Origin of the sequence: Desulfosporosinus shakirovi, assembly GCF_020595055.1 — a bacterium.
GTDB lineage: Bacteria > Bacillota > Desulfitobacteriia > Desulfitobacteriales > Desulfitobacteriaceae > Desulfosporosinus > Desulfosporosinus shakirovi.
The window spans coordinates 115,344-173,014 of the sequence record NZ_JAJDOO010000003.1; the positions used below are offsets into that span (position 1 = coordinate 115,344).

Below are 57,671 nucleotides of genomic sequence, written 5' to 3' on the forward strand. Positions count from 1 at the left end.
CTGTTCAAGAATATTAGCACTCCAAGGGGTATCTAAATGAACAACAACATCGGCCATCTGGAAGTTACGCCCTTCACCACCCAATTCGTCACAAATTAGCAGACGACAATCCGGGTTGCTTTGAAATGCTTTTGCACTTTCTTGAAGCTCATCAGGTGTCATACCCCGATAAAACGCAACACATGCTTCATTACTAAGTCTGTGGCGAGCAATACCTAAGAAAGCCTTTAGGGTTTCGACGTAACTGGTAAACACTAGTACCTTATATGGTTTCGAAGAATTGAGGCCTGTTTCTTGTTCCAAATAGTCCATACACTGAAGTAATCGACCTTTGATATCATCCGGGTTCTCGTCAAGCAATTCATCAGTGCGTTCTATTTCTCCATCCGCTGAACCTACCCACTGTTTAACTGCATCCATAACATCTATGGGAACTTTAATGCCTTGGCAAACTAGAGCGTCCAACTGTACATTCAACGACCACGGTGAGCTAAATGCCGCGGTCAATAAGGGACGAACAACCGTCTCTGCAAAATGGTCCGTATGGTCGTTAACGTCCTGAAGCCATTGTATGAGGTTATATATGGCATCAGCCTCACCATATAATTCGTTTAAGCCGACCATAGTATAGGGTCGCTCAATAAGTCTTCGCTGAGGCATTTGTTGTTGTAACAATGCCCGCCGATTTCGGATTATATGTCGCTCTAAACGATAATGTTCACTAATGTAGGCGGCTGCCTGATATACTTTTTCCTGACCTAGGTCCTCCGATTGTATGTCAATAGATTCTATCAATGCTTTTAGGCGGTTGTCTTGCAAGTTGCCAGCTAGTGATTTAAGCTGCTCAATAATGGACTCAGCGAAATCCGAGTAAGACTGCATATCACCTAATAGCATATATAATTCGCGTTGAATTTCCTGCTGTTTCTCAACAAGCTCATTAAAACGCTCAGTTGACATACCAATGTATTGTCCTGGGTCAAGTAAGCTTAAAAGACGTAAGTATTCTTCTTTTCTGTCTTGTATTGGTGTAGCGCTAAGTAGTAGAATATGCTCAATTTTTCTACTCAGCCGTAAGATATAATCATACGCAAGATCATCAGCCAGCATTTGATGTGTTTCATCTACAACCACTATATCAAAATCTAATCGGTCTATAGCTTGACCGTTTAGCTTTACCAGTTCCTGTATGGAAATGACGACGTGCTTTGATTCCACACTAGCCTCATTGAGAGTCAGAACGTCAATAGAAAATTTGCTCATTAATTCAAACTTCCATTGGTCAATCAGGGGCATGGGGAGAATGTATAAGACACGTAAGGCCTGATTGCGTTCCTGCATGATTTTTATTATTGAGCAAGCCTCAATCGTTTTACCCAGGCCAACTTCGTCAGCAAGCATATAGCGAACAGGATCTCTTTCCAGACAGCGAACTATTGTTACCACCTGGTGAGGCAAAAGAAATACACGGCAACCAGCCACCACTTTGAAGCCATATACGGCATTATTAAGAACATGCATAATACTACTTACGATGTTTCGACAAGCAAACCATGACGGGTTCTGAAATTCATAGCGCATCAGCATCTCAGCAGGGTCAACATCAATCGCTGTAAAATCAGCCCTAATATCTCTTTCCTCATACTCTTTTATACCATGATTGCCCATGCTGATATGGTAAGTTAAGTACGGACTATTTTCATTCGACGAAATAGACATTACCAGACCATTTCCAGCAGGTGTTCTAACAATGCTCCCCTTCGGAGCTTTGCACCTTATTAGTTCATTCAACGCAAACTCATAAGTCCTGAAGACATCCCCATAATACACCTTACAACCATGCAAATCATGGATTGCTACTTTTGCCGTTTCTGCCAGTTTATCAATCTCTGTTATTTGAGCCAAAGCAAAGGTACGTGGAAACTCAATATCTGATTTTTCGGTGTAAACTGGGATACGCACATACATTCCTTGCTGTATATCACTCACCTCCAATGATGGAGAAACTCAACTCAGCCTGATAGGGCTTGAGGCATAACTTCTGATGGGCGCATGAATTACACCAGTCCCCTATCACAGCGTTTTCATTAATTCCTATTTCCATATATTCTTGCATAGCGTGAAGTAATGTCTCTTCACCTCGAAAGTGAATTTTATGTAACGAATACTTTTTGTTGCCATTTTCAATTACTGTCTTTACATCAAATGCTGCAAACGGGTGTGGAATCAAATCTTCAGAATAGTAGCTGGCTTTCTGAAATAGAAATCTTATATTCATATGAGATTCATCGTATCGTTTCATCATGCGACCATCCCAAAGGTTGTGATTAATATAATTTTCTGCAACATGCATGAGATCGTGTAGATCATTCGCGTCACGATAAAACGGGAAGTATTGCCGGTATGCATCCTGAGTACTTTTAAGAATGCTGTGCATTGTAGACATAGAGTTGTTCATTTTCGGTTTTCCTTCCATCCGTTTCCAAACGGCCTGAACCAACATATTTGAATAATACCGTTTTAAGAGAAAGGCATTATCAATTACAATATCTCCTCGACATACCATGTCCAAGTAATATTTATATGGACACAAGAAAAAATCCATCATATCCAATCGGCTAGCAATAAAAGTTGAGTTTTTGTGGTCAACGCTGATTTTGGGTACTCGAAACCCAAGACTCTCAAGTTCTTCGTCAATCTTCGGCTTGATGCCTAGCATGCGGAGCGGAAAGTAGGGTTGTTCTTCATTGTCCTCTACATGAACAACATAACTAAGTCGCACGGGGCATTCATTGTAGCAAAGCCCGTAGAAGAATGCATAGCGAAGAAACTTAGCAGAATCTCCTAATGATGCATAGTAAACCTGAAAGATTAGCGCTATGGGCGAATATGCTTTGCGAATAAAGTAATCCGAAAGCGGCCATGGCAAAAGGTCGTCCATGGTCTGATTGAGCATTCGGTCTGACAAACAAGCAAAGTGATAAATAGGATCTTCTTTTCCTTCTCGAACTGCCAGCCTATGCTGGGCACGACTATGTAAAATATCGCCCTCAATCTGAACAAAATTGCGCACTATCCAGTCTGGAGATTCCAAATCCTTTTGCTTTAAATAGTAATAAAGTCCGCTCTTCAAATCTTCCATACTACCAGATAGAGTTGTGTTATTGTTGACCTGATCAAAACGCTCCAAAAGGCTCTCAACAAGTTTCTTTTCTTCCGCTTCAACTAGATTCAAAAGTTGATTACGAATGAATTCTTCAAGTCTTTGAAAATGCTGGAGAAAGGAAAGTGAACCATTCACATTATTAGCGAACAAATGAGAGGCAATATCATTAAGCTGATTTACTGCGCTTTCAAAGCTTTCTATATCTTCCAGACTGATCATGCTGGGTCGATAAAAAGCAATGCGGCGAAGCTGCTCCCCAATATCATTTTGTATAATCTGAATCGTCTTGTACTGTTTTTTGTATTCTGCTATACGAACTATAAACTGATCGTGCAGTTTTATATCCTCGAAATAGGCGCTGGTAATCTCCAATATTGAATTGAGCTTCTCTGATTGAGGAACTCTCAAGATTCCAGCTGTAAAGCACTCCTTTATAGAAGCCCAGTCAATTCTAAGCTGACCGATGAGCGGATCCCACATACGATATAATCCAAGAAAGAATTGTCCAATGGGATAGTTTAAAAAATGAAGGTCGCCAGATTGTTCTGGATAGTAGATGCGGAGTAAGTCATGTACTTCACGTCCAGCCGTATATACCTTTTCCATCATCGCAGGAATAGGCTTGGCTCGATTCTCCTTTAACGCCTTGTCAAAGTAACTAGAAACAAACCCTGCATATTCTGTAATATTTGCAAACGCCAACATTTCGACCTGTTGACCAGCCTGATACCACGTTAGCCTCTCATGTGCATTAGGCTGAGTGGTTTGGTCGACGAGTTTTCCAAATGCTTTTGCAAGGTTATGACTTCTTGAATTTGCGGTGCCGTTATAAACTCCAAGAAAAGTATCGCGTTCGATGGGTACACCAAATAACTGGTATAAATGTTCCCATGTAGCATATATATCTTTGTATTCTGGCTGATAATTGTAAATGAACACAACTTCAACCCCCAGCTTGTCTAGCTGCATAATAAAACGCAATTGCAATGGTGTAAACTGGTGAATGCCATGCACAACAACACGCTTTAGATTTAAGACATTAAAATCATCTAACATTGCAACAAGTTTCTTTATTCTTTGTATGCGCCTCTCATAGTGGCTGCCCAATCTGGCTGCCTCGTCTTCCTCACGTTTTATCTCAAGAGCTATTATTCCTTTGAAGAAGGTTACGAGTTCATCAATCGAATAATCATTTGTTAAGGCAAATGGTTCATGTAATGGGCTTAATGGATTGTTGATTTCATTCAGTAAGGCAATAAACACTTTTTGTTCAAGGTTAGCGTTGGAACGGTGAAGGCTGTTTACATCGATTCCCAATTCAACGAATAGCCGAAGTGCCTCTAGCAAAGAACCTCGGTTATGCTTCAGTGAAGCATACAACTCTTCACGCTTATTACTATCGCGCTTTTTCCAGGCTTCCAATTGGTTTGATATTGCGATGTATTGTGCAATCCGTCTTTCGATATTGTTATACCAGTCGCTATACGCCACTTTTAGGACATTATCAATAGGACAAAGTAACGAGCCAAAAGCAGTCTCAAACAAATCGCGGAATGCATTAACCATAACTTGTGAGCTACACAAATGCGGCGCATCTTTAATTTCACCCCAAAAGCTCGTTTGGTAAAGAAGATAAGGGTTGCCGTAGGTATATATCTTAAAACTCATTCTACCTAGTACCTCCCATTAAAAGTGCCTGCCATGATGTACTACGACTTGATTGCAACTCCATCCACGAAAACCCACGAATTGCCCTTGTCATAGCCACATAAAGAACACGAGTTTCTTCATTCATACGCTCCGCTGCTTCCTGAGCATAGTCATAAAAGTTATTACGCAGCACTTGGTTTTCAGCATACTTAAAGCTATAACCAATGTTTCCGTTTGTACTAACCATAATATCCATTCCAGTACGTTTGGGCTTATCTATGGCAAATGAAGCAAAAGGCAGAATTACATAGCCATACTCAAGTCCCTTAGATTTATGGACTGTGGTACAAAGTATACGAATTTCATTTCCGCCCTGTATGGGCCAACGACATTCTTCGGCACGTCCAGTAACGATATTCGTTTGTATAAAGGAGGTTAGACGATGGATAGTCAGATTGCCCAATCGGCAGCCTTGCAGGATTTTTTCAAATAACAAGTCCACATTCATTCTATAGTATGAACTCATATTGGGATATTGCTCTCCAAATCGAGCCCATGGACGGAGTTGATTATACAAGCCACGGAGTATCTGCAGAACAGGTGAAATCCTTAATTCGCGAAGGACATTTGACCAACTTTGGTACCCTCCATTGCTCACTGTCTGGCTTAACATAATATCTATCAAACTAATTAGATAGTTTACCTGACGATCACGCGATTTATCTTTACATGTAAGATCAGGCTTCAACTCATACATCGTATGTCTGTCGGGAATTATCCCAAAGAAGTTGGATTCAAGTAAATGACTTAATTGCTCCGGTTCGTTGTTCAGCAATGCTTGAAGCATGGCACACATCTCCAACGCCGGTACAGATTGATACAATTCCCCGCCGATGTTTGATTGAATGGTTGGGAAACCGTTATCTCGTCCATACTTCACAATTTCGTCAGCCTGCCAATTCTCGCGCACCAATATAGTAATCGTTCTTTCCTCATTTGAAAGATATTTATCATCGCAAAGTAACTTATTAATAACATTGGTGTAGCGTCGAATTTCATTGAATGTTTCCGGTAAACGACTGCTCTCCGAGGTTATAGAAATACTTCGATAATATGTTTCAGTAGATGAAGCATTGTCGTTTAAGGACAAGTCACTAATTAAAGCGTCTACTTGTGAGTCGTACGTTAATAAACCCCTTGCCGGGCTGCCCCAATAGGAAAATACATTCTGATATAGTTTGAGCAAATTTTTATCAGTTCTATAGTTTTTAGAAAGAGAAAACTGTTCCCAATGCTTCGGAGCTTCTTCAACCTTCAAATGGTTAAATGCTTTTTCTTCAGCTCCTCTGAAGCGGTAAATACACTGCTTAATGTCGCCTACGACGAACATCAAGTAGCCAACATGTTTACATATTTCTCTTAGAACAGCAATCTGTACATCATCAGTATCTTGAAACTCATCTATAAACATATAACGTGAGCCGAAAACCAATTCTTCTTGAAGCCTTTCAGGATACTCTGTAACCAGTCGTGATAAGACAGCCATCAGACGGCCAAGAAATACTCGGTTTTCTTCTATCAGCTGCCCATCGAATGATCTTTCCGTTTCCCCAAGAACAGCAACTAATAGACGATGCAACGGCTCATTTTCATTAGCGATTCCAAATTGTTCAGGCTTAACTTCGGATAGATCAATACTTTTGTTCTCCAGACGGCCAACAAAATCTAGTAACTTTTTACGGAGTTCATAAACCGGTAATCTAAGCTCATTAAGGTATTGCGGGTTAATAGCAGTTTGTTCCCGAACATACTTCTCAAGGGTTTCTTCTAGTAATAATCTACGCCCATAAAGACCTGAAGTAATCTGTAGCCCTTGCCCATAACCAGCAGCGGTTCCAAGCTTCTGGATAATGTGCCTAGCGAATGAGTGTATGGTATTGATCTGCATTCGATCAACTTGCGCCATCATTTCAAGATAATCTCCTATGCCAGTAAGCATATAATAGTTCTGGAAACAGCTTTTCAATCGACTTTTCATATTGTTTGCCGCATCATTGGTAAAGGTTATCATTAATATACGATCATCAAGATTGGCTGGTGAAATATCTTCAGCGTAACATAAAAAAGCAACGCGCAAAATCATGGCATAGGTTTTGCCTGTGCCAGCACCCGCGCGTACTAAAATATTCTTATCTGTCTTGGCATGTTCAACCTTAAATTGCGAAAAATTAAACGCTCCACAAGCGTCAAGTTTTGAGAGCCATGTCTGAGTGCTAGAAATGGTATCAATATCGCCATCAATAACCTTAAAACATGGAATATCAATCAAATCCAAAATATTGGCTTCATTAACCATTACCGTTTGCCAATTAAAAATGGATAGTCGCGAACCATCAATCGTTAATGCATTAGATAAAACGCCAATCTCTAGATCACCTTTATGGCTTACTTTCATTCCCTTAGCTCTTAAGACAATTGCGGCTTTTTCTGAGACGTACTCAAGCATTTCTTGAGTACCAACCACGGAGTATATTCGACACCCATTACTATAAGCATCGGCCAATTCATCAATAAGTGTTTTCCAGTTTTGTTCGGATGCAGGAATATAACTCACAATTGAATAATTGGGAATCAAGTGAATGTAATTTGCCTTGTCGATTGAAGGAGGATTAATTACCTCTTCTTCGAAATGGACACATGGCTCGAACAACGAACGGACTTGCTTCATAAGCAATGGAGTGAACGCGTGAGTACCCCAACTGCGAGAAAAGGCAATGGCCTTATCCAATTTTTCTAAGAAACTTTCCTTTGAATCCAAATCATCCTTAGTAAATGTAAGTTGAGATTCGCTTATTAAATCCATATGTTTGGATTTGAAGAAGTCATTAGATATGAAAGGATAGCAAACCATATGAAATACAAGGGGTTGCTTTCCCAGTTTATTCTTGATGTGATTAAATACAGCAAAACGATATCCTCGAGCTTGAGCACGCGGATTACTGCGTTCCTCTCCTTGTTCAGTGCGGATGGAAATATATTCACCCTGAGGAACACCGATAATTGTAGCTTCCTGCCAACCTTTTACTTCTACTACTGCAATTCCAACTCCCGGAATAAGAACACTGTAGTCAAACTCGCGACCATATACCTCACGATTCCAATAAACTACATGGGAATTATCTAAATAACTATTAAGGGCTTGATAAAAAGCTTCTTCGCCTCTGTTCTTAATCTGATCAATTGCGCAAATCATTCTAGCCATTATTATTTACCACCTAAAAGCAAAAATTCTAAGAAGGCTACAAACTTTTAGTGATTATAAGGTTGTTGCTTCCTCACATCCATAATTTTCTCGAATATATCATAAATTCTGCATTATTTTATTAAGTCCTGCTATTAAGTTTATATTATCCCATTAATTCCAAAGAATTTTATTATAGAAGAAGTTTATTTTAGAGCACAACTAGTTTTCTAAAACCTCTTTATACGGAATTACCTGAGATGAACCAGGGAGTTCCAGGCTGCCCTTCTGCTTGATCTTTTCTGTCAATTCCCTTCAACCCCTCAACTGTCGCTTACTTCTTTAAGCAGGAGCGTATCCCGGAAAGCGCCTCTCTCCTCGACCTTTTGCTTTCTGACATCCTCAAATTCCTGCCGAGAAACCTCTTTATACTCCAAGATGGCGTAGACCACTTCCACTAAATCCGCCAGTTCTTCAACCCTTTGGCTGTCCAGGTACTTCTGAAGCTCTTCCCCTAACTTGGCGTTTAATAAATCCAGGTACTCTGGGTCTGAAACCTTTTCAATAATAGCTTTCTTACCGCTGTCTTCGATGATCTGGGGTATCTTGTCGCGAATCAGTTTATTGTAGACTTTTACCTTCTCTGATTTGCCGTCACGGACTTCATTCTCGTCTATTACAGGAATGGTAATGAACCCATCCCGATCATCACCGAAAACCTTCCCTTTATAATTGGCCAGCCAGTAGGAGGCGTAAGCACATAAAAAAGCATCCAGCTTGTCCTCAAGGTTCTTAAACCCCTTCTTAGACATAGCTTGAATGCTCAATGAATGATTGAAGAAATCTTCTATATTATGGACGGGGAGATTGAAATCACTCAACCTCTTTAAAAGGTTAACCATCCGACCCATCTCCGTTTTAGTTGTTTCAAATTTGATCTTATGTTTGATTTTATATTTAATGGGAAAAGCATCGGGAAAAAGGCCTAAAGTTATTCCCGTGGGAAAGGTTTCGATAATCACGTGCTTTTTATTGGTTAAGTCACCTGTAAGAGCAAAAGCCGGCATCCGCTTTCGAATGGCTTTGACGACCTCTTCTCCTCGAACTACTCCGAAGTGGTTGAGCATGAAGCTTTTACTGCAGGTGAAAACGGACAGATTTTTACCATGAATTTTCTCTCTCATAATAGCTCCGTCACAGTATCTGGAACCTGTTTCGTTATTCACGATTAAGGGAGCATCAATCCCCACGATGGCTCCTTCCCGGGCATGTTCTGCAACGATGTCCGCAATCATTTCGTCGCTGAAAACCTGGGACTCACTATAGACGATTTCTCCATTGTCAGCGATCACACAAATTCCCGATTCATTGGCATAGGTCCATGCTAAGTCGATTCCGATATAACGCATTGTTTAACCCCCAAAGTCTTTGGCATTAAGTCAATTTTCAAGCGAACAGTCTTTTGGACAACATTTGACGCATACTTTTCTTTTTCGCCGAACTTCCTGCTTTTCCTTCCACCAATCACCAAATATTTTAAAAACAATAGCAAGGGGCGTGCATTTTCGAACAAGCATGACTACTCTCGATAGATTAAACTATAAAAGGGTACCCTATAGGTACCCTAAAAGCTAAAAAATCAATCTTTACTAAGCGATTCCAGTAACTTCTGGAGATAGTCGATTTGTTCTGGTGTTTTGCATGTTGAGGTCAATTTTGAAGACTTTCACCGGAATATGGGCTGCTTTAGCCCCACCACGACACTTGCAAGGGTTTTCTGTCCACTAATCGTTTATAAGTATACTTTGGAAAACCTACTAACAATCCACCGGTGACAACCATGTTTTCCGGCAGGTTCAAGATACTCAGCAAGGGCTGATAATTGGCAGAGGCGCACCCTTCAAAGAATCCCGCCCAACATGTTCCCAATTCAATAGCCGGGGCGTAGAGCTCAGCGTAGGCCAGGGAAAAATGGGTATTATCCCGTCCTCGGGGGTGGAAGTCCTTTGCAGTCATAGCCACAATCAGACAGGGAGCGTTTCGTAATATGACATCTTGACCGGTTTGGCGATAAGTGTCCACCACTCTGCTATAATACTGTGCCCATGCAGAACCCTTTTTTAATTGTTCTTCCATCCAATCAACTGTAGCAGCCGTTATTTTGCCTAGTATTTCAGGGTTATCAATGACAAGATAAGAAACACCCTGAGTGTTGCCTCCGCTTGGAGCCAAACGCGCCATGTCGAGGAGCTGCACTATTTTTTCCCGGGGTACGGGATTTTCTTTGTAGCGACGAATAGACCGTCGGGAGCGGAGAAAGCGGGCTGCAGTGTCAGCGTCAAGGACAGGTACATTTTCAAGAGGCAACTGTTTGGCCAGCGGTGCCTTCACGTTATCTATTGCCGCCACCGGACATACTGCTACGCAGTGTCCACAGGCAATACAATTCCGTTCTGTGGCCTGGGGGATTTGGTTTTCGGTAATGATACTTCCTGTGGGACAGATTTCTGCACAGATTCCACAGCGGATACATTTTTCCTGGCTAACTTGAATCAGATCCATACTCATACATTCATCACTCCTACTTCTCTCTTTTCCGGACTTATGCAAATTCTTCATATGCTTACCGATATATTGATGTGGAAGCTCTTGTCTCCCTTTCATCCTGAGTAATTTGGTGAGTCCCCCTGTGGTTAGATCTCAGTGGATGCCAGCCTGATTCCCATTTCCCAAGCCTTTTGACAGTCAAGGGGAAATTGTTCAGCTTTCTGTTTTGCCTTAGCCTCTTCAGAGAACATCCCTGATTCATAGTTTTCATAATCAGAAAATTGATAAGTATCATAGCTGTATAGAGTTGTAAGCGGATTTCCAATGGTTTTGGCAATCATCATTTCATGTAAATTTAAACTTTGCTTAAGCCCAAATTGCTCGATTTGTTTTTCTGATGCGTTCATTGTATAGATAAACCCAGCTGGGATTTTCCTGGGGTACACTGTTAGTATTTCCGGATTGTAGATGCTATGGGAAAACAAGAATCGCTCTAAAAGTGCCCTCATACTGGCTGTAATGCTCATATAGTAAATCGGTGAACCAAAAATGATCCCATCAACTGTTTCTAATTTTTTCAGTATCTCTGTTAAATCATCCTTCATGGCGCATTTTCCATGCTGCCCGTCTTTTCGTTTACACGCAAAGCAGCTGATGCACCCTTTGAAATTCAAATCATTGAGATGAATCAATTCAGTTTCAGCTCCTTGGGAAGCAGCCCCTTCAAGAGCTTTGTTCAGCAAGGTTGCTGTATTCCAGGTTTTTCGCGGGCTGCCGTTAAGAGCAATAATCTTCACTATAGTTCTCTCCCTCAATGATGTTGAATTTTTAAGTACTGCTTAACTTTTAGAAACACATTTTGCACAGCTATTTTCGTTACCTTAATTCAGCTATAATTATAGTACTTGGTCAAAACTATACAAGTACGCAAATTATTTTGACTAAGTATATTATTTTTTACTAAGTATATTTTATTTACTAAAGGGGTTGGATAGATGGGAAATAACCGAAGTGATAAGCCGTTAACTACCCCTGTTCAATATTTGTTGCAAGTACTCGGCAGCAAATGGAAATTGCCCATACTATGTACCTTAAGCAAAAAAGACGTCCTGCGTTTTAATGAGTTAAAAAGAGAATTAGCCGGAATTACAAATATGTCCCTAAGTAACTGCCTGCAGGAATTAGAGCATTACAAAATAATCAAGCGTGTTCAATACCTGGAAATGCCGCCTCGGGTGGAATATTCCTTAACGGACAACGGCAAAAGTTTGCTTCCTATTTTAAAGGATCTTGATGAGTGGGTAAACAAGCAGCTGGAAATTAATTGCGAAATAGCACAGGAAACCGAACCGGGGAACTCTTAAGCATTTAGACGCCTGCATAAGAGAAGCTATTCAGGTCATGTACGTGGACAGTTTAAAGCCCTTTGCGACAGACTGGTGGGGCAGGTCATGAAATTTGACTTTACAGAGGGTAAAGCCAATATCACCAGTGCCCTGACCAAGCAGTAAAAATTTAGTTTCCTAAGCAGCCGCAGGATGAGTGAAATTCTAAAAGATGCCGACGCTTGAAATCGTCGACATCTTTTTTCTTTGGAGGAACTCAAATTTACGAGTTTTACGCAATGGACGACCGTAAGCATGTTCCGCCGACTACTCTCGATAGATTAAACTATAAAAGGGTACCCTATAGGTACTCTAAAAGCCCAAAAATCAATCTTTACTAAGCGATTCCAGTAACTTCTGAAGATAGTCGATTTGTTCTGGCGTGCAAAATGCTTAAAATGATGAGGCCCTCCTGGTGCCGCATTTCAGCATCAGGAGAGCCAAATTTATTTATTTCAATACATTACTCATCGTTTTAAGTTCTTTATCTCTTCCTCGGATATTCCTACAATTTCAGAGATTACTTGAATATCCATTCCCCTATTTAACATTTTTTGGGCTACTTCAAGTTTATTTTCTTTTTTGCCTTCTTCTTTACCTTCCTTTATTGCTTCTCTCAGTCTCAGTTCTGCTTCTCTTATCGCTGCCTTCTCATCGAGGATTGCTTTTTGCCTTGACCAGTAAATTTCCCGGATTCTTGGATCATCACTGGATTTTTCCCATTCTTCGATGGCTTGATTCAAGACAGGATCTTTCATAGCGATCTCCTCCAAGATTTTATAGATTTCTTCATTCTCTGAACCTTCCAAAAGAAATAACCACCGCACTAAGGCATCTTCCCTAGGACTAACCAGTCCCTCTCTCCACTTGACCAGGAGCTTTGGAAGTTCCATGAAATGGATTTCCAGGGCCTCGGTTAGCTCAAAGCCCTCTTCAACTTCGAAAAGTCTAAAGACACTATGGTAGCTTCTCGTCTGATTAATATATCTGAAATCCAAGATATTGATGGTAATGGTCTTTGCCAGCTCTAGATAGGCCATTCCTTCCCGCATTTGACGAGTATACATTTTGGCCCAGTAGAAAAGAGTCCGTTTGTCCATATCATGCCGGTTGGCAAGTTGAATTTCAATATTAACTTGAATTCCTTCGTCAGTCACTGCTCTGATATCCAGTACAGACTTTTTATCGTCTTTATATTCTTTGTCCAGCTCCGTATTTAATAATAAAACTGACTTAATCTGATTGTCGTATGGAAGTTTAAGCGCAGCATTTAGGAAGGCCATAAGAATTGGCTCATTACCCGGTTTGCCAAAGATAAGCTTAAATGCATAATCGATCTTCAGGTCGATTAACTGTCTCATAAAACATTCTCCCCATACTTCCCTATACACTAATCATACCATAATATGGGGAATTCGCATATTATCTGTAACCTGGCACTTCTCACTAATTTATAGCGATTATAAAAGGCTAACAAGAGATAAATAAAGCTATCTCGCGTTACTTCACTTTCTATGCTCGGATAAAGATTATTAAAGATCAATCCTTACTCATAGACTCCAGCAACTTCTGAAGACGGTCGATTTGTTCCGGTGAAAGTTTTCTTGCTGTTTCTACCAGACGACGAAGTTCCGGTTCCAGCTCCGGGCGTTCTTCAGCGAAAAATTCTGTGAGGGTGACATTGAGAGCCGAACAGATCTTTTCAATAGTAACAGCGTTGGGTGATTTCTTTCCAGATTCTATATCGCTAATCGTAGTTTGACCAATTTCTGCAATACCGGCCAAATCTTTTTGACTTAATTTATTCTTCTTTCGTAATTCCAAAAATTTAGCGCCATAATCTATTCCCATTATTTCACTCCTATCGCTAAAGCAATTATAACAAATAAAAAAGCCTGCCAATAGCTCGCTTAAGCGGTTGTAAAGTATCGCAAAGGCAATTATAATTATTGTCAAAAGGATGTGCCTTTATGAAGAACCTTAACTTTTTACGAACAAAACTAAAATTGTCTCAGGCTGAGCTTTCCAGACGATCACAGGTTTCCCAAACCTATATTTCCGAGCTGGAAGCCAACAAGAAACAGCCCACCTACCCAATACTTAAGAAACTCGCTGCCGCCCTCGGTGTTAGTATTGCCGAACTGATCGGAGAACAATACCCTGAAAAGCCGGAGGAAAACGATGTCTAGACAAGACCTCAGTGATTTTGAGATTGGCTATGAATATGTCCGTAAGCGCTATTCGTTTTTAGCCGAACATAGCTCCCATGATTTATGGAAGCTGGGAGTCGCATATATGCAGGCAAGGGGGGCTAACGCAGAGCTTTCTCGAGGTATGGGCTTCTATTTCCTGGAGTTAGGTATTAAAATCCGTCTTGTTGAGATTACATCAGATCATTAGAAAATAAGCATGCCCCAGAAACGACAACGTTGTCATTCCGGACATGCTTTGCTTCGTCGATATTTACAATCTATGGATATACCTTTAAAGTAATTAGTCATTGGTACGTTGTCTCATCGCCGATCCGGGCAGTACTCAACTAACATCACTATACACGCAAGATATTCTCTAATCTTTTATTGATTAATCCAATATCAAAGTTTCTATACCATTGGCTCTGAGCCCACTTCTGCATCGTTTTATAGTCAGCATGGTTCGGATCTGCCATGCTTTTTAAAAATTCCATGAATCCCGGAATCCCCCCCACATCTTCCGGTGGTGCGCATATTTGCATTTTTTCCCTCCTAAGTCCAAGAACTTAATTCTATATCTAATTAGACGAGATTTTATGCCTTTTTAGACGTTCGCTTCGCTATGCTGCATGGGTTATAACCTCCTGCGTACAATTTACCAAGCCTCATTCCCACAAGAGCCGCGAGCTCCTTTATTGTGGTCACTCCTCTGGCAGATAAGGCTGATAATAGAACATTACCACAGGCAATGGCATCTTCTAAGGCGTTATGATGGGCAAAATCATGGTTTAGAAATCTGCAAACCGTATCAAGTTTATAGTTATCTAAGCCACTCCACGTCTTAAGTGCCGTTTTATAAGTACATAAATAGTCTATTTCAGGATATGGGATTTCATATAAGTCCAAAACATGACGCAACACCGACATATCAAAGGAAGCGTTGTGCGCAATAACATAGGCATTATCAAAGAGAGGGCTAATCTGCCCATAAATGAAATCGAATTCCGGAGCGTCCTTGACATCTTGCGCTTTAATTCCATGGATTGAGACATTCAAAGGGTCAAAGTAACTATACCGGGGATGTGGTTTTATCAGCCAATAATTAGTATCGACAATCTGTCCTTCTTCTAGAACTGCAATTCCAACCGAGCAGGCGCTGCCAATAAATCCGTTCGCAGTTTCAAAATCTATACACACGGCTCTCATTGAACGTTCCCCCCATTTCTCTGCATTCTTTGAGCAAGCCAATCAGAAAATTGTCTTTTGCACAGTTTCTAGCACTGTTTACTCATAGGTAATTTCTGCTTTTTTCTGCTAAACCCTGCTGCAGTTATTGCTATTCTTACAAAATGTATAATTAATGACTTGGAAATAACCTTAGAAAAGTTGGCAAAACAAAAGAACTGACGTGTTGTACGCACGTCAGCCCAGCAGATTGTCTAACCAAGCGGTTAGCCCGAATTATAAGTTATAAGAAATAACCGCAATCCTAGCCAGGGGCGGTTATTTCTGCCTAATGATCATAACAATGAGTGTCACTCATATGAAATATGTTCAGTTAATAATTTTGCCCTTGTGTTTAGCTAAATTTTCGCGCCATTCGCGTCGCTCCGTAGTTGTCAGTTTCGCCCACTCTGTTTCTTCACCAATAATTCTTAAAGGTTCTTGTGAGCGATAAGAACGTGTTAAGTTACCAGGAAATTTTTTGTCAGTAACATTTGGGTCGTTTTCAAATTCACCCGTTGGTTCTATTATATAAACGCGTTCTCTTCCATCTCCATTCGCTAATGCTGATGCCAGTCCTGCGCCATTGATATTAGCAGTGAAATAAATGTGATTCATTATAAGCCCAGGTTTGTAATTTGAATTTCCACCCGCTGTCAGCAAATCACCAACCTGCAAATCTGCCTTTGTCCCATGATAAAATGGTCCTTCATCAGAAGGTGCACCTTTATATGAATTGGACAATTCATAATTTCTTTTTGCATTATATGAATCACACAACTCCTCATAACATTTGGCAATGTATAAATATAAAGTTGAGTATGCACTCTTAACATTTTCATCATTGATATTTAGTGCACACTGTAAAGATGTTTCCATCCATTTCAATTTGTCTGTAATACTCTTTTGTTGACGAGCTAAATGATAAGCTGCTATAAATCTTTCATAGTCGTCTGTTGCTTCGTGCCATGCTTTATGAAACATCATGATTGCATCTTCAATGTTTCCACCATCTTCCAAACTCATCCCACTCATACAGAGTTTAATAACGACGTTATTTGGATCAAATTTTATATTCATCTAACCACCTCCAAATTAATTGATTGTTATTATGAGTATACCAGAAATTCAACTTCTCAAAATCTTCCCCATTGGCATGCCCTTTGCGCTCCGCCTTTTGGACGATTAGGGGGTAGACTTTTGGAAAAGTAGTCGTAAATATTCTCGGTTTCACAGCATTTTCTCTCCCTGCTCTTTTTGGCCATGTTCCTTCTCGATCAGCGTCAGTGCAACCTTCAGGGCGGCGATTCGTCGTTCAAGAAGAGTTTGCTGTGACTTGCCCAGTTTCGTTGCATCTATCTTCTCGCACTTGTGGAGCGTGGACAGCAAGGCGCGATGCGCTTCGCTCAACTCTTCGGATGTAAAGTCTGGCATATTCAACCCTCCGCTTGTTTTACCCTCCACCGCACGATGTCGGTGATGAGTTCATAATCTATCGGCTTACCAAGCGGAAACTGAATCGCTCCCTTGGAAGTCTTATAACCTGCGAGCCGCTCCGCGAACTCGGATGTGGCTTCGCCGCCGGGGTACAACCCGATGTGTTTTTTGAACGCAGCAAAGTGGATGAGGTTCTCACCCTGCCAGAACGTCGGCATCTGCCAAGAGATTTTCTCTGTGGCTTCCGGTGCGGCTGCGCGGATGGTTCCGCGGATACTTTGCATCAGAGATTGCACATCTTCCGGTTGTGCGGCGATATATTCGTCAATGCTGTTCGGTTTCACGCAAAAGTGATCTTGTTCCTTGTTTTTGAACTCACGGCCGCACTTAGGGCATTTCCACATTTCACCCACGCTCCTTGTTATTGTGTCACACAAAAAATGTATCAACCGGATAATATTGATCACAGTTTTTTCCGAATCAAATAAGCTTATTCAGCAAATTTTTTGTATAAAATATATCTCCTTATTTTATCTACCTTCACTTTTTCCTAATAGGCCTGTGTGCGCACTCTTTTTCCTCAATCCATTTATCTTGTTTCGATCAGTCAAATATCTGTTATATGGAGTGATTCTGTTTCTTGTAATTTCACCAATTATCTCACCCAGCTTTTGACACTACTTGGAATTCTGTTTCCTAATAGCATTCTTATTTTTTTCTACAATCTTTATAGTATTCCACTATGATAGGAGCAAAATATATAATGCCGGACTTATGAATTTCATAGATTCATTGGCATAGGTCCATTCATCCCTCAAGCGATTCTCATCGATGAGCTCTTGAATCTCAGACAATTAGACAAGTTGGCTGCCCCTACGAAAGCGGATGAACCTAAAGGGATAAACATATAACGCAAAGTAAAATTTTGAAAGTGGCTTAGAAGGGGTGATTTACCCCTTCTATTTGTCTATAATGGTTATGGGTGATTTTGATGAAATCTTTTTTTAGGACGATGGCTTTAGGTGCGATATTCATTTATTTGTATGTTTTTCTTGCTCAATACTTTACTTTACTAATGAATAAATACAATCCATACATAGTTATTATCCTTTTTATAGTTACTTTTGGAATAGCACTAAGAATTGTTATTATAATTATTAGGGCACTCGGAAGGTGATATGATTTGGACAAAGAGGATGAGAAGCCGTCAAACGAGGAGGACGAGAACATGAACGGTGCTGTAAAAGACCAGGAATATAGAAAAACGTCACTATCACCACAAAAACTAATGGAAATCTCTGTTTGCCCAGTAACAATTAAAGATGGAAAATTTCTGTTCGATAGAAAGAATGAAGACCACAGGTATATTGTAAACGAGGGAGAATAAGAGGTTGAGTAAAATCGAACATATTCACAGTAAGACCCCCTGCACTGGGGGTCTTTTCTTATTCCCTCCGTTCCCAATGACCCATTATTAAATTTTGAAACGTCCAACGACAAGCTTAAGATCACTCGAAAGATCATTCAATGCACTCATATTCGCACTTACCTCTTCGAAAGAAGCTGTCTGTTCTTGTACCGCAGCCGCAACGTTTTGGGTGTTGCTGGAGTTATTCGTCACAACTTCGGAAATCTTACTCGCCGAATTTGCAATTGTTCCGAATTGTTTTTTTACTGCCAAATTAATGGACTCAATTTCTTTGGCATCTGTATAAGTAGTTTCAGCTTTGCTAACTATTTCACTTAATTTACTCATCACAACATCCATGCTTTGAGACTGACTTTCAATACTCTCAGCCATTTGTGCCATGTTATCTCTTACCATGACTGTTTGTCCGGTGATATTGGTTATAATTTCGGATATTTGAACTGTAGCTTGACTTGTACCCTCTGCTAGTTTTCTTATTTCTCCTGCAACTACAGCGAATCCTCTTCCGGACTCACCAGCACGAGCCGCCTCTATTGCGGCATTCAACGCCAGTAAATTAGTTTGACTAGATATGTTATTGATTATCTCTAAAATACCTTTAATATCATTGGAATAGCCTTCAAGCCTTTTTACTGATGTATTTGCATCTGCTAAGCTCGAAACAACTTTCGTTAAGTCTCTTGATTGAAGCTCCAGAAGTTGATTTCCTTCTCCCGCAGAAGATTTAGAACTTGCCGATCCCTGCAGCAGTTTCTCAGCCTTATAAAGCACCTTTCCCACATCATCATTCATCTGTTCCACCAAAGCATTGAGACTGCCTATCATTTCAGTTTGCTCTACGCTGCCGTTAGAAACTTCCATTACGGCATTGGCAATCATTTCTGTGGACTTTGACAGTTCATAGCTAGTACCGGAAATACCCTGCATCGAGTTACTAAGCACATCGGAGGACTTTGATATCTTAATGACTATCTCCCTAATGCTAGCTAAGAAGTTGTTGAAATGCAGGATCAATTCACCAAGTTCATCCTGTCTTACAATTTTGATCATCGTCGTTAAATCACCGTCTCCGGAAGAAATACCTTTCATTTCCATGGATAGACGTTCAATTGGACGTATTACTTGTGCCCTAACCATAAGCACACCGAATATTCCGAAGAATACCGTGATTAAGAGCATAATATTGCTAAAAACTTTTGCATTGGTTACTTTACTCTGGGATAGGGTCGAATATGCACCAACAAGTTGGTCAACTTCAGCGACAAAGCTATCCACTGAATCCTCAATACTACTTAGTCCTTGTTTATTTCCATCCCTGGCTATCACTTCATAGGCTGTTTTGTATTGATTACTCCATTTGCCTTCAATGGCTTGCAATTTCTCCAGCATTTCTGGCTGGTCTAGTTTCTTTAGTCCAAGAGCTTCATCCCCATTGATCAATGACTTAATCAAGTTATCAAAGAACGCAACCCTTTCCAGTAACTCTTTACTCTCTGTTTGTTGATCAACCCCACCAATAATAATTCGTTCTGAAAGGAATGCCATTCTGTAGCTATTTGCTCTCAATTTTCCGGCGCTGTTTATAAAGACAGCATCACTGTCTAATGATTTGTAGGTGATTAAATTCAATCCAACGGTTGCAATTGATAGAAAAACCATAATAGAAAACACTAATAACAGTTTAGTCTTGAGTTTCAATTTTATCATCCCTTCACATCATCCTGCATTATCATCCATTGTTTTTTACGGCTAATGTAAAACCTCCAAACGACTCATAGTTAATCGAAGGAAAACGCGCCATTATGTACTACATTCAGAGCAGCCTTAACCACAATTGCCTCCAAATTCAACGGTATCTACTACTTTATCAGCAAGCTAAAACTTGATTTTATTGTAAACCAACATACTCATTTCTTGTTTTCCTTCCTATATAAAATTATTTCTCTGGTGATAAGTTAAGTTCTCAACTTTCGCAGAGCGAAAGTTGAGTAGAACCTTGGTATTAAAGGGAAAAGTTCTCCATCAATATGCTCATTGACAATAGAAAACACCTCATTTCTTTGGTATAGTGAATTTGTCCAGAACCCACTACCAAATAGAAAGAAAGGTGTCTTCTATATGATAATGATAGCTCAAAAGGAACAGAAAAATCAACTACCTAAAGAAATTCAACCCGCATTTAAAGAATTAAAAGTTCTACAACATCTAAGAAACGCTGGTTTTAAAAAACGATTTGGCTTCAGTTGTACCTACCTCTTTCAAATCATCTTCGTTTTGATTTTCCACCACAAAAACTGGTTTCGTCTTCTTGAAACTGAGCGAGGTGAGCTATTCCCTGGCAAGGATGCCGTTTATCGTTTTTTAAACCATCCAGGATACGCCTGGCGTCGTTTCCTAACTGCTTTAAGTGCGGAAACGGCTAAAAAAGTTTCTTCTTTAACCTCCAATCATCGCGTAACCGCTTTTATTGTGGATGATTCTATGTACGAGAGAAATCGGAGTAAAGCTGTCGAGCTTCTCGCTAGGTTTTGGGATCATGCGAAGCGTAGTCACTATCTAGGTTTTCGCATGCTTACGTTGGGGTGGTCTGATGGACATACGTTCCTTCCAGTGGATTTTTCCTTGCTTAGCTCGAATAAATCACAGATCAATGGGATTTCCGAGAAAATTGACAAACGTACGTCGGGTTATAAACGGCGTTCTGAAGCGTTAAGACATGCCCCTGAATTAATTCCGTTGATGATTGATCGTGCTTTAGCAGCTGGAATGACGGCTTCTTATGTTTTAATGGATAGCTGGTTTACCTATGCTCCCTTGATTGGCGCAATTACTCAGCGTGGCTTGGATGTCATCGGTATGGTTAAATCCACGAATCAGCGTTACTTAGTGAAGGGAAAGAAGCTATCTCTTAAAGAACTTTATAGTGCCGCAACGCCAGTTCATGGGAAAGCCAAAGGAATTCTCCGTTCTATCCGCACTCAGATGGTACCAGGGATACCTATGATTGTAGTATTTGTCCGTCATCGAACCAATAAGAATGAATGGTTAGCGATCCTATGTACCGATCTCACTTTAACGGAAGAGGAAATCATTCGGATTTACAGTATGAGATGGGATATAGAAACCTTTTTCAAATGCACAAAATCGTTACTTAAGCTACAAAAGGAATTTCAGGGTCGTTCCTATGACCTGTTAATTGGTCATACAACCATCGTTTATTCTCGATATATTCTTCTCGCTTGGCAGCATCGACAAAATACCGATGACCGGACGCTGGGAGGCCTATTTTCGCTACTATGTGATGAGGTTAGCGAACTGGATTGGGCGGTTGCACTTCAACAGTTATTGGATATTCTTAATGATGTTTCAGAGAAAGCTGGAAAGAAATTATCTAAGTTAATTAAAAGTCAACTCCAACAATGGATCATGGCTCTGCCCGCCTATATCAGGGTTTATCTTACTGATTGGAGCTGCGAAAGTTGAGTTAAGTTTAGATCAAAATTAAAAGATTTATCGTGATAGTTGTGATATTTTTACTGTGATATAAGTCACAATCATCTAATAACTCATGGATAAAAATTCGGATGATGCATATTTTATATAGAATGTTTTAATCTTAATAGTCCCAGATTGGTCTGGGATTTTACATTTTACATCGGTGATCTTAGCAAAGCAAAGTACTCCGGGCCTAGTCAAATAGCTCGGAGTACTTTGTTTTGCTCTCCAATATTCATTTGCACAAAAACTTTTCCGTTTAGACTATCCGCAATCCCGATTCCGATATAACAGTTGCTGGCATTCAGTATCGCGACTCAATCTTTTTAATCCGCCGATAAAGCCATTTCTCATACTTATTTAATTAAACTTAATATGCCGATAATAGAAACTCTTCTTAGCGGCCTCGTATTCCTCTGTATCGAAACTGCCCTTATCCAGTTCTATCCCCACAATATTCATAATCGTACCCCTAAGCATTTTGAGATCATTTGTGACAATATCAAATACCATAAAAGTATCAATATTAATATAGTCATGAACTACCCGATTCCTGAAGCTTTTTATCAACGGCCAATCTACATCCGAATATATCTTTTTAAGCTCTTTGCTGATTTTTCCAACATTCTCACCGATGTTCGTCAAAAGATTTAGAGTGGCGTTGAAATTCATCTGCTCGTTCTTTTCCAAGAAGTCTTCAGCATCGGCACAATCTGCGGAATACAGTATGATTTTCTCGATGCACTCAAGTATGTTTAGCAGATACATGAGGTCGTTCTTAATGCTCGGTAACATAGATAATCTCCTTTTTTGCTCTATTCAGCACTATGGGATTGGCATACTTTTCAATTACAATATCTATGCGCTTATTTGTAAGTTTTTGGAGCTCATCTCTAAAGACTGACAGTGATCGGTAATCAACATTGTCCTCAATGAGGATGTCTATGTCATTAGACATTTCTCCTCTTGCCGTAGAACCGAATACTCCCAATTTGCTCAATTTGAATTTCTTAAATAGATTATTTCGAAGCATAATACTTTCTAATTCAGATATCTGATGATTTTGCCCAGGCATTCAGATCACATCCTCATGTCATTATCTAAGACTTTTTGTTTAATATCTTTGGCTAATTAAAAACTTAACTATTAACTTGGCAATTTCCGTCTCCAATTATTGGTATTCTCAGCATAGCATGCTGAAATTGTCCCGTCAATGTGCTTTTCTTGGTTTTAATCATCACATCAATATACAGCCCCGGCGGTGAATTGGAGGGAGGCGGACTGTTTTGTTTTTCATTCCATTGCCTAACCAAGCGGTTAGCCCGAATTATTAGTTATAAGAACTAACCGCAATCTAGCCAGGGTCGGTATTTGTGCCTGATGATCAAAATCCTCTAATTCCCCTTAGTAGGCCGTGTTGTTCTGAAGGAATTCCCGCTTTGTTAAAGACCTGAATCATAAATTCAGCAACTAGCTTATATTTTGAGGAATACTTAAATGCTTCAACGGTTCTTCTTCATTTTTGTTCTTTTGCTGAATACTTTTCTATCGCTTCTTCAACATACTGATTCAATGATTTGCCCTCTATCAATGCCCTTTGTGCTGCTTGTTTATGAAGCTCAGGGGTTATTCTTACATTAAAGCTACCTTTATACATCTTTTCAGGTTCTTTACCGTTCAAATTGCACAGTTCAAGATAATCCTCAACCGCTTCTTCAAATGCTGACTTTAGTTCACTGACACTACTGCCTTCAGCAATCTGCCTATAAGTTTATCTCTTTTGCTCATCGTGCACGGTCAAAATATGCAACTAAATATTAGTTGCATATTTTGACCGTTGATAACTTAGCAAGCTGCACCTCCCGTTAGCATCGTGGATGAAGCATATTTTAATAGAATGATCAGTTAATAATCTCGGCAAGCAGGCTATGGGTACCGCCGCTTTCGTATCCTGCACCTTGAGACATGTTGAATATGACAGACAGTTGTCATATTTTCGAGATATAATAATCTAAGGTGATAAGCTGCAAATGACAGATTGTTAATAATCATAGTGAAAGGGATAATATATGGATTTCATACCGGCGAAGACAATTATATCAGGTTACAGTGGAGACAATAAATGGTTTGGAAACAACTATAATATGAACATTTATAAAGGGTGTAGTCATGGCTGTATCTATTGTGACAGCAGAAGTGAATGCTACCATGTCGAAAACTTTGATAAGGTTAGAGCTAAAGAAAATGCTCTGACCTTAATTCACCGTGATCTTAAGTCAAAACGTAAAACAGGAGTAATCGGTACAGGTGCCATGAGTGATCCATACAACCCTATAGAAAAGGAGTATAAACTTACCAGAGGTGCCTTAAAACTAATTAACTCCTTCGGTTTTGGAATTTCGATTGCTACAAAAAGTAATTTGGTTACTAGGGATATTGATATCTTAAATAAGATACGCCAGCATTCCCCAACTCTCATCAAGCTGACCATTACCACCTGTGATGACGTGCTTTGCAAAAAGATTGAGCCTAATGTGGCGGTTTCCTCGCAGCGTTTTTCTGCGCTTAAACAATTAGCTGAGAACAATATTTTTGCGGGGATACTGCTTATGCCTGTCTTGCCATTTATTGAGGATAACGCAGAGAACATTAGCGGTATTATTCGTCTCGCCTCTGAGAATGGCGCTAAATTCATCTACCCAGCTTTTGGTGTAACACTAAGACAAAATCAAAGAGATTGGTATTATCGAAAACTTGATGAACTTTTTCCGCATCTTAAAGAGAAATATGCTCGTCAATATGGTAATTCCTACGAGTGTCACTCCCCAAGCTCCAACGAGCTCTGGCAGTTGATGAAGAGTGAGTGTGAAAGGCTTGGCATTCTTTACAAAATGGACGACATTATTCGGGCATACAAAAAAGGCTATTGCATTGATCAGCTTAGGTTGTTTTAGCAATCGTAAAGATCCTCTAAGTAGTCGTTTTAGAACTCCCATGTAATTCTGCGCTAGGGATATGGATTGAGCCTCCTTTACGCTTCTTCTCCCTTTTCTCAAGTTCTGCCATTCACTCTAATTTGACACAAGAGAACCATCCCCATGTGCCAATTTGTGCCAATTCTAATAAGTTTGCGGGAACAGACCCGGTGAAAGCTTGCCTAACCCTTGAAATATCCAGGCATCTCCGGAATCTGCCCTTGAAAAGTAACCCTGGAGCTTTTCAGTTGATCCATCATTGAGCGTCACGATCATTTTCACTCTTGCTTCTTTGGCATCCGGGTTAACCGCCCTATGGGGTTCACTCATAGACCAGAGCTCTATTTCTCCAAGTTCAATTTTAATCGATTGAGTACCTATTTTATTCAGCAGTGCCGCTGTTCGGACAGCATAATCGTCCTGGATTCCTTTTTGTCTAAAGTGAGCCTCCGCTTGGCCGGTTTTGAGTTGAGTATCAATAAATTTTGTACATGACCTGTAGACATCCTTCCTCGTCTGACTATCCGGCCAAGTTGAAAGCCCGGTCACATACCACTTTCCATCAATTTCTACCAACTCATGAGGTCCTCTGAAATACTTACCGTCCAGGATAACCGCTGCCCTGTTGGGGGCTTTCATTTTAAGGCGATGATTATTCCAACTACACGGAAAACAGGTCTTTGAAAGAACTTCATAATTACCCTCCTCAGAATTCCGGCTTCACCTAACATCTGATAAAACCCGAAATTTGGCTCATCTATCTTTTTTCGCCAAGCTGCACTTATTTCCTCTCATTTGCCGCCCACAATAGTTGTTTCTTCACATTAAAATCTGATTGGCCCCCTGTTTACTCAAGCTATTTTTGTCACCTTCTAGCTGGATGAAAATGGGCATACTATATTGAACAACAGTTTGGAAGGTGATAAGATATGGACAAAGAAAACTCTGAACTCGGTAAGGAGGAGGAAGAAAACATGGCAATTTCAACTGCTAATAAATCACAAGTTAAACTTCCGCCTATGGATAGAATGAGACAAATGGCTCAAGAAGCTATGCAAAAAAAAGGACTTACTGAAAGAGATATTAGAAAACTGATAGGAATAAAGAGGTATTCATAATATTGAAATAGAAGGATTAAAAATTCTGTCTGATGATGATTTTGTATCTGTATATGAAGGATTAGTAAAATAATCAGGGTTTTGAAAGGAAAGACCTTTACCAAGGGGTCTTTCCTTTCAAATTTCTGCCCATAAATGAAATGAAGTTATAAGAAATAACCGCGATCCTGGGGAGGGGCGGTTATTTCTTTTTCATGATCATAACAACGAGTGTCGCAAATGCTTAATAGCGCATCCATTTCCACATCTCGGCTGCACTGGCTGATTTTCCATACATTAGCATCCCCACTCGAAATAATTTTGCGGCAGCTTTAATCACCAATAATGTGGTCACTAATAAGATGATTGCCGCAACAACAAGTTCCCAGGTAGGAACCTCCGCTAAACCAAGTCGCAGTATAGTAATGGTCGGACTGGTTAAAGGGAAAAATGTACCTATTTGAGCCGCTAGACCATTAGGGTTCGAAATCACCGGTCCAACAAATATAAATCCTAGCATGGGTAACATAAAGACCATGCCTTGGGTATTGCTGGCACTTTGCATATCCGTCATAGTTGAACCAATCCCCACAAAAAGCGCAGCAAATAGCAGATAACCCGTCAAGGCAAAGAATATCAAGATTGGTAATTGACCCAGAGAAATCATAGCCCAGACGGGTATATCCATAAAGTACCAAGCTGCCGGCAATCCAATAGAAAGCCAAAGCACCAGTTGGGAAATTCCCAAGAGAAAGTGACCGATAATCTTACCTTGCATTAAGTTATCCGAGCTTACCGAGGAAAGGATGATCTCTGCCATTCGATCTTGTTTTTCTTGTAAGGCACTTTGCAAAAGCATGGCACCTGAGGTGAAAATCAAAAACAGGACGATTCCTGCTAGGGCTATTGATACACCAATGCGGTTGGATTGATCTCCGTTGCTCTCACCACCAATTTGCACTGATGACAGAAGGGCCGGTGAGGTTAAGTAGGCGACCTGCTCTTGTTTTATTCCTATTTCTTGAACCCTTAGTCCTTGTAATAAATTACTTAATAAGCCTTGTAATTCCTTAAACACGACTTTTTTTTCAGCAGTGTGAACTTGGACTTGGCCTGTTTTTAGAAAGGCTTGGTTCAAGATAAAATATCCCGTGGCTTCTTCTTCCAGGACTAATTCTTCTAATTCTGCTTGCTCCCCCTGATACTGCACAAACTTAAGATTTGTATCCGTTGCAGCTTCCACTAATTGCCCGAACTCAGAGATTTCATCAATGACATAAAAGACTTCCTGTTGAGGTTTATCTAACTTAGAGATCAATTGGGGCACGCCGGCAAAGAGAAGCATAATGATAGGGGTCAGTAATAGGCCAATCAAGAATTGCTTGTTCGTAAAATTTCTTGTAAATTCCCATTTAGCGATTTTCCAAGTTAATTTCATCCGAGGACCCTCCTTTGGCAATTCTTACGAAGATATCATGTAAGGATATCCTAGCCACAGAGAGTTCATCGATGGGTGCTTCCGGTGGTATAGTGGCCAAAAATTGGGCCGGTGCAGTATTGTCCTTTAATACTAAGGACCACTTCTTTCCCAGCCTCTGAAAACTCTGAACCAGGGGGGATTGGGTTAATTCGGGAATCTCCTGTTCGGCAATTATGTTTACCTGATAACTGCCATACTGGGCCTTGATATCCTGAAGAGGGCCATATAATACCTTTTCCCCTTTGTTAATGATAAATATTCGATTACAGATTTCTTCGACTAAATTCATTTGATGACTAGATATCAAGATGGCCATGCCCTGATCCGCCAACTGACGAATTTCCTGTTTGAAAATATCCTGACTTACTGGATCTAAGCCAGAAAAGGGCTCATCTAAGACAACCAGAGCAGGTTGGTGCAGTACGGAGGCGATAAACTGAACCTTTTGAGCCATGCCCTTGGAAAGCTGTTGAACTTTAGAGTTTGCTTTGTCTGCCAATTGAAATTTTTCTAACCATTCCATGATTCTCTTTCTGGCTATGACTTTATCTAAACCTTTTAGTCCAGATAAAAACAGTAAAATCTCCATTACCTTGGCTTCTTTATAAAGACCCCTTTCCTCAGGTAGATATCCAACACTGGCTTGAGGAATTCGGTTTCTGCTCTCTCCATTTAAGAAGAAATGTAGTTCCCCTTGATCAGGAGCAGTAATGCCCATGATCATTCTAATGGTAGTCGTCTTGCCGGCCCCATTAGGACCCATAATACCCATGATTTCCCCCGCTTTAACTGCAAAGGAAATATCGTTGATCACTTTTACCCCATTATAGGTTTTGTTGATGTTTTTGACGTCTAAAGTGTTGTTCATTGATGCACTCCTAGCTTAGTTAGTTCTTGGGCACCTACGCGACTTACAAAGCGCTTAATCCTTTCCACTCCTATGGCAAATTCCATGAGGGCATGACGTTGTTTGCGTTTGACATTAAGAACTTTGTTTAGTTATACCCTATGAGTCATCATTCCATGACTTATCAGTGCTTGTCTAACTCCTAATTAGATATGAATTCATCCCTCAAGGGATTCTGGCCTCAGAGACAACATTTGTCATATATTTTCGTTTTCGCCGAACTTCACGCATTTCCTTCCACCAATCACCAAATATTTCAAAAGCTATGCAAAGGGCACCAATCAGTTTAAAACTCTGATTGGTGCCCTTTCAAGCTGTTTACTTTTTTACAAACATTTGTACAAAAACTTTTCCCTTTGGACTATCTGCAATTCCGATTCCGATATAGCTGTAGCTGGCATTAAGCATATTTTTCCGATGGCCTTCTGAAGCCATTAAGGCCGCATGGGCATTTTCAACGGAAGAGTTCAGGGCGATGTTTTCAGCAGCTCCGTGGAAGGTAACACCTAATTTACTCAACATATCGAAAGGAGATCCGTAGGTTGGAGATGTATGAGAAAAATAGTTATTTTTGACCATATCCTCAGACTTTATTTGAGCAATTTCCATCACCTTTATATCTGTGCTTAATGGTGCTGCTCCTATTTTAGATCGTTCAGCATTGATTAAATCTAACATTTTTTGCTTTTGAGCATTGATCTGGGGGGTTGGTTCAGGAGTCAGTACAGGGTTGGGTGCTGGAGCTGGAGTCGGAGTCGGTTTAGGGACAGGTTTAGGTGTTGGTGACTGAGGGGCTGGTGAAGCGACGGGCTGCTGTATCTTCTCCGGATTTGTTTGTTCTAAAGACTTTACATCCTTTTCCTCTTTAGTTTGTTGTTCATTTGCTTGAGTTGCTTCTGTCATTTGATTGGTACTGGGAGTCGTTTCCGTTTCATATGGCCAGCTATTGATACCGCCAAAATCATAGACATTGGTATAATTCATATTGGCGAGTGCCTGAGCGGCAATAGCGCTTCGATTTCCGCTTCGACAATAAACGAATATGGTTGCATCCTTGTCTTTAAGCTTTTCCGTTGCCTGTGTTTCGATAGTCTCAACGGGGATTAACAAACTTCCGGGGATATGCTTCTCTGCGTATTCGGCTTCAGACCTTACATCCAGCAGAATGATACCATTTTCATTGTCTAAACGTTTCTTGGCAGTTTCACTGGTAATAGTTTGATAGGCAGGATTCTTGTCAGATTCAGATTGTACTGGTGAACACCCTGCCAAGCTTAGGAAACTTACAAAAACTAAAACGGTGAATATCTGGATGATTTTTTTCAAGTTAGTTTTCTCCTCAATCTTTTTATAGTTGCCTTTTTTACTAGTTTAACTCACTTCGTTTAGTAAAGAAAATCTTCCTATTGTTTTAATACTTGATCAATGAGCGAATCCGGCACAATTACAGGTGGATGCTCTTCTCTACTTCTCCCCATCCCCGGCATATGGAACGATACTCTTCTTAACATTCCGAACTCCGCCCAGGGGATTTGTGACATCCCCCTGATAACGGGGAATAACATGAATATGCGCGTGAAAAGCGCTCTGTCCGGCAGCTGCTCCAACGTTAATCCCCACAACCACTCCCTTATTTTTTAACTCTTAAATCACATAGAAAGCGGCCTTTGTAAATGCTATTTTAGACCTCATTAACGAGAATCCTCATTAAAAACTTATGTCAAATTAATGTTTACAAGGGAGGGATTCTTAAAAAGAAATCCCTTCTTTCTTTTTGATGTGATATAATTCCAAATCATGTAGTACTACTTTCTATATTGGACGAATGGTAAAATAAGGAGGAACTACGATGAGAAATAGTAGAGGAATAAATTACATATGGACTACGGCCCAAAGTCGGTTTTCTCCAATAGCCCCTTGATTTCAAATGGGGCTTATGGGTTATCACAAGCACAACCTCTTTTATTTACCTCGCTTTAGATTCTTGTAAGCATCTTGGTATATGAGGTAACTTTTAAAATAATTGTATGAGATAGTATGGTTAATATGGTGAGCCGTATTATTTTGCCACTTCATTGTTGTTCTAAGAAAGAGGGGAACAAATGGTTATTGGAATTGTTGAGGACGACTTGTTTTTTCAAGAAGAGCTTGTTAGCTTTTTGCACACTCTTTCAGATATCGAAGATATTTCTGTATTTGCTAAGGGAGAGGATTTTTTAAACAGCGCTAATAACTTGAATCTGGATGTTCTTTTCCTCGATATTGGGTTGCCAGGTGCTTCAGGAGTTGAGGTAGCAAAATGCATCCGAAGGGATTCCCCACTTCTTGATATTGTTTTTATCACAGCTGATGATAGCTATATAAAGGATGCTTTTCAACTTTACGCCTCAGATTATATTGAAAAACCTTTGAATAGTGAGAGGCTGAAAACAACATTAGAACGCATTCGCAGCAGACTTGTTGGTTTTAACCAAAGAATTGAGTTAAAAACTGAGGAAGGCGTGATCTTTCTCAATCATAATGAAATCTATTGGGTGGAGGCGCTTGCGAAGAAATCGATGATTCACACGAAAAGCCATTCCTTTACTTGTCTTTACACCTTAAAGGAAATGGAAAAAAAACTTGATCAAAGAACGTTTTTTAGAGCAGGGCGCTCTGATCTTGTCAATCTCAGATTTGTTGAATCCATTCAACCCTCCTCACGAAATTTGTTTGAAATTATATTTAAGGGAAAGGACGAGCGGGCTTTCCTGCAAAAAGATAGGTATCAAGAATTTAGAAAGAGAATTAAATCGGTAGGATGAAGAGGTGAGTACAATTATTGAACTGCTAGTTTTCTCTGTACCTGAAGCTTTTGTGATTTTTATGCTGGCTTCCAGTATCAGCAGAAGAAAAATATTGCTTAGTCGTTCAATCATTATTAGTATTCTCTTTGGCCTTGTCACATTTTCAACCGGATTATTACTTGGAAACTACATCCTGAACATACTTTGCTCTTGTGTATTGATTGTTTTACTGCTTAAGTTCGGGGGATCTTATGAGCTATATGATGCTATCACTGCAGGTCTTATGGCTATTTCTATTTATCTTGCCATAGAATTCATAAATGTGAATTTTTTGCAGATGGTAACTGATATTGATCCCATAAACTTAGGGGATAATTTAAAGTTAAAACTGTTGTGGTTTATGCCTCAGCTTCTGTTTGCCAGAGGGCTCTCTTTCGTTATTCGATATTTCGCAAATTCCAAGTTCCAAGAACAAGCTAATGAATAGAGGCAGTGATCATGAAAACCAATATTTATAAAACAGCCACTACTTTTTTAATAGTTCAGTCAGTGCTTATGGTAATATTGCTGAATAATAATTATATGAAAGACTATGGCTATCTCCAGTCCATCTTGTCGGAATGGATTGAGCTGCTGTTAGGGTTAATCATCCTTTTATTGAACCTGGTTGCAGTGGTAATTGCTTGGAGGCTATACCGCAGTGGAATAGAGGCTGAGGAGTTAAAGACAAGGGCATTAAAATATAACCATATGCTTACACAGTATCAGATCTATCGAGAGCATCATCATGACTTAAAGAATCATCTAACCGTCGTACTTGGTCTTTTGACTCAAGAAAAATTTCCCGAATTAAGAGAGTATTTACAGGTCTACCTGAGCACTGTTAATGATGCTCTACTGAAAACCAACTCGGGTCTGGATGAGCTGGACATCTTGCTTTCCGCTAAGATACAGGCTGCCAAAAGGCAGAAAACAGAAGTGTTGCTGACGATCCTAGGCACGATCCTATGCAGAAGGAAGAATATATCAAATCTGGTAGCCGCTATCGGAAATTTGTTGGATAATGCCCTTGAGGCGGTAAAGGAGCTCGAACCTTCTCAGCGCAAAGTGACTTGGTCCATCCGCAAAGATCCTATAGATTATATATTTGAGTTTTCAAATCCCTTGCTTTTGTCAAAGCAAACAACTAAATGGGATTTCTTCGAGGAAGGCTTTAGCACAAAAGGCAGAGACAGGGGCCACGGACTCTCGATCACTAGGAGACTGATAAAAAAGATGGAAGGAACTATAACGGTAGATACCGCTAAGGGACAGTTCAAAGTGATCATTGAAATCCCTAGACATAAGTTGGAGGGGTGATTATTTGTTTGAGTTGGAACGTATTGCCCATGGGATGACCAACAATTTGTTAAAAGATTCACCTATGGATGCAGTTGAAAAGGCTAAGGTGGAATATGGGTTAGCTTTAGTGCTGGGACTGGGAATAGAATTCATCCTAACCGTTGGGGTTTCCTTCTTTTTAGAGACAGTGGTTTACACCATTATAATTATGTTATCCGCTCTGGCTTTAAGGATTTCTATGGGCGGAGCCCATTGTTCAAGCTTTTTACGATGTCAAGTATTTACTCTGGTGCTTTTTATAGGAACTTCTATTAGTGTTAAGAAAATGGTGTTGAGTTTAGAATTACGTGTTTTAATAATAGTTTCATTGATTCTAGGAATAATAGCGTTGATTCGAATTTGGAAGCTTAATTACTCCGGTCTGATAGTATGGATACTATTTGTGTTATTGCCCGTTATGGGGCTTTCAATTTTTAATAAGCCACATGGGCTTATGGTTCTGGCTTTGTCAAGTTCGTCAGGCATTTTTTTGCAGTCCTTTATGGCAAGCACAATAGGTAAAGTGATTGTAAAAAAAAGTGATCAAGCCATGCAGAGGTTAGGGATTTAAGCTTAACATGTAGTTTCGTTCCCTTAAATGACACTTTCGTTCCAATTTTGATAATTGGTGGGTTTTTTATGGTATAGTTTTTTGTAAGGGGATCCTCAGAGTAATTATATGGAAAGAGGTTGATGAACATAAAAGCTAGCAAGGGTTTGTTCATATCATTACTTTCATTTGTGGGGGCTTTCGCGCTTGTAGGTCCTACTTGCTTGGGATGGTTCTATGAACCGAAGAGATCTGAAGAATTACAAATATATAGAAATTTGTAAGGTAAATTAACAAGCTATACTAAGAAATACAAAGGGTAAATTGTTACGTAATTTGTTATATAAAAAATGAAAGGTGTGGTAATGGGAAATGAATAAAAAGAGTATTCTAAAATGGTTTACAATAGGCGTAATGGGGGTAGGAGTATTAACTTTAACTGTATTATTTGCGAATAGTAATAACGCTTATTCTGCAGCTAACCATTCAGAGAGGGAAATTACTCTTAAAGATTCAGCTATCAAGAACTTCAATATCGACACAACAAAAGTTAAACAACTTTATAGGAAGGATTTACATGGAAATAGTACTGCTGTGTCTCAAGAAATGAAAACTAAAGCACTGGTTGCTTTTTCAGAGCTAATTAAAAATGGGGATACCAAAATAGGTGATTATACCCCAATTTATTTCTTTGAAGGTAACAATGTTTCAATAGCAATTAAGCATGCTGATGGTTCTATGACACTAACAAAATTCGACATATCAGAAGATGGAATACCTATTAAAATTGATGCACAATCTAAGGAGGTAAAATAACTATGAAAGGTAATAAATTTATTTTAATTCCATTGACATTAATCCTAATATGTGTATTTGCAATTCCTGTGTACGCTTCTGTCACTGGTGTTGCAAAATTCACCAATACGGGTACATATATAGGTGGGTATTCGTATACAGAGACAACTTTTGTTGCCACTAAAATTACAGAAACTACTGCTCTCTACAAAGATGATGTGTTAGTAGATAGTGATGCTGATTCCGGTACTACTTATGCACAGGGAGATGTAGGTGTTAATAATCCATCAGGGATTCAAGATTGGTATATTGAGGGAATGGGTATCGTCTGGCAGGGGAATATATATAATGCCTACCCACATGAATCTTCTGTTGTATCGAAGTAGTCGAACTTTAGTAATTTGAAAATTAATATGCGGTGATACACATCTAGACAATTTGACGTCCTGCATAGGGGCGTCATTTTATCAGTGATGATCCGGGCGGAATCATAACCTTGGATCAACCGGTTCTGCTTCCAAAGCCAAGGTCGCTAACACACATTCATGAATCCGACTGATGGGCTCCTGACTTACAAAGCGCTTAACCCCTTCCACTCCTAAGGCAAATTCCATGAGGGCATGACGTTGTTTGCGTTTAACATTTCTTTGCTTTAAGCGCACCAGGTTCTCAGGCTGTAAGTAATCCATGCCATAGATAATATGAAGATACTTTCTCCCTCGAACTTTGATGGCCGGTTGCACTAACCAGCCTTTTTCATTTCTGGCGATAAACCTTTCCGGCTTTACGACAAAGCCTTCATGACCGTTTTCCGTCATTTCCTCCCACCAGAGAATTGCTTCTTCCTCAGTCCTCTCATTGGTCACGATTTTGAACTCAGTCTCAATCAATAGGTCAGACAGCTTAGCAAGCTCCCGGTTCTGTTCCATATGCCACAGATGGGATTGGTCAAAATAAGTTCTCCCCTGGTGAGCCAGGACATGAAAGGGAGCAATTTTGATCCCTTCAACCCCTTGGGTATCCCAGCAATACTTTTGGAACACCTCACGAAAGACTTGAGCATTCTCCAGCTTACCCTTGTATTCCTCGATCCAGGAGTCAACCTCCCAGCCATTCACTTTGGCCAACTCAAGTTTCTCTAAAAGCTTCCGGCGGTCCAAGAGTGATACTTCCGAAACATGAGCGTATTGAGAGCTAATGAGTTCTTTGGCCTTTAAATTCCAAGGCAAAATTTCCGCATCTAACAGCACGAAATCCGTGTTGTTTTTTGTGAAGTATTGTCCCTGATGTAAGTCCGCATTCAATTGCCTGATAAGCTTTTCGGATAATGTCTGATCAAAAAACCCTCGACCCGCCCTGGTATAAATGGTTCCCAACTTTGCTGAACCTACATATCCAACCGCAGTTTCCTCATCCTTAAACAGCAGCAGAATCCCCCTGCTGCCCATATGTTTCTTCTCCACAACCATGGTGGTGATCCCCTGATTTCGATAATACTTAAAAGCCTCTTGAGGATGTTCAAAATAATGATCCGAGGAGGAGGGCTCAGGTGCAGGACTCATGGTTGGAGGAATATAAAGCAATTCCTCAATCGGGACAGTATAGTGAGAAATAGCTTCAATCGCAGACTTTACATAGTCGGCATGAATTTTAATTTCCCCATAGTCTTCGGTCATTACAGAATAGCCCTTGAGAAAACTCTGGATATTAGGAGGATTGAAGCGTTCTTTTTTCCACTTCTGTAAGAAGCTCTCCGGATCTTCGGCATAGTCTTTCTGAGCCTCAACAGCCACAAACTGTTTTTCCGGATAACGATAGGCCGTTAATCTGCCACCGAAAACAACGCCTTGGTCAATATTGATCGTGTTATTGATGATCATTGGCTGGGGTCTGGGGTCATGCCCCCAAACAATTGTTTCTCCGGATTTATGATTGACAAACCAGTCTTTGCGTATCGGTTTCCCGCTCTCTTCGAAGCCCTCTGTATCACCATACCGACAAAAGTCACGGATGCCTTTGGATTCCTTGCCGATATAGTGGTCTCGTATTCCGGCATGGGTTGCCACAACCACCCCTACACCGTTACTCGTAAATACTAAGTTTGAAGGGGCACTTAGAAGCAGACTTCTAACCTTTCCTTTCAACTCTTCTGCAGCTTCTTGACCTTGTTCTCTTGCATAATCTGCAAACTCGGCTGGAATGAGTTCATCCCCATGGGCTAACTCAACCTTTCGACGGTCCAGCCAGCGAGCAATCTTCCAGCCGTGGTTACTATCGACCATATAAGCTAAGTCTTTTTCTACATGGTTAATAAAGAATTTCAGGCAGTCAATACTGTTGGGTCCTCTGGAGAGCACATCCCCTACCGAAACTAGTTTGCGACCGTTAGGATGAGTATATAATCCCTCTTCATCTGACTGATACCCCAGCTTATCAAGCAGGGCAAGAAATTCACTATAGCAGCCATGGATATCCCCAATAAAATCAAGACCGGTTCCAACCTCTTTGAGTAAGGGGTTGGTTGATCGCCCAAAAAGCGTATCTTCTATTTCCACTTCATTTAATATGTAGGAACCTGAAAAGCCTTCCGTCTTTAGGGAACGAAGATTACTCCTAAAGGCTCTGACCTGCTGTTTGATTCGACTGCGCCCTCTAGGCTGCTCCCGTTGTTCATCTCTCTCAAACAATAATTTTTCGTCCATATCTAAGGCCAGGGCCTGGATCGGAACGTGCTTACGATGGGCTAAATCAAGGTACTTCTTCCGATCGTCAGGCCATAGATGGGTGGCATCCACCACTGAAAGTTTCCCTAAACCACAACGAGTTTCTATAAGATCAGCCATCCCATCAAAGGCTTTTTGGGAAATCAATTGATACTCTGCTAAAAGCACGTCTTGCTCATCTTTAGGACGTTTATTAAGTTCTATAAATTCCGTATCCGCGACTAAGACCCTAAATTGATCCGAACTAACGATTTCTGACCGTAATAAGATACCCTGATCAATCAGCCGATTTAGCAGGGTGGTTTTGCCGCTGTTGGACGGCCCAACCAATAATACGATTCCGGCATGGGGAAATTGGATCTCTTTACTCATTCTCTATCCCACCTTGTCTTGTGAAGATAGCTATTTGAGAAGGGTGTCCATACCCTTCGACTCCTTCACCAATTCCGTCTAATTGAACCTCGTAGGAATAGTTCCTTGCCAAACTATGAGTCCACTGGGAAAATTGAGCCCGAGTCCACTCAAATCGATGGTCCTTATGACGAACCGCCTCATCCATTTGATAAACAGGGTTATATTCCACATTCGGAGTAGTAACAATTAAAACCTTGGGTTTGTAGCTGCCAAAGATCGTGTCCATGACTCTCGGTAATCGACCTTCATCAATATGCTCGATCACTTCACTTAGAATCATGACATCTTTATTACGCAGTTGCTCATCATAGTAATATAATGAACCCCAAATTGGGATCGGTGCTATAAAGTCATCCTCGTGACTCGCTTCGGAAAATCGTTTGAGGGCGCGAAGCTGCTCCTTCTCCGTGGGTTCCACTGCTAATATCTCTTTGACACCCGGTATAAACCCAAGTCGCACAGATAACTTACCTTCCCCTGCTCCGAAGTCAACAATACTTTCTTTGGAGGATACATTTTCCACGATCTTAACAACCCTTTGATAGCGGAGTTCATTCAATCTTACGACGGGCTGGGATTCTAGGGTAGGTTCTGGCGTCGTATCTAATTTCGTCAGATCTATGTTCGTCAAATTAACTTTCGTTATATCAGGTTGATGGAATTTTGCTCCCACCTGATCAATCAATTCCCTGAAACGCAAGGTTCGTTTAATAATGAGATCTTTAAGGGGATGATGGGATAGCCACCCTTCCCCATATCGTTCCAGTTTATCTATTTCTCGTTCATCAATGAAGTAATGCCGATAATTATCAAGCACCGGAATCAAGACAAAGAGATGTTGGAGAGCTTTTTGGACAGTGACGGTTCCTTTTAAATTTATAAAACGAGCTGAGCTTCTCTCCTTGAGCTGGAAGTTATAGGCTGCTTGTCCTCGTTCAATTTCTATTTGATAACCTAAGGTTTCAAAAAGTTCCTTAATGGCTGAATCGGGTAAATCGGTAGCCACCGGCCCAAAGCCTATGTTCAGCTGAATGGCATGCTTTGCCCAGTCCAGATATTCTTCTTTGGGTCGACCATTCAGAGCCGTTCCTAAGGCCGACCGGATATCCGAACAGAAAATACTGCTGACAACAAATTCCCTGTCGTTGATATATTGAGTAATTTGATAAGTATCCGGGCTATTCTTAACCAGTTCAACGGGGTCGGGCGTAACAAAGATTACCGCTTCAACTTCCCTATCACTAAAAACAGTATAGGTTAAGCGAACGCGGTGCCCCTTGTCCATTCGGTCATAGAGATTTCGAGGATTCTTTGACAAGAGAAAGGTCAGCATCTTAGCCCCTTCCCCCGTCGCTTTAATTGCTAGCTGCACAAGCATAAACTCCTGTCCTTAAGAACTTTGTTTAGTTATACCCTAGGAGTCATCATTCCATGACTTATAGTGCTTGATTTTACTTTCTGAGTCCGCAGGTACGCCTTTGTTTCTCACCGATCACCAAATATTTAAAAAAACTATACAAAGGGGCACCAGTCAGTCTTATAAACTGTTGGCTCCCTTTCAAGCTGTAATTTTTTTATGAACATCATTTAAAATGAAAGTTGCTCTTCCGTTATATAATCCTTAATTTCATCTTTTACCAGTTGAATATTCTTATGAGATAAATTCACAAATAGGTTTCTTGTATCTACCTCGCACTGACTTATGATACGTTCAAGATCTGCTAGATCTTGAACTGTAAAGAATTCGTTACTTGGGATGAAATAAATCAATGTCTTCTTATTCCTGTTAATAAGATTAATGACATTGTTTAGAGTGCCCTTACTTTTCCCATTCCATATCATAAAACCATAATCAGCTTCTTCAGCCATTCTTATATCTTTGGCAGCATAAAAGTCAAACCCCTTAACCTTTTTTTCGACTTCCACATTTACAACATTCCAACTTCCAATATTACATCTCGCTTTCCCTTGACTTGCGTACACAAATACATTCTGATATCCCATACGAGAGAAATATTCTTGTACCGCCTTATCAACACCGGTGGCATCACCAACAATAACGTTCATTTGCGTAGAATAAATATTATGAAGTCTTTCCTCAACACGCTTATTAAGCTTAGAAATTGCCCTAGGTCCGGCAATAAATACTTTCATTTTGGATCACCTCGTTTTTGTCATCGTGAGTATGTAGATTTTCTTCAAATTCTGATCCTGTCTCAGTATTCTCACACATTCTGTTATTGTCCCACCCGTACTAAATAAATCATCGATAAGTAATACTCTAAAGGGCCTCTTGGCTTTTTTTATAGCAATGATGGAGCCTGATAACTCTTTTTGATCTCTATCCATATTCTTGGCCTGATCATTTGACGTTTTTTGTAATACTTGATTTGTAAAACTAACCCCTAAATATGTCGCAATCGCTCTAGCTATTTCCACTGCAGGTTGAAATGGTCTCTGAATCGATGGTGGAGCAGGTATTATCAGAGGCCAGCAACTTGGATTTCTCTGTCCAACTATTGCTGATCTGTAATACAACCATGAGCCGGTGTGGGGAATTGGAAAAACCACAATGGTTACAACTATATTCTAACCCAAAAACATCTCCATAAATTCCAATTCCGCAATTTTATAGAGGTTCAATAATCCTGTAGCATTCTTCTACCAAATTAGATTCTTCATTTTAATGCTAATCCCTGCCAGTATCTCTTCACTTTTACAATATTCATAATCCTTACTAGTTACCTGGTGTACAGTAATAATCCTTGAAGACCACATCTCATAGCGAGGTGTGGTCTTCTTCTTTTACTGCCTAAATAGCCGCATGTCTTAATAATCTTCTCAGATGTTTCGATTCTATATTCCTGCCCTTAGAGTCTTTTGAATGGATTCCAGTAACTTCTGAAGATAGTCGACGATGTCCAGACAAGACCTCAGTGATTGAGATTGGCTATGAATATGTCCGAAAGCACTATTCGTTTTTAGCCGAACATTCTAAACAATTGAATTATCAGACTTTTATCCTACATATGTGTTAATATTATCTTGATTCCAATAAATTAAAAATTCGCCGAGGTGTCCCATGACTCAAAATAAATTTAATTTGGATTTCGAAAGCTTTCAGCTCTTGCTTCTAGAGATGGCCCAGCAGCGTTCGGTCGATGAATTGCTAAAATTGGTTACATCATCTCTGGCATCGACCTATAACGTGGCCCTGGCTAGGGTCTGGATGATCACCCCAGGGGATATTTGCAACACTTGTAATGAGTATGCAGCCTGCCGGGACAAAAGCCACTGCCTCCACCTGATGGCTAGCCACGGGCTCTCCTTAGACAACAAAACCACCTGGAACACAATCCAACATGGTGCCTTTCGACGCTTCCCCATGGGAGTACGCAAGGTAGGCCGGATTGCCTCATCAGGCCAGCCCGGCAACATCTCAGCCATAAGCGGCAACTCTGACTGGATTGCCGATAGAGCCTGGGTAAAAAAAGAGCATATCGCCAGCTTCGTCGGCCAGCCGTTGAACTACAAAGGTGAAGTCCTTGGTGTTCTGGCAATGTTTACGCGCATCGCTTTAGATCAGGGAGCTCTCGGGCTGATGCGTATGATCGCTGATCATTTAGCTTATGCCGTTTCCAATGCGCGAGCCTTTGAAGAGATCAAACGTCTCAAAAGGCAAATTGAGAATGAAAACGCTTACCTGCGCAAAGAAGTCAATATCGCCCAGTCCTTCAACGGTATCATCGGTAAAAGCAACGCCCTCCATGAAATTCTACAGCAGATCGTTCTTGTTGCGCCCATCGACACCAGTGTGCTTATAACCGGGGAATCGGGCACAGGCAAGGAGCTCATTGCCCGGGAGATCCACTCAAGAAGCAAACGGGCCGCGCATCCTATGATCAAAATAAATTGTGCCGCAATCCCCAAGAATCTTTTCGAGAGCGAATTCTTCGGGCATGCTCGGGGTGCTTTCACCGGAGCGCACAAGGATCGGGAGGGATTTTTTCAGATTGCCGACCGAGGAACGCTATTTCTGGACGAGGTCGGCGAGATCCCCCTCGAACTGCAGGGTAAACTTCTGCGCGTCCTGCAAGAAGGTGAATACCAGCGCGTAGGCGAGGAAAAAGTCCGAAAAGTAGATGTACGCATCATTTCTGCCACAAACCGTGATCTCGGGCGAGAGGTCTCAGCGGGACGCTTTCGTGAAGATCTTTACTACCGAGTTAATGTCTTCCCCTTTCTTCTGCCTCCCCTTCGTGACCGCAAGGAAGACATACCGCTTTTGGTCAACCACTTTTTGGCTCTTACCTCTCGAAGACTCAACCGCCCCAAGCCTTACCTAACCCAATCTGATATTGAGTCCTTGACAAAATACGACTGGCCCGGCAATATCCGTGAACTACAAAATGTCATTGAGCGGGCGGTCATTACTTCTCATTTGGGGAAGCTGGACTCCGGTATTTCCTCCATAGCTCACTTGGTGGTCAGTTCCACTGCCCCCGGCGTTTACCCCAAGGGGCATATCGACAAGCGCAGCATCCTAACTGACGCCGAACTACGTCAATTGGAGAGAGAAAATATGATCGAGGCACTTAGGGTCTGTAACGGTAAGATCTACGGACCGAGAAGTGCAAGTGAGAAACTTGGAATAAAGCCGACCACTCTGATTTCGCGCTTAAAAAAGATGGGGATCACTCTTGAGGATTGGAACGGTCGCAATTAGTCTCGCACACCCAGGCTAATCGGGCCTTGACATCCCCCGGCCACTCCTGCGCTTACAACCAAAACACAATGTTTATAACGAAATTTCGTTGATAACAACGGATTATCGTAATATACATTGTATTTTTTCGTTCAAGAAACTTCCAGTCCACCTCTCATTGTTTGATTATTCCCACAACAAATGACTCTGGCATAGCAATTGCAAAAGGTACTTGTTTAAGCACAAAGGAGGGATCAGGATGCCGTTGATAAAGGTACTGACTTAGCAATTCCGACAGATCACTTGTTTTATGCTACAACCTTTTATTTAGAGAGGAGTAATTATATGGAAGACAAGAAACATTCACAAACGCATGATGCCGACCACCACCATCATCATCACCACGGCAACGATTTCACCGATTACATGGCAGCAGTAACGGAATATCGAAAGTCCTTTGCCAGCAAAGCTGACGTTATGTCCCAGGCTCCTGATCCCGCAGTGAGGGAAATGGTGGCCTATATGGATAGTATGGGCCTGGAAAACTGTTTTGACCGTTTCGACAAACAAAAACCTCACTGCGCTTTTGGCTTAGCCGGTGTCTGTTGCAAAAACTGCTCCCTCGGTCCTTGCAAGATAACTGAGAAGTCTCCCCGGGGTACCTGCGGAGCGACTGCAGATCTCATCGTAGCGCGTAACCTGGCCCGCGCGGCAGCCGGAGGTGTAGCAGCCCATGGGGCGCGCGCCCGTGAAGTCATGCTAACCCTGAAAAAGGCTGCCTCTGGAGAGATCGATCTCCCCATTGTGGGCAAAAACAAGGTGCTTGGCGTAGCCAACATGTACAGGCTTGAGACCGAAGGCAAAACCGTCGAAGCTTTAGCCGGTGAAATTGCGGATATTTTGCTCGAAGATATGAGCCGTACGATTCCTGGCCAGCACCGAACCCTTACTGCAGTAGCCCCACCCGAACGACAAAAGGTCTGGAACGATCTCGGGATAACCCCGATCAGCTCCTATCACGAGGTTTTTGAAACCTTGCACGCCACCACAGTCGCAACCCAAGGGGACTGGCGTAAAGCCATGGATCAGTTCCTGCGCTTAGGCATCACCTTTTCCATGAACAGCGTGGTGGGCGGCTCCATTGCCAGCGACTGTCTCTTCGGCATTCCCACGCGCAGCACCATCAAGGCCAACGTGGGTGCGCTGAAAAAGGACTTTGTTAATATAGCCATTCACGGTCATGCTCCCATGCTGGCCACGGAAGTCATCAAAACAGCCCGTACCGCAGAATTCGTCACCATGGCCCAGGAGGCCGGAGCCCAGGGTATCCAGTTTTACGGAATCTGTTGTTCAGGCCTGTCAACCATGTACCGCCTTGGCGGAGTCATTCCCCTCTCCAACGCTAACGGCGCTGAGCTGGTAGTGGGCACAGGCGCGCTGGATCTTTGGCTGGCTGACATCCAAGAAGTTTTTCCGGGTATTATGGATGTCGCCAACTGCTTTAAAACCGTGGTTGTCACCACGAACGAATCCAACCGTCTGCCGGGGGCGGAACATATCGGTTACAAGCGAGATCTCTCCGACCTGAATCGACTTCCGGAATTAGCCGACAGAATTGTAACCCGGGCGATCGAAAGCTTCAAAAACCGCCTGGACGTGAAAAGGCATATCCCTCCCTACGAAGTGGAAGCGGAAGTGGGATTCGGTCTGGAGTACCTCAGCGAATACTATGGCGGAAGCGTCAAGCCCATCGCCGATGCTCTTAAGGATGGCAAAATTCTCGGCATCATCAACTTGGCAGGCTGCACAAATACCCGCATTGTGTTTGAAAAGGCCATTGTGGATGTTGCAGACATTTTGCTGAAGAATAACATTCTTATCTTTGCCAACGGTTGTGCCAGCTTTCCAATGTTAAAACTCGGTTACTGCTCGATCAAGGAACAGGATAAATGCGGAAATAGCTTGCAGGAATTTCTCGGTTCGAATCTGCCCCCGGTCTGGCATTTCGGCGAATGCATCGATAACGCCCATGCTGTCGGTACCTTCGCTGCCATTGCCGGTCTGCTCGGCCATCCGATCAAAGATTTGCCCTTTGCTGAAGTGACGCCCGAATGGTCCAATGAGAAAGGTGTAGGCGCAGCCCTTGCTTTCCGTATGCTGGGGTTTGATTCCTACCATTGTGTCCATGCTCCGGTGCAAGGTTCTAAAAAGGTGATGGATTTCCTTTACGGAGGCACAAGAGAATTGCTCGGTTCCTGCATGAACGTTGACCCGGACCCAGAAAAACTTGCTCAGATGATCATCTCAGATTTTAAGGCTGCAAGAAAGAAGCTTGCGTGGGACGTTTAGCCTCTCATTTCCAAGCCCAGGGAGGCCGTTACTCATGACATGTCGGTCAAAACACGCTAACTTGCCTCAGTACACGGCGGCAAGAGTCATCAACCAAGTTCTGGTGGGCACAGTGCTTTATCGTGCCCACCACGAACTTACAGTCGAGCAAAAACTTTGCCTGGAGGGGAGAGTGCAAAAGTGCCTAAAAAATTAAATTCGGTGCAGATAAGAGTTACGTCCATTTGCCGAAGAGAATTTGCGAGGGACGTTTACCGCCCGGGAGTCATTTCGTTGTCGCGCATCATCTGGGGCTCGCTGGGTGCCGGCATAGCGCTTGCCATCATCGGTATGCTGTCCAAAGTCACGGGGATAGGCGTGCTCTTTCCGCCTCTGGCAGCAACCTGCTTTATCAATTCCAGTTGCGTGTACTTGCGCGTGGCTCGGCCTAAACCGGTCATTGTCGGACATTTTGTCTCATCGATCGGCGGGCTGGCGGGAGTTTGGACAGGAGACTTGTTGGCAGGGGGAACCGACTTTGTTATTCCGCTCAAACTCAGTCTAGCGCTGCTTTACGCTGCAGTGCTGATGCAAGTTTTTGATGCCGATCATCCTCCGGCGGCAGCCACCGCTGTCATTCCGGCTATTTTACCCTTGCCCATGCCCCCACAGCTGTTTCCCGTATACATGGCTTGGGGAGCAACCATCGCCGTACTTTTCGCCCTCGTCTGGAACCGGGTTTGGTTCGAATTTCCGGCTAAAGAGGACGATCATTGCGTTAAATATGCCGGACTGTACATGGAAAAACCCCAGGTATGGGGTATGGCTTTATGCATGGTTAGCATGGTCCTGATGAGTTGCCAACAAGTCGCGCCGGTGTTTTATTCCATCGGGCTCTGGGGCATGATACTAGGCGTCTTGCTTCTGGGGATACACCATTTTGTGGTTGCCCCGGTAACTCCAAAGCCTGAAATCCACTAGGAAAATATGAGTTTAACCACACTGAACTGGGTATTTAATGGTATAATTCTTCTCCCATCCGGCTTTAATCAGTGAGATAGTTATTCTTTATAAAATCCAGAAATTCTTGCGCTGCGTGAGGAAGATACCGCCCCTTTTTCCACACTAAAGCCAGCTGCAAGCATAATTTCAAATCGGAAAACGGACGGGAAACAATGGTTTGCGGGTTAAGCTCTTTGCAAATCTTACTTGGCAATAAGGCTAAACCAAGATTAGCTTCAACCATTTGAGTCATCAACTCTCGTTGCGAGGTTTCGAAAGCAATCTCCGGATTAACTCCAGCTCTTTTACACCCATCTAGTATAATATCATGAAGTTTATAATCACTATTATATAAAACCAGCTGTTCTCCATCAAAATCTTCGTATCGAATACTGCTATAGTTAGCTAATCGATGCCCTGGGTGAATAATGACGCTGAGCGGATCTTCCTCAAACCAAATCCATTCAAAAAGAGAACTATCCTCAGGAGTGAAAATACCAATGTCCAGCAACCCTTCTTGAAGAGATGCTTCTATCTTTTTGGGACCAAACTCAAATAAGCGAATTTGAATTTTAGGATATTCGTTTTTAAAGGCCCTAAGCATATGAGAAAAAGTCGTAACAGCAGTTATTGGTGGCAAGCCGATATGTATTTTCCCGGTTTGAAGCTTAGTAAGCCCTTCTAATTTAGTATTGATATTTCTAAAAGAAGCTACTATTTGTTGAGCTTGCTCAAGGATTATTTCTCCGGCGTCGGTTAATTCTACATATTTAGTACTTCGATAAAATAGGGTTTTTCCCAATTCCGACTCTAAATCCTTAATTGCCTTACTAACAGAGGGTTGAGAGGTATGCGCAGCCTCAGCGGCTTTACTAAAACTTTTGTGGCGTGAAACTTCAATAAAATATTCCAAATGTCTTATTTCCACTTAGTTCGCCACCTTTCAATTCCAAGGACACTTTTAGAAATTATATCACATTAAGCTAGCCTAAGTTAGAAGCGCTATTCACCTGGATCTACAAACTGTCAGAGCTCTTCAAAGTATGATTAGTTTGGTAATAGAGATCTTCCAGTGAATAGTAAAATAGCGGTTTTAAATACGCTGTATTCACCTAAAGAATAAATCGAGACCAAATCCTCTTAAAATGGGATAGCACTACAACTTATAGCCTGATTGGCAATCAGTTATTTCGTGCCTAAATACACTGTATTCTTAACCGATATTTTACTATTCGACAAGAGCTATCTACAATGGAGTTGAAACAAGCGCTTGTGAAATTTGGTGAAATAAAGGGGAAATGAATATGACGATTATGAGATCAATGCTCTTTGTGCCAGGCCACGATAAGCAAGCTTTGGAGGAAGCTTTAACTTTCCAGGCTGATGTTGTGGTTTTGGATCTTGAAGATTTAGTTCCGCCTGCTGAAAAACAAAAAGCTCGGTTAATGGTACGTGAAAATATTAAGTTTTGCGGTTCAAAGGGTTCGGAGGCTTGGGTTCGGGTTAATAGCTGGGAAACGAATCTGACCAGTGCTGATTTGGAAGCGGTTGTTTGTGAAGGTCTTAAAGGGATTAACCTAACCAAAGTCGGGTGTGCTGCCGACGTGCACCGCCTTGACTGGAGATTAGAAGAATTAGAACGCCAGCGCGGCCTTGAAATAGGCAGCATTAAAATTTGCCTGCTGGTTGAAACTGCTCTGGGTATCGTTAACGCCTACGAATCTTGTGCTGCAAGCCCCCGGGTTGTAGCCGCTATTTTTGGTGCTGTGGATTACACTCGCGATATGGAGGTCAAGCTGACATCCGAGGCTGTTGAGCAACAGTTTGCCAGAGGATATCTAGCCGTAGCTGCCAAAGCTGCCCGCATACTGGCAATTGATGCCCCATTCCTTTCCTACCTGGATATTCCCGGATTCGAACGCAACGTGGCTGAAGGACGTCAAATGGGCTATAAAGGCCGCATGATTGTTCATCCTAATTTAGTCGAAGCCTCAAACCGTCTGTATTCTCCAGATCCGGCGGATGTAGCATGGGCTAAAGAGATCGTGAAAGTTTTCGAAGAAGAAGCTATTGCCAAGGGAAAAGCAGCGATTTCCTTTAATAATAAGATGGTTGATACTCCGGTGTATCTTAACGCAGTTGATATCCTCAAAGCACAAAGTGCCATCGACACAAAACTGTCTTCGCAGCTGTCAAGCTAACGGAACGAAGATATCTTTTCTTATTCGCAAACTGAAGGACGGTGCTGTTAATGTCGTTAAAAGATGATGCCCTAAAACTCCATGCCGATCATCGAGGAAAGATCGAGATCGCTGTCAAAGTCCCCTGCCGTGACCATCATGATTTAAGTCTCGCCTATTCTCCAGGTGTTGCTGAACCTTGTCTGGCTATTGCTAAAGAGCCTGAGTTAGTAAATCTCTACACTAACAGAGCTAACACTGTGGCAGTGATATCAAACGGAACGGCCGTCCTGGGACTTGGTGATATTGGACCACGGGCAGCGATGCCTGTCATGGAAGGCAAATCCCTCCTATTTAAACATTTTGCTGGGGTTGATGCCTTTCCAATCTGCGTGAATACCAAAGATATTGATAAAATTGTGGAATTAGCTAAATTACTGGAGCCAACTTTCGGCGGTATCAACCTGGAAGATATCAAAGCACCGGAGTGTTTTGATATTGAAGAAAAGCTAAAAAAGGTTTACGATGGGCCTGTCTTCCACGATGACCAACACGGCACGGCAATTGTGACCTTAGCCGGTATATTGAATGCTTTGAAAGTCGTTGACAAGGACTTGAAAGATGTCACTATCGTTACCAGTGGTGCGGGTGCTGCCGGCATGGCTATCGTCAAACTACTCATGGACTGCGGTCTTCAAAATGTGATAATGTGCGATACCAAAGGGACAATTTATGAGGGACGCTCCGAAGGTATGAATAAATACAAAGAAGAGATTGCCAGGAAAACCAATCGAGGGATGGTCATAGGTAGTCTAGCTGATGCCTTAAAAGGGGCGGACGTGTTTATCGGGATATCCGTAGGAAATACCGTCACTCCTGAGATGGTCCAATCTATGGCTGAAAAACCCATTATTTTTGCTCAAGCCAACCCTGTGCCGGAAATTTGGCCGGAAGATGCACTGCAAGCCGGAGCAGCTGTGGTGGGAACCGGTCGTTCCGACTTCCCCAATCAAATCAATAATATTCTTGCCTTCCCGGGTATTTTCAGAGGCACTTTTGACTGTCAGGCAACTGAAATCAACGGAGCAATGAAAATCGCCGCTGCTGAAGCCATTGCTTCCATAGTCAGTGCCTCAGAGCTCTGTGCAGACTATATAATTCCCAAAGCTTTTGATAGCCGAGTTGCTCCTGAGGTGGCAGCAGCTGTCGCCAAAGCAGCCCTGGACAGCGGAGTGGCCAAGAAGAAAGTAGATCCAGCGTGGGTGGCAGAAAATTTACGCAATTTGCTTTCATAACTAATTTGAAATCCCATTAAAAATAGGCCACGTTATGGATATAAGTTCCATAATGTGGCCTAACCTTATTGAAGGACCGTTCTTGCTCATCACGAGTATTGTCTTCCATTGCCAGTCGGTAATGCTCCGGAATCTGAACAATTGCCTTTGCTTTTGTTCTGAGCTCCCCATAGTCAAAAGGCATAATTCACCCGCCTCATTTTTCAATATAATCCCATTATACCTGATTGGCCAGAACCGCGATGAGTTCCTCCGGTACATGGAGTCGTCCGTGTTTCAGAGAAAACAGGGACTCCGTTGAAGCATCCCGCATACGCACGGCGTCTTCAAGTCTGCCGGCCAGATGCTTGAGCAATTGGTTAAAGCCTGTGTGCAGGCGTTCCTTGTCAAAGCGAAGTTCCGGGTCAAAGCCATATATTTGGAGAATTCTCTGGATTTCCTCTTCCTGCCCCTCGTAGTCTGCAATCTCTTTCTCCAGGGATCGGAGAACACTCTTTTCGTTAAGCTGTGCTTCCCGCTTAATTTGAAGCTCTTGGGCTGCCGCAAGTTGGCGTTGTTCAAGTCGGCCTTTTTCTTCCCTGAGTTTTTGCCCTTCCAGCTGGAGGTCATCCCCAGCCTTCTTAAACTTGGCTCTTGTTTGGGCGATGTCACTCTCCGCTAACTCTCCCAGCAGATTTCTGTTGAGATTAAGCTTGAGCTTAGCTCTGACTTCCCGTTCTTTTGCTTCAAATTGTGACCTTTGCTGCTTAGACGGCCTTTCTCTCCCTCATAATTCCGCAATTCCCGTTCCAGATTGCCCGAGTCTTGCTTAACCCGCTCCAAAGCCCTTTCCTGATCTGCCTTTGCCTGATTTAAGCGCAGCAAAGCTGACTCCAGGGTTTGGGAGAGTTCCTGAGTTAATTTCCGGAGAGTATACTCCAGATTTCGCATCCGCTCATCCGTATTATATTGGGATCTCGAAACATCGAGCTTCTCATTAAGCCCGGCAAGCTCCACCTGTTTGGCGCTTATTTCCTCCCTGATCCCTGCGGCCTGCATCACCTTGCGGTCGAATTTTAAGGCTTCCAGCTTTTCTTCGTTCTCCCTGCTCCGTTTTTCAGCCGCAGCAAGTCTTGTTTCTGCCAAGGCAAGCTCATCGTTTCTCTGCCAATAGGTGTTGGAGCGTTCCTCCAGGTTAATCTGCTGCTGTTCCAGTTTCATGGTTTCTAAAGTCTGCTTATTTTCTTCCTGAGTTTCTTTGAGCCGGATGGTTTCCGAGTCCAAATGATGGTGTAAAGCGACGAGTTTTCCGGCCAGGCGTTTTTGCTCTTCCAAACCGTTCAGCAGGTCCACTAAAGTGTCCAGCTGCTCACCATAACCCCCCAGAAATTCATCAAGAACAGCCTTTTCTAAAATAAAGCGTTCATTCTCAATGACCTCCCGCACTAAACCTTCCAGCATTTCCTCCAGGCGGTGTGCTTCGGAACGGTCTTTATAGATGACTTTCTCGATGGTTTTGATAATCCATTCGTTTAAGAGCTGGCTGGAGTTTTTATACTTTTGGAAGATTTCATCGAGACCGCCTTCGTGGTCATTAATTTTGGCAATAATATTGCGCCATTCATCCTGAGCAATCCCAAATTCAGCCAGGCGCTTCCGGTAACGTTCCCCGTCGTCATCGTAAAAACAGCCCCCATGATAAGGATCTTTCCGCTCTCTCTCGCTTAGCATTTCCCGGGCTTCTTTAAAAGGCTTGATCTCCAGGATATTGCCTTTTTGGCTAATTAACTCCATATTGGTCAGGTCAAAGGGGTTCGACCCGGTATAGTTTGAGGTAAAGGTAAAATACTTGACTCGGTTTTTCTCGTCTTCCACTCCGGAAACTTCTGCCGAGACCATCCCGATACCTGTCAGCAAATAGCCGGCGGCTCCGTCCAGCTTCCACTCGATCAAGACATAGGCAGGCAAACGCTTTTTCCCCCGCCATTGGCCAAACTGAGCAGGGCATTTTCTCCGCCGTGAAAGTTAAAGGTCTCGTCCTGAATATGCCTGGATCATTGTTGTAAGAAAAGTTAATAATTCGTAGGCGGTTGATTCTAGGCATCCTGTACAACTCCTTCGAAGAACTCTTTGATCTCAGCTACCCGGCTATCGTCCAGGTAATAATTCAGCATTAAGTCATCCAGCTTTTTGGTGGGACGAAGTTCACGATCCTCATCCACCAGTCTCAGGAGATTTTCCCGCTCGAAAAGCCGGCAGGTGTTTAAAATCGTGCCGGTTTTTGTTTTGCGGCCTCTTTCCTCGAAATCCTGTTTGCTGTCCCAGAGCTCGGCGATTCTGGTAAAATTCAGGGCATACTTTTCCTCAAGAACTTTAGTCTCTTCCCGGTCTGCTAAGGCCAGGGCGAATCGTCTGTCCAGCTCTTCAATTAACTTACTGATTCTCAAAAATTCCCGCTGCTTGGGATTGCGATTCCGTCCTCCGTAGAACAAGTACAAAATGAACATGGAGATATAACCAAGCAGGTAGGCATCAACCAGTCGGGCATCTGTCGCTACCCCTTCCCTCAAGTCCTTCGTAGTGAAGCCCAGGACTCCGTTCCCGCTGTTGGGCAGAAGATAGATGCTTCTTCCCCCTACTTCAATGGCCTTAAAATCCAGTTCCTCCTCAAATTCCGCCAGGATGGCCCTAACTTCAACGTTGCGAAACTCCAGGAAGAGGTCTGCCTCGCTTTCCCGATCCAACTGACCCTTTTCCAGGAGTCTGCGATAGATCTTCAGTGCCGTTTTTATATCCCTCACTCAAAGCTCACCTCAATCCTAAAATCGCTGATGGCCATCCGCCTGCTGAACATTCCTTCTTTTGCATTCTTCGGATTGCCCACAAGCTTTCGCATTGCTCATCACTGTCAGCCAACTGATTGCTACCGATGATTAGTTTTTCTCGGTACACTTCATAAATATAAGAAGCGAGTCCCTCAATCGGGCTCGCTTCGTTTCCCTCTCGCTCACTTAATTCCCGAGTGAATAAAGCTATTCAAAAACTGTCTTTGAAATAAGAGAAAGGCCAGCAGTAAGGGCAAGATAACCATGACAGTAGCCGCACTAACCTCAGCCCACTGCGCCCCGGTTTCGAAGGACGTGGCAAAAATAGCCAAACCGACGGTCAAAGGTCTATTCTCCACTGAGTTGGTAACAATCAGCGGCCACATGAAATTGTTCCAGTGATAACTGACGGAAACAAGACCAAAGGCTATATAGGTTGGACGGGCCAGGGGAACATAAATTTTCCACAACATTTGCCACCATGAGCATCCTTCCATGCGAGCCGCTTCTTCTAATTCAGAGGGAAAGGTCTTAAAGGTCTGCCGCAGCAGAAAGATACCGAGTGCCGAAGCAAAATAAGGCATCATGATGCCAAGTTTGGTATCTAACAGGGAAAGATCTCCCAGTACATTATAATTGGGAAATAACAAGACATCAGCCGGGACAATTATTTGAACCAGAAAAAGGATAAATAAGATATCTCTTCCCCAAAACCTGACCTTGGCAAAAACATAAGCGGCCAGAGTTGCTGTGACAAGTTGTACAGCGAGAATCCCCGTGACGATGATCAAGGTATTTAGATAATATTGGGCAAATGGTGCACCGTTCCAAACATGCACAAAATTGTTGAGGGTAAAATCCGGGGTTAATTCCCATGACGTAGCCATTTCCCGCGGCCTGAAGGCAGTCCAGAAAGCCCAGATTAAAGGGAACGTCCAAAGGCAGGCCAACCCGAACATTGCTATATTTTCCACGCGACGCTGCACTAGCTTCAACTCCCTTAATTATAATGAATTTTCTTGTCCAGGAATAGGAATTGGAAAGCAGCAATGACCACTAAAATCAGTACCATAACCACAGTCAGCGCCGAAGCCATGCCTTGATCCCAAAAAGAGAAGGCCGTTTGATAAATGTAATAAAGCAGAAGATTACTGGCATTATCCGGTCCGCCTTGGGTCATGATCACTAAATGATCCACCAGCTTAAAGGAGTTCGTCACTGCAATAACCATAACAAACAGGGTTGTCGGCATGAGCAGCGGAAAGGTAATCCGGCTAAAAACAGTCCAGGATTTCGCTCCATCCAGAGAAGCTGATTCATAAAGCTCCTGGGAGATGTTCTGCAGTCCGGCCAGATAAAAGATCATAAAGTAGCCGGCTTCCTTCCATATAATCATGATGATCATGGCCCAGGTCACCAGTTCCTGATTCCCTAACCAGTTAAGGTGTTCCAGTCCAAACCAGTGTAAAAAATGGCTTAAGGCCCCGTATTCAGGAGTGTAGATAAAAAGCCAGATGTTGGCGATGGCAATCATGGGTATGACGGTTGGATAGAAAAAAGCGGTCCTGATCAAGCTCTTTACTCTTAATAGTTTGTTGGCATACAGAGCCATCATTAAGGCCAGGGCCATACTGGTCGGAACAGTTCCTAAAGTAATCCACAAATTATTTTTTAACACCTTCCAAAAAACTTCATCTCCCAGCATCCGTCTGTAATTATCTATCCCATTAAAAAGCGGCTCCGGTGTACTCAAATCCGCTTGATAGAAACTAAATATCAAGGTTTTTATCACGGGATAGAAGGTAAACAGAATGAGGAAGATGAGGGAGGGAAGGAGCAGCAGCCAGGCATAAGCATTGATTTTAAATTTTGCTGCCCATTGTCCCTTCTCCATCTTCAAGGCCTCCGTTCTTGGTTCTTTACTGTACGATTACTTATTGAAGGTGGCTAAGGCTTTTTCTGCTTCCTGCTGAGCCTTCTTCAAAGCCTCAGCAGGTGCAGTCTGACCGGTGATGGCTGCCTGAAGAGCATCGCTTAAGGCTTTGGTTACACGACCATTGTTATGTGTAGAAAGTTCAGCTTTGGCAAATTCCAGTTGATCCCGGGCCACTGCCGCAGCCGGGAATTCGCTGATATAGTTTTTCATCTTCTCTGTTTCATAGGCCGATTTCCGCGCAGCCACATAACCGGTGTCAATACTCCATTGAGCTGTACGTTCCGGCTCTGTCATGAATTTAATGAACTTCCAAGCTGCTTTTTGTTTCTTTTCATCGATCCCTTTAAAGAGATAGAAGTTGCCGCCGCCGGTAGGGCTGCCAAAATTTTTCTTAGCCGGCAGGTAGGCAACGCCAAAATCAAACTTGGCATTGGTCTTGACATTAGTCAAGTTCCCGGTTGTATGATACATCATGGCTGTTTTCCCTGCTATGAAATTGGAAGGTACTGTCGCCCAATCAATGACTCCTTCAGGCATTACTTTATCTCTCTTTGCCAAGTCAATCCATAGTTGGAGGGCCTCGACATTTTCCGGTGTGTCAAAATATACTTCTTTTCCGTCAGCAGACATGAGATTTTTGCCGTTTTCCAGGGCGAAGGCTTGAAACAGCCAATAAGCGAAACCAGTCGTCGGGATTTCAACCCCTGTGCGTCCGTCTTTGTTTAGTTTCTTGGCATAATCCACTAATTCATCCCAATTCTTAGGCGGTTTTGCCGGGTCTAAACCAACTTCTTTAAAGGCATCCTTATTGTAGTAAAGAACTATGGTACTTCTTTGGAAAGGAATACTGTAGGTTTTTCCGTCAACCTGTGAATTCTCCAAGAAACCGGGATAGAAGTCCTTGATAAATTCGTCGCCGCCGTCTTGCGCAATCAAATCATCCAAGGGAAGAATGGCATCCATATCCAGCAGTGAGTAAAGCTCTGTGGATTGAACTATCGCTATATCCGGAGGATTCTTTCCTTGAACTCCCGCTTGCACCTTGGTGGTTGTATCAGCATAGCTGCCGGTATAAACCGGCTTGACTGCTATGTTGGGATTCTCCTTCATAAATTCCGCAGCCATTCCATCGATGGTTTTCGTTAAAGGTCCTCCCACAGCCACCGGATAATAAAAGGTTAACTCAACTTTCTCCTCCGCTTTCCCTTCATTGTTTTGGACATTGGCAGCAGGCTTCGCTGCAGAACAGCCGGCAAGCAGGACCATGGACAAAATGATCACCAACACACTTTTTAAGAAACGCATAATTCCTTATCTCCTTTTATTTCAATTATTCGTTTAACAGATAACCGTTTCCCGGACTCTTGGTTAAACATGAAGATATGCTCCCTTTGGAAACTGACGAAAATTTCGCTCCCTTGATTCAAGTTCAATTGTCCATTCCATTTCGCTTTCCAACTCTGTTGCATAAAGGAAAACTCAATAATCGTTTCAGAGCCCAGCAATTCGGCATTTTTAATGGTGACCGGCACTGCAATAACATCTGATAAATCCTGTTTATCCTGCAGGGGAAGTATGTTTTCCGGACGAACACCCAGCACAATGGGAGTTCCATCTTTTAACGGTTCAGCCATCTCCAGGGCCAGCCGGCAGCCTTTGTTGTCCGGTTTTAGATTGATGCCTTGATTTTCCCAGGTAAGGGGAAGGGTGTTCATTGGCGGAGCGCCCAGGAATTCTGCAACAAATAGATTTTCCGGCGAATTATAAACCTCCAGCGGTTTTCCGACCTGTTGAATGACCCCTTCATTTAAGACCATCATCCGGTCTCCCATGGTCATTGCTTCTATCTGGTCATGGGTAACATAAATCATAGTGATCCCCAGCTCTTTCTGAAGCTGACGAATCTCTGTACGCATTTGGCTCCTCAATTTGGCATCTAAATTGGAAAGGGGCTCATCCATTAAACAGAGGGAGTGTTGACTGACAATTGCCCGCCCCAATGCCACTCGCTGCCGCTGACCACCGGATAACTCCCTTGGTTTTCGTTCCAGTAAATGGTAAATTCCCAGTATTTCCACTGCCTGATCCAGACGGGTTTTTTGCTCTTGTTTTTCTACTTTGCGGACCTTCAGTCCGAATAAAATATTTTCTTTGACGTTAAGGTGCGGATATAAGGCATAATTTTGAAAGACCATAGAAATGTTTCGTTGACTTGGCGGAATATGATTAACCTTCTTCCCATCGATCAGCAGTTCGCCCGAACTTATTTCTTCCAGTCCGGCAATCATTCTTAAGGTCGTTGACTTTCCACAACCCGACGGACCAACCAAAACAAAGAATTCTCCCTGTTCAATTGTGACATTCAGGTGTTGAACTACCTGCTCCCGGCCAAATGTTTTACTTAGGTCACGCAATTCCACTTCAGCCACGATTTTGCCCCCTAACAACCTTGCTTATCTAAGCCTAAGATTTTTTTTGATCATTTCTTTACTGCTTTGCAAATCCGCCAAAGCTGTCCCCTGCCTGTATTCCAGGACTAACTTAAAATCAAGAGCAGTATTCCTCAATGATTCATAGATGGGATTCCAATCAATTAGACCTTGTCCCACCACCAGGTGATCATCACTTGTCCCTCCATTATCATGTAAATGGATGGCCAGCAAGCGAGTCTGTGTTTGCCGGATAAGCTCAGGGATATCCCAATGATTTAAAAAAGCATGCCCTGTATCGATAAGATACCCGATAGTGTCATCAAAGCCGGTCACAAATTCCACAAATTCCTCACAGGTAAAGATAGAGGTCCCATGATATCCTACATTTTCCACGGCAAGTTTGACGCCCAAAGGTCTGGCCACTTCATTCAACCTAGAGAGTGCCTCTCTCGCCCTTTTCTTAGCTTCTGATTTACTGAAAACGGGAGAATAGGTAAACCCCGGATGAATAGCCACATATTTGGCCTTAAGCAAAGGAGCAAATTGGATCGCTTTTTTATGTTCAGAGAAAGAAGCCTCCCGAATCCCTTTGTTCTCACTGGTTAAGTTAATATCCCAGACAGGTGGGTGCAGGGAATAATCAACCTTGTATTTCGTTAGTATTTCAACCAGTTTGACGATCTGAGGATCTGGGTCCTCCCAGAAGCAGCCATCCATTAACAATTCAATAGCACCGGCTCCATGCTCGATTAACTGCTCTACATTTTCCACAGGGTCAGAGTTTAATAAATTCGAGTCTGAATAGGCAATTAATTTTTCCATCATAATAAACCCCTTCATCCTAATAAGACACTTCTTTACCTGTATTTATTAATGACTTCAAGGACACCCCTGTCGAATTCACCTGCAGTTATATAATCTGCCATTGTTTTCAGCTCAGCTTCTGCATTGGCTACAGCTACGCCGATGTGGGCTTCCTCCAAGAGTTCCAGATCATTCATCTGATTGCCAATACATACTACCTCGTCATCCCGGATTCCCAGATGTTTCTTTAAGAGTTTAAGGGCAGCCCCTTTGGAAATCTCCGAGCCAATGACTTCCATATAATTATGCTCGGAGATGACATATCTGCAGAAGTTCTTTATAGAGGGATTGAGATTCTCCCATTCAATTTTGAGGGCAGACACATTTCCGATTAACAAGACCTTGCTGACAGGGTTATCCCCTTGTATTAGCCAATCACCGGCAGGATGGCATTGAATGCCTTCCTTATTCTCATAGCGGCGGACTGCCTCAGTCATTTGTAAATAATAGACTTTATCGAGATGGGTAATCAGTACAGCAGCACCCAGTTCCCGGACCTTCTCCAGAAAAGGCAGCCAATTATCCAGGCTAAAAGAATGGGAATAATACCTTTTCCCTGTCCGGTCCGTAATTAAGGCACCGTTACAGGCGATATAGGGTACATCCAGGTCTAACTGGTTAACGACGGAAGTGCATGATGACTGGGGTCTGCCGGTAGCGATGGTGAAAATTCTGCCACTTTCCCTGAAAAGCCGGATACTTTTTATTAACTCCCGGGAAACTTCATATCCCGGCTGGTCACTGTTGAAAAGTGTACCGTCCAAATCGGAAACGATCATTTTAATGCTCAGTTTCTATACCTCCCTAACAGATACTCTTAATAATCTAAAGAATCGCAATTAAAAAACCACAGATCACCTCCTTTGTAAGTCTTTAGAAGATGATTATGGTTTTCACAATTCTCTACCAAATCATTTGGGATATTCATTTGTCCAGTGAGACTTTTAGCAATCAAGATTCCAAAGCTTGGCCGCGCTTAAGGATACTCCATCAGCACCAGCTTTTAGGGCATTATGTATTTGTTCAGCCTCGGAAATGAGACCCCCTATGATAATGGGTTGGGAGATCCTTTCTTTAAAGGCCGGAATAATTGCCGGGGCAATCCCCGGCATAATTTCTATAGCATCGGGATTACAATCCTTTATACTGTCTATGGCATTATCAAAGGACTTGGTATCAATAAGAAAAATCCTTTGGATGGTTATTAAGCCTGTTTTTTTCGCCGATCGAATCACGGAACTTTTTGTGCTGA

Annotated in this window: 56 protein-coding genes and 1 pseudogene (2 of these 57 cut by a window edge); 20 read left to right on the forward strand and 37 right to left on the reverse strand. The window is 42.1% G+C overall.

Annotated features, from left to right (window positions below):
• The 6 genes from LJE72_RS04060 to LJE72_RS04085 form a co-directional block, all read right to left on the reverse strand.
• Nucleotides 1–1,962, reverse strand: partial view of an SNF2-related protein gene (locus LJE72_RS04060; RefSeq protein ID WP_229246348.1) — the 5' portion only. 1,296 nt of this gene lie to the left of the window's left edge; 1,962 of the gene's 3,258 nt are visible here — the first part of the coding sequence; it begins with the start codon at nt 1,960–1,962; its stop codon lies beyond the left edge, outside the window.
• Between the two features lie 19 nt (nt 1,963–1,981).
• Nucleotides 1,982–4,834, reverse strand: a complete 2,853-nt coding sequence (locus LJE72_RS04065; protein WP_229246349.1) for a hypothetical protein — start codon at nt 4,832–4,834, stop codon at nt 1,982–1,984.
• Between the two features lies 1 nt (nt 4,835).
• Nucleotides 4,836–8,078, reverse strand: coding sequence for a UvrD-helicase domain-containing protein (locus LJE72_RS04070; protein ID WP_229246350.1), 3,243 nt, complete (start codon nt 8,076–8,078; stop codon nt 4,836–4,838).
• 302 nt (nt 8,079–8,380) lie between these two features.
• Nucleotides 8,381–9,466 carry a DUF429 domain-containing protein gene (locus LJE72_RS04075; protein ID WP_229246351.1) on the reverse strand — a complete coding sequence of 362 codons (1,086 nt, stop codon included), beginning with the start codon at nt 9,464–9,466 and terminating at the stop codon, nt 8,381–8,383.
• A 337-nt stretch (nt 9,467–9,803) separates the two neighbouring features.
• Entirely contained in the window at nt 9,804–10,619 is an 816-nt protein-coding gene (locus LJE72_RS04080; RefSeq protein WP_229246495.1) for a nitroreductase family protein, read from the reverse strand.
• A gap of 131 nt (nt 10,620–10,750) precedes the next feature.
• Entirely contained in the window at nt 10,751–11,401 is a 651-nt protein-coding gene (locus tag LJE72_RS04085; RefSeq protein ID WP_229246352.1) for a flavodoxin family protein, read from the reverse strand.
• 198 nt (nt 11,402–11,599) lie between these two features.
• On the opposite strand from LJE72_RS04085, the gene LJE72_RS04090 reads away from it, so the two are divergent.
• The gene (locus LJE72_RS04090) at nt 11,600–11,968 is read left to right on the forward strand and encodes a winged helix-turn-helix transcriptional regulator (protein ID WP_229246353.1); all 369 of its coding nucleotides are present in this window, start codon (nt 11,600–11,602) and stop codon (nt 11,966–11,968) included.
• A 488-nt stretch (nt 11,969–12,456) separates the two neighbouring features.
• On the opposite strand, the gene LJE72_RS04095 is transcribed toward LJE72_RS04090, so the two are convergent.
• Nucleotides 12,457–13,350 carry an Rpn family recombination-promoting nuclease/putative transposase gene (locus LJE72_RS04095; RefSeq protein WP_229246354.1) on the reverse strand — a complete coding sequence of 298 codons (894 nt, stop codon included), beginning with the start codon at nt 13,348–13,350 and terminating at the stop codon, nt 12,457–12,459.
• A gap of 178 nt (nt 13,351–13,528) precedes the next feature.
• Complete coding sequence (locus LJE72_RS04100) at nt 13,529–13,840, reverse strand: helix-turn-helix domain-containing protein (RefSeq protein WP_229246355.1); 312 nt, start codon at nt 13,838–13,840, stop codon at nt 13,529–13,531.
• A gap of 119 nt (nt 13,841–13,959) precedes the next feature.
• On the opposite strand from LJE72_RS04100, the gene LJE72_RS04105 reads away from it, so the two are divergent.
• Nucleotides 13,960–14,178 carry a helix-turn-helix domain-containing protein gene (locus LJE72_RS04105; protein ID WP_229246356.1) on the forward strand — a complete coding sequence of 73 codons (219 nt, stop codon included), beginning with the start codon at nt 13,960–13,962 and terminating at the stop codon, nt 14,176–14,178.
• Entirely contained in the window at nt 14,171–14,389 is a 219-nt protein-coding gene (locus LJE72_RS04110) for a hypothetical protein (RefSeq protein ID WP_229246357.1), read from the forward strand. Before LJE72_RS04105 ends, LJE72_RS04110 begins: the two co-directional genes overlap by 8 nt.
• A 148-nt stretch (nt 14,390–14,537) precedes the next feature.
• Here the strand turns inward: LJE72_RS04110 and LJE72_RS04115 are convergent, their stop codons facing one another.
• From LJE72_RS04115 to LJE72_RS04140, 6 genes are all read right to left on the reverse strand, one after another.
• The gene (locus LJE72_RS04115) at nt 14,538–14,723 is read right to left on the reverse strand and encodes a plasmid pRiA4b ORF-3 family protein (RefSeq protein WP_229246358.1); all 186 of its coding nucleotides are present in this window, start codon (nt 14,721–14,723) and stop codon (nt 14,538–14,540) included.
• A 52-nt stretch (nt 14,724–14,775) separates the two neighbouring features.
• Nucleotides 14,776–15,387 (reverse strand): 3'-5' exonuclease, encoded by a 612-nt coding sequence (locus LJE72_RS04120; RefSeq protein ID WP_229246359.1) that lies wholly within the window; start codon nt 15,385–15,387, stop codon nt 14,776–14,778.
• Between the two features lie 348 nt (nt 15,388–15,735).
• Entirely contained in the window at nt 15,736–16,149 is a 414-nt protein-coding gene (arr, locus tag LJE72_RS26685; protein ID WP_396390395.1) for an NAD(+)--rifampin ADP-ribosyltransferase, read from the reverse strand.
• Between the two features lie 319 nt (nt 16,150–16,468).
• Entirely contained in the window at nt 16,469–16,639 is a 171-nt protein-coding gene (locus LJE72_RS26005; protein ID WP_229246361.1) for a DUF2200 family protein, read from the reverse strand.
• On the reverse strand, nt 16,636–16,839 hold the full coding sequence (locus tag LJE72_RS04135; protein WP_229246362.1) for a hypothetical protein: 204 nt from the start codon (nt 16,837–16,839) through the stop codon (nt 16,636–16,638). Before LJE72_RS04135 ends, LJE72_RS26005 begins: the two co-directional genes overlap by 4 nt.
• Before the next feature lie 2 nt (nt 16,840–16,841).
• Nucleotides 16,842–17,246 (reverse strand): iron chaperone, encoded by a 405-nt coding sequence (locus LJE72_RS04140; RefSeq protein ID WP_014904195.1) that lies wholly within the window; start codon nt 17,244–17,246, stop codon nt 16,842–16,844.
• A gap of 779 nt (nt 17,247–18,025) precedes the next feature.
• Here LJE72_RS04140 and LJE72_RS04145 point away from each other — a divergent pair.
• Nucleotides 18,026–18,229, forward strand: a complete 204-nt coding sequence (locus LJE72_RS04145) for a hypothetical protein (RefSeq protein ID WP_229246363.1) — start codon at nt 18,026–18,028, stop codon at nt 18,227–18,229.
• Between the two features lie 87 nt (nt 18,230–18,316).
• Here the strand turns inward: LJE72_RS04145 and LJE72_RS04150 are convergent, their stop codons facing one another.
• The gene (locus tag LJE72_RS04150) at nt 18,317–19,978 is read right to left on the reverse strand and encodes a methyl-accepting chemotaxis protein (RefSeq protein ID WP_229246364.1); all 1,662 of its coding nucleotides are present in this window, start codon (nt 19,976–19,978) and stop codon (nt 18,317–18,319) included.
• A 417-nt stretch (nt 19,979–20,395) separates the two neighbouring features.
• On the opposite strand from LJE72_RS04150, the gene LJE72_RS04155 reads away from it, so the two are divergent.
• Nucleotides 20,396–21,754, forward strand: a complete 1,359-nt coding sequence (locus tag LJE72_RS04155) for an IS4 family transposase (RefSeq protein ID WP_396390397.1) — start codon at nt 20,396–20,398, stop codon at nt 21,752–21,754.
• Nucleotides 21,755–22,126: 372 nt separating this feature from the next.
• On the opposite strand, the gene LJE72_RS04160 is transcribed toward LJE72_RS04155, so the two are convergent.
• The 3 genes from LJE72_RS04160 to LJE72_RS04170 form a co-directional block, all read right to left on the reverse strand.
• Entirely contained in the window at nt 22,127–22,561 is a 435-nt protein-coding gene (locus tag LJE72_RS04160) for a HepT-like ribonuclease domain-containing protein (protein ID WP_229246366.1), read from the reverse strand.
• Nucleotides 22,545–22,841, reverse strand: coding sequence for a nucleotidyltransferase family protein (locus tag LJE72_RS04165; RefSeq protein WP_229246367.1), 297 nt, complete (start codon nt 22,839–22,841; stop codon nt 22,545–22,547). Before LJE72_RS04165 ends, LJE72_RS04160 begins: the two co-directional genes overlap by 17 nt.
• Before the next feature lie 441 nt (nt 22,842–23,282).
• The gene (locus LJE72_RS04170; protein ID WP_312038892.1) at nt 23,283–23,525 is read right to left on the reverse strand and encodes a type II toxin-antitoxin system HicB family antitoxin; all 243 of its coding nucleotides are present in this window, start codon (nt 23,523–23,525) and stop codon (nt 23,283–23,285) included.
• A gap of 310 nt (nt 23,526–23,835) precedes the next feature.
• On the opposite strand from LJE72_RS04170, the gene LJE72_RS04175 reads away from it, so the two are divergent.
• Nucleotides 23,836–24,720 (forward strand): SPL family radical SAM protein, encoded by an 885-nt coding sequence (locus tag LJE72_RS04175; RefSeq protein WP_229246369.1) that lies wholly within the window; start codon nt 23,836–23,838, stop codon nt 24,718–24,720.
• A gap of 165 nt (nt 24,721–24,885) precedes the next feature.
• Here the strand turns inward: LJE72_RS04175 and LJE72_RS04180 are convergent, their stop codons facing one another.
• A complete protein-coding gene (locus tag LJE72_RS04180) occupies nt 24,886–25,380 on the reverse strand; it encodes a hypothetical protein (protein WP_229246370.1) in 495 nt (164 codons plus the stop codon).
• A gap of 290 nt (nt 25,381–25,670) precedes the next feature.
• Here LJE72_RS04180 and LJE72_RS04185 point away from each other — a divergent pair, with 290 nt between their 5' ends.
• Nucleotides 25,671–25,859 (forward strand): hypothetical protein, encoded by a 189-nt coding sequence (locus LJE72_RS04185; protein ID WP_229246371.1) that lies wholly within the window; start codon nt 25,671–25,673, stop codon nt 25,857–25,859.
• Nucleotides 25,860–26,082: 223 nt separating this feature from the next.
• On the opposite strand, the gene LJE72_RS04190 is transcribed toward LJE72_RS04185, so the two are convergent.
• The 4 genes and pseudogenes from LJE72_RS04190 to LJE72_RS04210 form a co-directional block, all read right to left on the reverse strand.
• Entirely contained in the window at nt 26,083–27,276 is a 1,194-nt protein-coding gene (locus tag LJE72_RS04190; protein ID WP_229246372.1) for an ABC transporter permease, read from the reverse strand.
• A complete protein-coding gene (locus LJE72_RS04195; RefSeq protein WP_229246373.1) occupies nt 27,251–28,186 on the reverse strand; it encodes an ABC transporter ATP-binding protein in 936 nt (311 codons plus the stop codon). The genes LJE72_RS04190 and LJE72_RS04195 overlap by 26 nt, the downstream gene beginning before the upstream one ends.
• Nucleotides 28,187–28,543: 357 nt before the next feature.
• Nucleotides 28,544–29,551, reverse strand: a complete 1,008-nt coding sequence (locus LJE72_RS26150; protein ID WP_282437827.1) for a rhodanese-like domain-containing protein — start codon at nt 29,549–29,551, stop codon at nt 28,544–28,546.
• 138 nt (nt 29,552–29,689) lie between these two features.
• Nucleotides 29,690–29,854: pseudogene (locus LJE72_RS04210) on the reverse strand (HIT family protein); the annotation flags it as partial.
• 473 nt (nt 29,855–30,327) lie between these two features.
• Here LJE72_RS04210 and LJE72_RS04215 point away from each other — a divergent pair.
• From LJE72_RS04215 to LJE72_RS04245, 7 genes are all read left to right on the forward strand, one after another.
• On the forward strand, nt 30,328–31,029 hold the full coding sequence (locus LJE72_RS04215; RefSeq protein ID WP_229246374.1) for a LytR/AlgR family response regulator transcription factor: 702 nt from the start codon (nt 30,328–30,330) through the stop codon (nt 31,027–31,029).
• A 4-nt stretch (nt 31,030–31,033) separates the two neighbouring features.
• On the forward strand, nt 31,034–31,498 hold the full coding sequence (locus tag LJE72_RS04220) for a hypothetical protein (RefSeq protein ID WP_229246375.1): 465 nt from the start codon (nt 31,034–31,036) through the stop codon (nt 31,496–31,498).
• Between the two features lie 11 nt (nt 31,499–31,509).
• Nucleotides 31,510–32,370 (forward strand): sensor histidine kinase, encoded by an 861-nt coding sequence (locus LJE72_RS04225; RefSeq protein WP_229246376.1) that lies wholly within the window; start codon nt 31,510–31,512, stop codon nt 32,368–32,370.
• Nucleotides 32,371–32,374: 4 nt separating this feature from the next.
• Nucleotides 32,375–32,962: an accessory gene regulator B family protein gene (locus tag LJE72_RS04230; RefSeq protein ID WP_229246377.1), complete on the forward strand. Its 588-nt coding sequence runs from the start codon at nt 32,375–32,377 to the stop codon at nt 32,960–32,962.
• Nucleotides 32,963–33,084: 122 nt separating this feature from the next.
• Nucleotides 33,085–33,225 (forward strand): cyclic lactone autoinducer peptide, encoded by a 141-nt coding sequence (locus tag LJE72_RS04235; protein WP_229246378.1) that lies wholly within the window; start codon nt 33,085–33,087, stop codon nt 33,223–33,225.
• 88 nt (nt 33,226–33,313) lie between these two features.
• Nucleotides 33,314–33,757 carry a hypothetical protein gene (locus LJE72_RS04240; protein WP_229246379.1) on the forward strand — a complete coding sequence of 148 codons (444 nt, stop codon included), beginning with the start codon at nt 33,314–33,316 and terminating at the stop codon, nt 33,755–33,757.
• 2 nt (nt 33,758–33,759) lie between these two features.
• Nucleotides 33,760–34,122 (forward strand): hypothetical protein, encoded by a 363-nt coding sequence (locus tag LJE72_RS04245; RefSeq protein WP_229246380.1) that lies wholly within the window; start codon nt 33,760–33,762, stop codon nt 34,120–34,122.
• A gap of 102 nt (nt 34,123–34,224) precedes the next feature.
• On the opposite strand, the gene LJE72_RS04250 is transcribed toward LJE72_RS04245, so the two are convergent.
• The 3 genes from LJE72_RS04250 to LJE72_RS04260 form a co-directional block, all read right to left on the reverse strand.
• On the reverse strand, nt 34,225–36,831 hold the full coding sequence (locus LJE72_RS04250; protein WP_229246381.1) for a polynucleotide kinase-phosphatase: 2,607 nt from the start codon (nt 36,829–36,831) through the stop codon (nt 34,225–34,227).
• On the reverse strand, nt 36,824–38,245 hold the full coding sequence (locus LJE72_RS04255) for a 3' terminal RNA ribose 2'-O-methyltransferase Hen1 (RefSeq protein ID WP_229246382.1): 1,422 nt from the start codon (nt 38,243–38,245) through the stop codon (nt 36,824–36,826). The genes LJE72_RS04250 and LJE72_RS04255 overlap by 8 nt, the downstream gene beginning before the upstream one ends.
• 215 nt (nt 38,246–38,460) lie before the next feature.
• Nucleotides 38,461–39,027, reverse strand: a complete 567-nt coding sequence (locus LJE72_RS04260; protein ID WP_229246383.1) for a hypothetical protein — start codon at nt 39,025–39,027, stop codon at nt 38,461–38,463.
• A 928-nt stretch (nt 39,028–39,955) separates the two neighbouring features.
• Between LJE72_RS04260 and LJE72_RS04265 the strand changes: the two genes are divergently transcribed.
• The 4 genes from LJE72_RS04265 to LJE72_RS04280 all read left to right on the forward strand — a co-directional run bounded on the left by LJE72_RS04265 (nt 39,956) and on the right by LJE72_RS04280 (nt 44,887).
• Nucleotides 39,956–41,599, forward strand: a complete 1,644-nt coding sequence (locus tag LJE72_RS04265) for a sigma-54-dependent Fis family transcriptional regulator (RefSeq protein ID WP_229246384.1) — start codon at nt 39,956–39,958, stop codon at nt 41,597–41,599.
• A 324-nt stretch (nt 41,600–41,923) separates the two neighbouring features.
• Nucleotides 41,924–43,927: an anaerobic carbon-monoxide dehydrogenase catalytic subunit gene (locus LJE72_RS04270; RefSeq protein ID WP_229246385.1), complete on the forward strand. Its 2,004-nt coding sequence runs from the start codon at nt 41,924–41,926 to the stop codon at nt 43,925–43,927.
• A gap of 34 nt (nt 43,928–43,961) precedes the next feature.
• The gene (locus LJE72_RS04275) at nt 43,962–44,123 is read left to right on the forward strand and encodes a hypothetical protein (RefSeq protein WP_229246386.1); all 162 of its coding nucleotides are present in this window, start codon (nt 43,962–43,964) and stop codon (nt 44,121–44,123) included.
• A gap of 5 nt (nt 44,124–44,128) precedes the next feature.
• Nucleotides 44,129–44,887, forward strand: coding sequence for an HPP family protein (locus LJE72_RS04280; protein ID WP_449508553.1), 759 nt, complete (start codon nt 44,129–44,131; stop codon nt 44,885–44,887).
• A gap of 64 nt (nt 44,888–44,951) precedes the next feature.
• On the opposite strand, the gene LJE72_RS04285 is transcribed toward LJE72_RS04280, so the two are convergent.
• A complete protein-coding gene (locus LJE72_RS04285) occupies nt 44,952–45,836 on the reverse strand; it encodes a LysR family transcriptional regulator (RefSeq protein WP_229246388.1) in 885 nt (294 codons plus the stop codon).
• Nucleotides 45,837–46,212: 376 nt separating this feature from the next.
• On the opposite strand from LJE72_RS04285, the gene LJE72_RS04290 reads away from it, so the two are divergent.
• Complete coding sequence (locus tag LJE72_RS04290; RefSeq protein ID WP_229246389.1) at nt 46,213–47,109, forward strand: HpcH/HpaI aldolase/citrate lyase family protein; 897 nt, start codon at nt 46,213–46,215, stop codon at nt 47,107–47,109.
• A 50-nt stretch (nt 47,110–47,159) separates the two neighbouring features.
• On the forward strand, nt 47,160–48,383 hold the full coding sequence (locus LJE72_RS04295) for an NAD(P)-dependent malic enzyme (protein ID WP_229246390.1): 1,224 nt from the start codon (nt 47,160–47,162) through the stop codon (nt 48,381–48,383).
• 16 nt (nt 48,384–48,399) lie between these two features.
• On the opposite strand, the gene LJE72_RS04300 is transcribed toward LJE72_RS04295, so the two are convergent.
• The 10 genes from LJE72_RS04300 to LJE72_RS04345 form a co-directional block, all read right to left on the reverse strand.
• Nucleotides 48,400–48,567, reverse strand: a complete 168-nt coding sequence (locus tag LJE72_RS04300) for a DUF4901 domain-containing protein (RefSeq protein WP_229246391.1) — start codon at nt 48,565–48,567, stop codon at nt 48,400–48,402.
• Nucleotides 48,568–49,040: 473 nt separating this feature from the next.
• Nucleotides 49,041–50,330 carry a coiled-coil domain-containing protein gene (locus LJE72_RS04305; protein WP_229246392.1) on the reverse strand — a complete coding sequence of 430 codons (1,290 nt, stop codon included), beginning with the start codon at nt 50,328–50,330 and terminating at the stop codon, nt 49,041–49,043.
• Between the two features lie 128 nt (nt 50,331–50,458).
• Nucleotides 50,459–51,163 (reverse strand): DUF6063 family protein, encoded by a 705-nt coding sequence (locus LJE72_RS04310; RefSeq protein ID WP_229246393.1) that lies wholly within the window; start codon nt 51,161–51,163, stop codon nt 50,459–50,461.
• A 206-nt stretch (nt 51,164–51,369) separates the two neighbouring features.
• Nucleotides 51,370–52,173: a carbohydrate ABC transporter permease gene (locus tag LJE72_RS04315; protein WP_229246394.1), complete on the reverse strand. Its 804-nt coding sequence runs from the start codon at nt 52,171–52,173 to the stop codon at nt 51,370–51,372.
• Between the two features lie 14 nt (nt 52,174–52,187).
• A complete protein-coding gene (locus LJE72_RS04320) occupies nt 52,188–53,081 on the reverse strand; it encodes a carbohydrate ABC transporter permease (RefSeq protein ID WP_229246395.1) in 894 nt (297 codons plus the stop codon).
• 36 nt (nt 53,082–53,117) lie between these two features.
• On the reverse strand, nt 53,118–54,428 hold the full coding sequence (locus LJE72_RS04325; protein ID WP_229246396.1) for an ABC transporter substrate-binding protein: 1,311 nt from the start codon (nt 54,426–54,428) through the stop codon (nt 53,118–53,120).
• Nucleotides 54,416–55,552: an ABC transporter ATP-binding protein gene (locus tag LJE72_RS04330; RefSeq protein ID WP_229246397.1), complete on the reverse strand. Its 1,137-nt coding sequence runs from the start codon at nt 55,550–55,552 to the stop codon at nt 54,416–54,418. The genes LJE72_RS04325 and LJE72_RS04330 overlap by 13 nt, the downstream gene beginning before the upstream one ends.
• 24 nt (nt 55,553–55,576) lie before the next feature.
• Entirely contained in the window at nt 55,577–56,380 is an 804-nt protein-coding gene (locus LJE72_RS04335; RefSeq protein ID WP_229246398.1) for a sugar phosphate isomerase/epimerase family protein, read from the reverse strand.
• 32 nt (nt 56,381–56,412) lie between these two features.
• A complete protein-coding gene (locus tag LJE72_RS04340) occupies nt 56,413–57,198 on the reverse strand; it encodes an HAD family hydrolase (protein ID WP_229246399.1) in 786 nt (261 codons plus the stop codon).
• Nucleotides 57,199–57,363: 165 nt separating this feature from the next.
• Nucleotides 57,364–57,671, reverse strand: the 3' portion of a protein-coding gene (locus tag LJE72_RS04345; RefSeq protein WP_229246400.1) for a glycerol-3-phosphate responsive antiterminator. 256 nt of this gene lie beyond the right edge of the window; only the last 308 of its 564 coding nucleotides appear in the window; its start codon lies off the right edge, out of view — the gene reads right to left on this strand; it ends in the stop codon at nt 57,364–57,366.

What these genes read in the sequence shown, in the direction of transcription:
- LJE72_RS04065 (WP_229246349.1), bottom strand. Translation starts at nt 4,834, where the DNA reads ATGAGTTTTAAGATATATACCTACGGCAACCCTTATCTTCTTTACCAA.
- LJE72_RS04070 (WP_229246350.1), bottom strand. Translation starts at nt 8,078, where the DNA reads ATGGCTAGAATGATTTGCGCAATTGATCAGATTAAGAACAGAGGCGAA.
- LJE72_RS04075 (WP_229246351.1), bottom strand. Translation starts at nt 9,466, where the DNA reads ATGCGTTATATCGGAATCGACTTAGCATGGACCTATGCCAATGAATCG.
- LJE72_RS04080 (WP_229246495.1), bottom strand. Translation starts at nt 10,619, where the DNA reads ATGGATCTGATTCAAGTTAGCCAGGAAAAATGTATCCGCTGTGGAATC.
- LJE72_RS04090 (WP_229246353.1), top strand. Translation starts at nt 11,600, where the DNA reads ATGGGAAATAACCGAAGTGATAAGCCGTTAACTACCCCTGTTCAATAT.
- LJE72_RS04095 (WP_229246354.1), bottom strand. Translation starts at nt 13,350, where the DNA reads ATGAGACAGTTAATCGACCTGAAGATCGATTATGCATTTAAGCTTATC.
- LJE72_RS04100 (WP_229246355.1), bottom strand. Translation starts at nt 13,840, where the DNA reads ATGGGAATAGATTATGGCGCTAAATTTTTGGAATTACGAAAGAAGAAT.
- LJE72_RS04105 (WP_229246356.1), top strand. Translation starts at nt 13,960, where the DNA reads ATGAAGAACCTTAACTTTTTACGAACAAAACTAAAATTGTCTCAGGCT.
- LJE72_RS04110 (WP_229246357.1), top strand. Translation starts at nt 14,171, where the DNA reads ATGTCTAGACAAGACCTCAGTGATTTTGAGATTGGCTATGAATATGTC.
- LJE72_RS04115 (WP_229246358.1), bottom strand. Translation starts at nt 14,723, where the DNA reads ATGCAAATATGCGCACCACCGGAAGATGTGGGGGGGATTCCGGGATTC.
- LJE72_RS04120 (WP_229246359.1), bottom strand. Translation starts at nt 15,387, where the DNA reads ATGAGAGCCGTGTGTATAGATTTTGAAACTGCGAACGGATTTATTGGC.
- LJE72_RS04135 (WP_229246362.1), bottom strand. Translation starts at nt 16,839, where the DNA reads ATGCCAGACTTTACATCCGAAGAGTTGAGCGAAGCGCATCGCGCCTTG.
- LJE72_RS04140 (WP_014904195.1), bottom strand. Translation starts at nt 17,246, where the DNA reads ATGTGGAAATGCCCTAAGTGCGGCCGTGAGTTCAAAAACAAGGAACAA.
- LJE72_RS04150 (WP_229246364.1), bottom strand. Translation starts at nt 19,978, where the DNA reads ATGATAAAATTGAAACTCAAGACTAAACTGTTATTAGTGTTTTCTATT.
- LJE72_RS04155 (WP_396390397.1), top strand. Translation starts at nt 20,396, where the DNA reads ATGATAGCTCAAAAGGAACAGAAAAATCAACTACCTAAAGAAATTCAA.
- LJE72_RS04160 (WP_229246366.1), bottom strand. Translation starts at nt 22,561, where the DNA reads ATGTTACCGAGCATTAAGAACGACCTCATGTATCTGCTAAACATACTT.
- LJE72_RS04165 (WP_229246367.1), bottom strand. Translation starts at nt 22,841, where the DNA reads ATGCCTGGGCAAAATCATCAGATATCTGAATTAGAAAGTATTATGCTT.
- LJE72_RS04175 (WP_229246369.1), top strand. Translation starts at nt 23,836, where the DNA reads ATGGATTTCATACCGGCGAAGACAATTATATCAGGTTACAGTGGAGAC.
- LJE72_RS04180 (WP_229246370.1), bottom strand. Translation starts at nt 25,380, where the DNA reads ATGAAAGCCCCCAACAGGGCAGCGGTTATCCTGGACGGTAAGTATTTC.
- LJE72_RS04185 (WP_229246371.1), top strand. Translation starts at nt 25,671, where the DNA reads ATGGACAAAGAAAACTCTGAACTCGGTAAGGAGGAGGAAGAAAACATG.
- LJE72_RS04190 (WP_229246372.1), bottom strand. Translation starts at nt 27,276, where the DNA reads ATGAAATTAACTTGGAAAATCGCTAAATGGGAATTTACAAGAAATTTT.
- LJE72_RS04195 (WP_229246373.1), bottom strand. Translation starts at nt 28,186, where the DNA reads ATGAACAACACTTTAGACGTCAAAAACATCAACAAAACCTATAATGGG.
- LJE72_RS04215 (WP_229246374.1), top strand. Translation starts at nt 30,328, where the DNA reads ATGGTTATTGGAATTGTTGAGGACGACTTGTTTTTTCAAGAAGAGCTT.
- LJE72_RS04225 (WP_229246376.1), top strand. Translation starts at nt 31,510, where the DNA reads ATGAAAACCAATATTTATAAAACAGCCACTACTTTTTTAATAGTTCAG.
- LJE72_RS04235 (WP_229246378.1), top strand. Translation starts at nt 33,085, where the DNA reads ATGAACATAAAAGCTAGCAAGGGTTTGTTCATATCATTACTTTCATTT.
- LJE72_RS04240 (WP_229246379.1), top strand. Translation starts at nt 33,314, where the DNA reads ATGAATAAAAAGAGTATTCTAAAATGGTTTACAATAGGCGTAATGGGG.
- LJE72_RS04245 (WP_229246380.1), top strand. Translation starts at nt 33,760, where the DNA reads ATGAAAGGTAATAAATTTATTTTAATTCCATTGACATTAATCCTAATA.
- LJE72_RS04250 (WP_229246381.1), bottom strand. Translation starts at nt 36,831, where the DNA reads ATGAGTAAAGAGATCCAATTTCCCCATGCCGGAATCGTATTATTGGTT.
- LJE72_RS04260 (WP_229246383.1), bottom strand. Translation starts at nt 39,027, where the DNA reads ATGAAAGTATTTATTGCCGGACCTAGGGCAATTTCTAAGCTTAATAAG.
- LJE72_RS04265 (WP_229246384.1), top strand. Translation starts at nt 39,956, where the DNA reads ATGACTCAAAATAAATTTAATTTGGATTTCGAAAGCTTTCAGCTCTTG.
- LJE72_RS04270 (WP_229246385.1), top strand. Translation starts at nt 41,924, where the DNA reads ATGGAAGACAAGAAACATTCACAAACGCATGATGCCGACCACCACCAT.
- LJE72_RS04275 (WP_229246386.1), top strand. Translation starts at nt 43,962, where the DNA reads ATGACATGTCGGTCAAAACACGCTAACTTGCCTCAGTACACGGCGGCA.
- LJE72_RS04290 (WP_229246389.1), top strand. Translation starts at nt 46,213, where the DNA reads ATGACGATTATGAGATCAATGCTCTTTGTGCCAGGCCACGATAAGCAA.
- LJE72_RS04295 (WP_229246390.1), top strand. Translation starts at nt 47,160, where the DNA reads ATGTCGTTAAAAGATGATGCCCTAAAACTCCATGCCGATCATCGAGGA.
- LJE72_RS04300 (WP_229246391.1), bottom strand. Translation starts at nt 48,567, where the DNA reads ATGCCTTTTGACTATGGGGAGCTCAGAACAAAAGCAAAGGCAATTGTT.
- LJE72_RS04320 (WP_229246395.1), bottom strand. Translation starts at nt 53,081, where the DNA reads ATGGAGAAGGGACAATGGGCAGCAAAATTTAAAATCAATGCTTATGCC.
- LJE72_RS04325 (WP_229246396.1), bottom strand. Translation starts at nt 54,428, where the DNA reads ATGCGTTTCTTAAAAAGTGTGTTGGTGATCATTTTGTCCATGGTCCTG.
- LJE72_RS04335 (WP_229246398.1), bottom strand. Translation starts at nt 56,380, where the DNA reads ATGATGGAAAAATTAATTGCCTATTCAGACTCGAATTTATTAAACTCT.
- LJE72_RS04340 (WP_229246399.1), bottom strand. Translation starts at nt 57,198, where the DNA reads ATGATCGTTTCCGATTTGGACGGTACACTTTTCAACAGTGACCAGCCG.